The organism is Pseudomonas yangonensis (assembly GCF_009932725.1).
Taxonomy (GTDB): domain Bacteria; phylum Pseudomonadota; class Gammaproteobacteria; order Pseudomonadales; family Pseudomonadaceae; genus Aquipseudomonas; species Aquipseudomonas yangonensis.
Window position 1 is genome coordinate 112,865 of the sequence record NZ_BLJU01000001.1, and the last position, 54,937, is coordinate 167,801.

Below are 54,937 nucleotides of genomic sequence, written 5' to 3' on the forward strand. Positions count from 1 at the left end.
TTTTGTATTGGCGCTTGTACTCGGTTTCGTCCACCAGGGAATCCACCGGCAGATCCACACGCACATCGTCACGGATCAGGGTCCAGATGGGCTCAAAGTAGCCAGGGCGAGCCAGCAACTTGAACTGGCGCAGGCCATAGCGCCACAGGCCATCTAGGTGCGGAGCGAAGGCAGCGTAGCTGTTGGTTTCGAGGGTCTCGCCGCTGTGCAGATCGAACGAGCCGGAGGCGAACTGCTGGATAACCGAGTGGTGGTAACGCAACTCTACGCGCCACACGTCTTGCTCGGGGTTGTAGTTGTCCGGGTCGGTTTCATCGAAGCTATCGCGACGCTTCCAGATGTTTTCCCAGTAGTCGAGCTTGTCGATGGAGCGGGCCTGTTCGGTCTTGTTGTAGATACCGAGCTGGACGCCACCAGCGGAGCCGAACAGGTAGGACTGGCCTTTGCCGTAGGTGGCAGACTCCAGGGTCCACTGGATTTCCTTGATGCCGGAGATATCACGGGCAGCACGTGCGCGGCAGTGCATACGGGCGACCAGATCAGCGGGCGGCTGCCATCCCTGCAGGTCAAGCGCGAGGTGAACGGCGCATTGGTTGCGCTCGACGTTGGTCAGGACGTGGCTGGCGTAGTAGTCCAGGCGTTCCTGCAGGCGCTCGGGGCAGAACTGGTCGATGGCATGGGGTGACACTTCAATTTTCAGGTGGGGACCGATGTTCTCGATTTTGGCGTTGAAGTTTTTCACCAGCAGGATGATGCCCAGGTCGGCGTTCTGCAGTTTGTACTGATAGCCAGAGTCCTTGCTGACCCGACCCGAGTGCCAGCGCTGGCCAGCGAAATCAACGATGGTGCCTGGCTTGTCGAAAAGGCTCATGATTTCAGGGCGGATCAGGCCGCGATAGAGCTGGCGGACGGTATCGACGCTGCAGGCCAGGATTTTGGCTTTCGACAGATCGACGATTTCAGCAGTACCAGGATCAACGAAAATTCGCCCAAGGCTGTTGTGCTCACCGTTGAGGTCGAGACGGGCAAAATCTTTGATCTTCATGTCTGGGTTTCCTTACTGGCCATTACTTGCCATTTCGAAATCGGTTTATCTGACGTGCTACAGGGACGTCAGCGCGCCTAGCGGTCGGCTAGGCGCGCGGTCCCACCGGCTGCGCCGAAGTGCCCGCGCGCCTGCTCGACCGCCTGCGGAACAAGCGGACTTACTGCATCAGGGACAGCTACACCTCTTTCCTCGGTGTGTATGGCTGCGGTAAGCAGCACAACGAGGTTCGTGCCACGGGTGCGGACAGAGGTCGAGCGGAAGACGGGACCAATCAGCGGGATATCGGAGAGGAAGGGCACGCGGGAGACGGATTCGTCCCGTTGCTCAGATCGGAGGCCACCCAGGAGCACGCCCCCGCCATCAGGAAGCTGAACCTTGGTGGTGATGCGGCGGGTGTTGGTGATGATGTCGGCAGCGCTGCGATCATCAGAGACGGTCGAGGCGGACTGGTTAACGCTGAGTTCGATGGCCCCTGATGGCGTGATGAAGGGCGTTACATCGAGCGAGACGCCTACATCTTGGCGGACGATGGTTTGAAAGGGATCAGAGGCCGGCGTAGATCCACTGGTGGTTTGCCCGGTTATGAACGGGACGTTCTGGCCGACGACGATGGAGGCAGCTTCCCGGTTGAGGGTGAGCAGCTGGGGCGTTGAGAGGATGCGGTTGTTGCCCGTGACTTTGACGGCCTGCAGGAAGGCCGAGAGCGTTGGTCCGTTGAAGGTGAGGCTGAATCCAAGATCGGATTTGTCGGCGCCCCGCAGACTGATCCCGCCCAGGTCGGTTCGGTCGTTTTTGGCACCTACATTGAGGCCGAGGGCTTCGAAGTCGTTGTCGGCCAGCTCGGCCACCACGGCGGTGATAACTACTTGGCGACGAGGCTTATCGATTTCACCGAGCAGGCTTGCGACGGTGTCGAGCTGCTTTTGTGTGGCAGTGACGATGACGGCGTTTGAAGTTGGCGATGGAGTGGCCATCAGCGACGGCATACCGCTTTCGTTGCGTTCGGTTTGAGCCCGTAGCACGTCGAGGATGGATTGATAGGCGAAGTCGGCTTGCAGGTGCTGGAGCTGGAAGACGCGGGTTTTGAGATCCAGTGGTTCGGGTATGGGCTGCGCGCTGATCAGCAGCGTATTGCCCCGTGCGGTGAGGTGAAAACCAGCAGATGCGACGGCGTTGGCGATCAGCGCTTCAAGCTCTACGTTGCCGTCATAGGTGGCAAAGATGCTGATAGGTGCATTGCGGATATCCGAGCCAACCACTACGGACTTGTTGAGCATCTGCGACGACCATTCAACGAAGTCTTGCAGGGTGGCGTCATACAGCTCGATGCGTTCGGCTGATTTGGCGGGTGCCGTGAGTACCAGGAAGAGCAGCAGGGGCAGCAGGAAGAACAGGGCAAACAACCTATCCGAACGATCAATCATGGCGGATCACCTGTAGAGGGAAATGTATTCGTCACCGCGAACCAGCAGGGCTTCGCGGGGGCCTCGGTCTTTCACCACCACATCGCGAGCCATGAGGTCGTCAGAACTGATGCGGTCGCCGTTGGGGCTGGTGAATACGTAGAAGGTCTGGCCGGCCAACAGGCCGTAGGTGGCGATGCGGTAGTTGCGGAAGTCATCCGCCAGGGTGCTTTCTGGCTGAGTAGCGGTTACGGGAGCGATCTGCTGTTGGGGCTGCTGTGTAGGCAAGCGGCTGTAGGCGATGGCGCCAAACACCGGAACGCTGATCACCAGGGCGAAGAAAGCACCGAGGGCGAAGGCGTTCAGGACGCGAGTACGACGGAAGAAGATTTTGGTGGTGCGCATGAAGAACCCCGCGTTGCGCTGGGCTGGTGGAAGCGGACGACGCCAGTACCCAGGCGGCAGTATGGAGTACGCGCCTTTGTCGTAGCCCTTGTCGTATTCCTGGGTGGTGTCGTAGTAGTCGTAGAACTCTTCGCCGCGGTAGAACCAGTCATCGACCTTGGGCGAGTTGAACTTGGCGCCGTACTTGACGATGGCCTGATGCATTTTCGGCAGGCGGCCTTTGAAGAAGCCGAGAGTGGCGATACGCAGCAGCGGACCAACGGGGAACGGCAGTTTGATGCGGTCCCAGCGGTTGATATAAACGACGTGCTCAGCGATGGATTCGCGGACTTGCTTGTCGATGACGTTGACGTTTTGGACGCACAGCCAGAGGTCCCAACGGCGCTTGCGCAGGAACAGGAAGAACTTGAGCAGGTCGGAGCGGCCGCCTTGGTTCCAGTCGCGTGAGTTGAGCCATACGCCGGCTTCATCCAGGAAGATGCCGCCGAACTGTTCTTCATCGTAGGTTTCGCAACCCATGCCCAGGCCGATCAGGTCATCGGCGCTGGGGAGGTCTGGCAGGCGGACAAGGCGCGAGTATTTGTTATCGCGCTTACACAGCTTGTCCATTTTCACATCGATGTTCACGGCGACCCGACGACGTTTTTTCAGGTAGTCGAGAATGCGCATGACCAGCAGCAGGGTTTTGCCGGAGCCGAGCTTGCCGGTGACGATATAGACGGCCATAGCAGTGACTCAGGTGTGCAGGAATTTTTCTGAAAGGCGCGTGACCCACATGAAAACCAGAGACTTCAGGCGGGCAACGATGAGCAGCCCAAGGCAGTAACTGATATTCGATGGCAGGAACATGCGGCCTATGTCGATCCACTCGGGGGCAGTCGCTCTGACGACTTCACTAATCAGCGCCTCCATGATGGTGGCGAAGGCAAAGATGGCGGCCGCAATGGCGGCGAGCACCAGAAAGAACAGGCCGACTTTGCGCAGGAAGCTGGTGAAGAACTGGATGAAGGGGCCGATCAGCGGGCCCAGAAAACCCAGGATGAATTTGGAAAGGCCGCCGAACAGGTTGGGGAAGAACTTCTTGAAGAAGCCGATTATCCAGTTCATCAGAAGCCACCCTTAGACGCTTTGGCGTCTTCCATGCGCAGGGTGGAATAAGCGATTTTCCAAAGGCCGATAGCGGTCACGACGTAGATGATCCACTCAAGCAAGGGCTTGAGGCGGGTCAGGTCGCAGACAGGCAGGATCAGGCGAGTGCTGTAGCGGTCAAGATTGAAAGAGATCGCTACATCAGCGCAGGCTGTATGAGCAGGAAGCAGGTCTTTAGCGAGATCGAGCAAGCCAGCAACCTGGGAGTTATCACCGAACCATTTATCGCCGTCGACGTTATCAACGATCTTATCCAGGCTTAGTTCGTCGCTAGCCAATTGTTCATCTTGAGCTTCGCCCAGCTGGTCACCAATCATGCCGGCCAGTTCATTACCTAGGTCGGAGCCAGCGCCTTCTACCCCATCGCCGTCACCATCGCCGGAGCCGTCGTAGTCATCGCCAAGCAGGCCATCAGTGAGGCCTTCGATACCATCAGCTATGCCTTCAAGGATTCCTTTGATATCACCGAGCAGGTCATTGCCTTCACCGATCTTGTCACCGAGTTCTTCACCTAGCTTGCCAATGGCTTCATTGGTAGCGCCTTCATCGGAGCCTTGAGGGCTTTTGCTGGTGTCGCCAGGGGCTTTGGGGTCATTATTTTCATTGCCGTCAGCGTTGCCACCGTTGTTCGGGTGATCGGGAGAGTTAGGGTCAATGGTCTTGGTGGGGTCCTTAGGGTCCATGCACGTGAGCTTGCCGTTGAAGTAACCGCAATTGTTCTTAGGCTTGTCGGTGTCCACGCACTGATAGGTGCCGTTGAAGTAGCCGCAACCGGGCTTTTCCTGAAAACAACCTTCTTTGCCATTGACCGTGCCGCAGCCCTCATCCTGGGGCTTATGGCAGATAGTAAGGTCGCCGTTGGTGACGCACTGTTCGTCAGCTGGCGGAACATTGGGGTCGCGAGGCGGGGTGCAGGATTCTTCGGTGCAGGAATCAGGGCCTTCGCCTGCGGGTTGGCCGGAGCCGTAGAAATCGCCCGTGCAAACGCCCTGGCCGGTGGAAAGATTGGCTACACATTTACGACCGCCGCCGCCCGTGTAGAGGCAGCCTTCGAACTCTATCTGGTCTTCACACAGGTAAGTCTTGAGGCTGGCGTTGTAAGTGCAGGTTTGCGCTTTGGTGATCTGCTTGCCTGACGTGGCAGAGCAGTCTTTGGGTGTGTCGCAACTGCCGGTTTGAGGGTTATATACGGCATTTGGATCGGCGCACGAATCACCAGAGCGAATTACATCATTGCGCTGAATTTCACCACCGCTCTCCGATCGAAAGAAGCACTGAAAAATATGAGCACCAGATGCATCGTAACGTGAGGAGCCTAATCGACTAGACGGATAGCCATAGGCACTAGCGGCATTACTACAGGCTGAAGATGCAGAGGAACCAGTAATGCCCGATCCGCCTGTATAAGTCCAAATATAGGAGGCCGCATAGGAAAGGTGAGAAAAGAACATCGCTGAAAGAGCCAGCGGGAACAGCGCAAAATAACGCCGAACAAAGGCAAAACGCCCCCACCCCATAAGGGTGAGGGCCACCAGCAGGCGACCAAGGCCGCGAATCTTGGCCGCCATCGGTTTAGGCGCCCGCAGCGCTGAACAGGCGACCTGCCAGCTTGAACAGGGCAACGCCACCACGGATGACGCCGAACAGCACGGCACCAGCAGCCATCAGGGTGCCGAAGGCGGTGGCCAGGTCGGTGAAGACCTCGAGAATTTCAGTCGGAACACTGATGGCCGCATTGGCAGCACCGGCAGTCATGCCAGCAGCGGCAACGGTGAACATTGCGCCCAGCTTGGCGCCCCGTGCTTTACCGGCACGGGTGTCTTCGCTGGAGTGAGCGTGGCCGATGGCCACAGCGAGTTGGGTTTGTTTCATGGTGAGTTTCCTCAGTTGGTTGATGCGTCTATCACTTCTTTCCAGCCAAGCCGGAAAGCACCCCAGGCGACGCCGATCCCGAGAGAGCCGATGAAGAGCCCAGCGATAACGAGGTATTGCCCCCAGGTGAATGCCATTGCCCGTTACCTCTGGTGCCCGTGAATGAGGCCAAGGGCGGCCAGATAGACCAGCCCTTGAAGGAATTGCAGGGCCCACAGATCACCCAGGGTGACGTTGGCGAGGTAGCTTTCGAGCGATCCCATACCGGCACCTATTGGCTTGTGTCCGTGAGCGCTGCGCCGTCTTCTTCTTGCTCAGCCAGGGCCTTGCAGTCAGGGCAGACGGCGTAGTCAGGCGCCATGCCGAAGTCAGCCGCCCAGCCGCTGGAGTCAGCGGGCTGGCCGTAGACTTGGCCCATATCGGCCAAGCACAGGTCACAGAGGACGCGGCCGTGAATCAGCATGGCGATGGCCTGGGGTTAGGCCTTGGGAGCGTCAGCCGGCTTAGGCTGTTGCTGGCCGACTTGGGGAGCGGGTTTGCCGGCTTGGCTGGAGGACGGCTTAACCGACTCAAGGTGAACGCAAAGATTGTTGCCTTTCTGCTTGCCAGCCCGAGCCACTTCGAAGGTGATACGGACGGTTTCCAGGGGGGAGAATTGAGCGCCGGAGGCGAACACCTCATCGGCTACATCGGCGGGAACGTCCATGCCCACGATGGACAGGCCGTTTTCGGTGATGCCGTCGGGCTCATCGCCGTAGAACACCTTGACGATTTTTACGTCGTTACCGTTTTGGTTGAACGCCACTTTCTGAGTGCCGAGAAATGCAACTTCCATAGTCGAACGGGCCATTTGTGTTTCCTCGCTTAGTTGCGCGTTATTGCGCGGTTTTGCCTTTCAGCAGGCCGAGCGATCCCGCACGGGCAAACTTTCGTTTTTGCCCGAGGGTGGCTCTCGACTTGCCGGGGTTTCAGTTGTCGCTTGTGCAGCTTGTTAGTTCGTTAACACCAAGGGCCGCGCCCTTGTCATCCCGTTTCGCCACCGTCGCCCGCAACTGGCGGTGATTGCGCGGTTCGGTCTGGCAGACCAGGTTGGCCAGTCACGGACGCCGGAGGCGACTTCTTGGCGGCCTCTCTGCGATCCAGATACCTGCAGTACGCGATGATCAGCGGCAGGCAGAGCACACACACGATGCCAACGCAGAGGACAACTAGAACACCGAGGTAGAGAACCTGAACGAGCAACAGCACCAGTGCCTCTAGCGTGGCCTCCATCGAGTTGATCCATTGAGTGATCATGCGATCACCCCACCAGTTCGAATGGTTCGCGCAGGGGCACGAAGGGCGTTGGTTTGCCGGGGTCGTGCACAACGTGCCAATACCTGGGCGGTCGGTTGCTTGGGGTGTGTTTCGCGCAGATGGAGGCAGGCGTCAGCTTCCAGCGACCATCGACCTTTAGGACCGACACGGGGCGGCACTCGGTGCATGGTGTGGACGGGCAGAGCGCGGGTTGAGCGGTTACGCGACGGGACCAGCACACAGAGCAGTCGCAGTTCGCGGGGTGTGGTTGGCGCAGGTACTGGCTCAGGCTTTTCATTGGTCGCCTCCAGCGCTTGGCGCTTTTCGAAGTCAGCGCCCTGGCCGTGGGCGAAGTCGTTGCAGCTGTTGCAGCCGCAGAAGTCGCCACCGCAGTCGCAGCGGTAATCACCGAAGTGGCCTGCCTCGCTGTACGGGCGAACGTGCAGGCAGTCCTGGCAGAGCATCAGAGCGGCGGTTTTCGCTAGCTGGGCAATCATTCAACCCACTCCTCTTCCATAAGCTTCTTGGTCAGCAGGGAGACGTTGACCATTACGTGGCGGCCTACCTTGAGGTGGGGCAGGTAGCCGTTGCGCATCCAGCCGCGAACGGTGTCGTGGTCTTCACTCATGCGAATCCAGTTTGCGAACTCGCGCCAGGGCATCATCGGCGGCGGGTTCACAAGGTCTTTCAGCGTCAGGGGGATTCCTTCCATCGGAGTGGCCTTTGTTGCACTATGTTGGTCTTTATTGCGCTACGTCTTGGTCACCATGCTGCGGATGCCTGACGTAACCTACAGTCGTAATATACAACGACGGTGGGTGCTATTTGTATATTACATTCGTAGATTACTAGATCATTATGGAATCAATAGACGACCGCGTTAGAGCACTTGTCGATAAGGCAGGCCTAGACGAGCTGGTGAAGAAGACCGAAATCAGCGGGACGCGGTGGAGGACTGTCCGCTACGACAAGCGGACAAGGATTAGCACTCAGGAGGTAGAGGCGCTCACACGTCTATATCCTTCATATGCTTTGTGGCTGGCCAGTGGCAACGTAGCCCCCGAAAGCGGCCAGACAAGCCCCGAGTACGACGAGGCCAACCGAAACTTGACCGATCAAGACGCGGGATAGCGATCACCCAGGAAGTAGCTAGGCGCTGGTATGCCCGAAGGGAGGTGGGTAAAGAATGAAGAGAGCAGCCATATTGGCACTGGCCATCGTCAGCCTTACCGCCAGCGCAGACGACAAGACGGCCTTGTCTAAAGCAATAGACACGATCAGGCCAGCCACAGACGCGGCCGCAGATTACGTGAGCAAAAGCATCATGCAGAGCCTGTCGGGCAATGACACTCCGATGGGCCGAGCTGCACGCGATAACCTCGAGCGTCAGGCCAAGGCTGAGCGGGAAGCCAACCGCGGCACACGCAAGACCATGAAAGAGTGCATCAAGCCCGGCAACGTCATCGATGAAGACGTGCAGGAGTGCATCATGGGTATGCGAGAAAGGGACTGGTAAGGAAGGAGTTCAAGGATGAAGGCAGACAGAGACGACGCCCCAAAATGGCTAACGAGCCGCCAGAGTAAAGGTAGCAACCTAAAGGTAGTACTGGCAGGAACAATTGGCACTGTCGTTACCCTTGGTGCTCTTACTCTGGCTGGTCAAGCGTTCATGCAGAACACCGTAAAGAACCTTGCTGCGAACAGTCAGCAGTCGAAGCCCAAGCCGGTTGCCGAGATCACCCGAGCAGAACCAGCGCCCAGGGACGACTGGGACAAGATCGTAGAAGAGCAGGCAAGGCGAGACGCAATGTCTCAGCAGCAACCTGAGCAGCCCATTGACTCAGATAGCCCAGCAGTCAAACAGACCGTGTTCAACGATCAGAACTACGCCCCGAGAGGGGCTGACAACGTGCTCAGCCTTCGCGATACCTATCAGCCCGCAGAACCGGAAAAACCGGCTGGAAAGGTGAAGGTGACAATCATTGAGCAAACACCGAGCATGAAAGATAGAGCATGCTGGCCGCACAAGGAAGGGAGCATTGAGCGGCGTAATTGCAGGTCACGGGTCGGGCTTAATCACAGGGATTAGCGTTTGGTTAAGGGGCGGGCTTTAGAAAATCCCAGTGCGCGAAGCGAGTGACTTGAGTCTATTGAACATATTTTAGATACCGATCGACGACGTTCCAAGTGCTAGTGAGTAACAATGCACGACTTTCTGAGTCAGCGGAAGTGGGCTCGCCGTGGCGCAATGGGTCAGCTGCTGCCTTGATTGCGCGGATGGTTTGCTCGTCGCTGCCAGAAACTTCACGAAGTTTGGCCCACTGCGTGCGTTTATCACTGGTAGACAAGTTATGCACCGCCGCACAGTGATGGCGCAGTGATTCAATTGCGCGATAGCAATAAAAGCCGGTGTCGTCGGCGTGCTTCATGGCGGAAACTAAGTCGCTAAAACAGCGATTTAAGAGAATGCCGTTAGGGCCAATTGTCTTATTCCGCAGTGTTACCAAGGCATCTTGAACGTCGATCATATCGCCGCGGTCGGTAATGCATGGGATATCAATACCGAAAACATAATCGATTCCGCGGCTTTTATTTAGAACTCGTGTGATCTCAAAGTCGTAGGCGTAACCCTTAACGTAGCCAACCATTGCCAAATCGTTTTGGATAATGTTTTTAACAACATTTCTTAAGTCAAATATGTCCCACTCGTGTTCGCTTTCCACCCAAACGGCAATCTGATTCAAAATAATGCTAACTCTTGCCGTGCCACTTACTCCTGACGCGACATGCGTAAACCCAAGAGTGATTTGAAGGGAAAGCTGAGCTCGTTCTGGAATCACAATGCCGCTAAAAAGATATGGTTCCATTGTTTGCGCCTAAAGTATGGGTTTAAGCCTGTCAAGGTGAACGATGGGAGCGATTTGAGTCGATTTTTAGAATCAGCCACTGAAGGTGATTTTACTGTCTTTATTCTTGAATACTTCAAGGGCAAAAGGCTGCGCAAGTTTATAGCAGTCTAGAAGTGTGTAATCTTTGCCTGGTTGGCCGCCTGCTTGGATGAGGGAGTCTTCAATATTCTTGGCCATAACCAGAAGCAGATCCTCCAGTGTTGTCGTGTCAACTCTTTCAAAGTTTGGGATCAGCTTTTTCATGACGCACCTTGATCTTTAGGTGTGATTGTTGCCTATCTATTAATTAGGCAGCATTGATGTCGTAAGATACCCGCTGGTGTCTGATGACTTGCTTAGAATTGCGCTACGCCCTTGATTTTACTTGCGCAGAAGCAAAAGCGAGACGCAAAGCTCTATATTTCAGACGATCTAGGGCGCTGTGATAGCTAGACGCTACCCATGGCCGCGAAAACTGTCTAGCTGGCGTGTCGAAAAAGTGTCGAAATCAACGGGCGACAGAGTGCCGCAATGGGCAGCAGACATGAGGCGAAAGCCCCGGTTTTGCTAGCGTTGGGCAGGGAAGGGCAGTAACGGGCAGCGGTTCAAACGGATTCGACTCTCACTGCCTTCCGCCAATCACCTGGCCGTAACGGGCGCCTGCGTCGCATCCGCTGGGGTAAGACCGGCTACAGATTCTTCTCGAACTGTACCAGGGCGACACGGCTGCCATCCGGCGCGCGACGCTCAACGATGCCGACGGTACGGTAGCCCAGTCGGGTGTAAAGCAGCAGGCCGCCGGCGTTGGCGTTGAAGCAGGACACCTTCATCAGCGGCGCGTCGTAGTGCTCGCGCGCGAGGTTCTCCATCACTTCCACCAGGTACTGGGCCACGCCCTGGCTGCGGGCCCAGGGCGCTACCATCAGGTTGCCCAGGGCGCAGAATTCGCCATGCTGCCATTGGTAGAAATTGGCGAAGCCGGCGACCTTGCCGCCGAGTTCCACCACGGTGCTTTCGCGGCGCTCGGCGAGGGCTGCGGCAAGCTGGCCGACGTCCAGCGGCCAGATGGCCTTGGGATAGGAGAAGAACAGTTCATCGACGTTCTGCGGAAAGCCGGCCACGGTGCCGAGGTCGGCAGCCGTGGCCGGGCGGTGTTGCAGGTTCGCATTCAAAGCGGACGGTCCTTGGTTCAGCGCGGTGGGTACTGCGAGAGCACCTGAGTGACGGTTTCGCGGATCGCCCGTTCGCGCTCGGCGGGTGTCGGCGGCTGGCTGCGCATGATCTGTTCACCGCTGCCGCGCCACACCAGCTTGCCGTCCTTGGCGTCGTACAGGTCGATCTGCAGGGTGGCGACCTTGTAGTCCACGCGGCGCGTTTCGGTGAAAGCCGGGCCTCCCCAGTAACCGCCCCAATAGCCGCCCCAGCCACCGCCGTACTGGGTGGTGATCTGATCCTGACGCTCATCGACGATCAGCACGCTCTGCACCTTGAGATCGCCCTTGCCATCGGCTGCCTGGCGCAGGCCGCGCTGGTCGAGTTGTTCGGCCACGGCCTGGCTGATGCGGGCTTCGGTGATGTCGCTTTTCAGGCGGGCATCATCGGGTTGGTAGGCGAGCTTGTCGTCCATCCAGCTCCAAGTGCGGTAGGCCGCGAAGTCGCGACTGGGGTCGAAGTCGCGCTCCAGGCTGACGCTGGCGCAACCACTCAGCAGCAAGGCGAGAAGCAGGTAGGGCAAGGTACGCATGTCGTTCTCCAGCGCAGTCGATCAATAAGGAGGATAGCCGTCCAGTGCGGCGCGGATGGCCGCGCGCATGGCCTCGGCCTGTGCCGCCTGGTCCTTGCCGGCCACGGCCTCACCGCTACCGGACCAGACTACCTGGCGGTCGCGTGGGTCGATCAGTTCGATGCGCACCACGGCTACCTTCTGCTCGTAAGTGCGTACGATGGGTACGCCACCGTAGGCGCCGTAGCGGCGATCCCAGTGGCTGCCGGTGCCGTAGTAGCCACCGACGTTGTCCTGATACTGGCGCAGACGGGTTTCCTGGCTGATGCGGGCGCTGACCAGCACATCACCGGGACCCTTGAGCGCCGGGCGCAGGCCGTATTGATCGAGGCCGGCACTGACGCTGTCAGCCAGTTCATTGCTGGGCGTACGGCCGTCCAGCCAGCTCCAGCTGCGGTAGCGTCCGTAATTGCGCGGCGCGGCCGGGTAGGCGCTGCGGTCAAATGTGGTGGCCGCTTCGGGCGGCGCCGGTGGCATCGGCAGCGATTCGGCCTGGTAGGGATTCTGGCTCTGGCAGGCAGCCAGCAGCGGCAGGATGAGTATGGCTATGGCGGTGCGCATGGTCGTCTCCGTGGTCGCGCGCGACATCCCCGATGGCTTCAGGCTACGCCGGGCTGCCGGCTTCGTCCAACGCGCTCAGAGGGGCCGGCAGATCCAGTGCAGGTAGCGGCCCAGGCCGGCGAAAGTCGGGTGGCGGCGATGGGCCAGCTCCATTTCCAGCAGGTCGACCAGCTCGGCCTTGGTCTGGAATTCCTGCGGCATGTAGTCGTGGAATACGCGCACGCCGCTACGGCTTTCGACCTGCCAGTACTCGCCGAGTTGCGTATCCAGCTCCCTCGGGTCGAGCGGGCGCTGCGGGGTCAGGCTCTGGCCCTCGCCGGCGAAGCGTTCCTTGCGCAGCTTGCGGAAGTGCCCCTTGAGCAGGTTGCGGTAGATCAGCGCGTCCTTGTTGTAGAAAGCCAGCGACAGCCAGCCGTCCCTGGCCGTCAGCTGATGCAGCACCGGCAGGATGGCCGCCGGTTCGGCCAGCCATTCCAGCACGGCATGGCACAGCACCAGATCGAAAGGCTGCTGCAGCTGGCCGAGCAGTTCCTGCCAGGGCGCCTGGATAAAGGTGGCGTTCTGCCCGGCTTCGGCGAAGCGCTGGCGTGCCCCGGTGAGCATGGGTTCGGCAGGTTCGGCCAGGGTGACCTGATGGCCGCGCTGGGCCAGCCACAGGCTCATGTGGCCAAGCCCTGCACCAACATCCAGCACGCGTAGTGAGCGGTCCGGCAGCGCTTCGGCCAGGTCGGCCTGCAACACGGCGAGACGGATGGCACCCTTGGCGCCGCCGTAGATCTTCTCGGCGAAGCGGGTGGCGAGTTCGTCGAAGTGGCGGTCGCTCATTTGAGAAAGCGCCGTTCGTTGTCGGCGAGCTTGTCGAGCACCACCTGGTTCATGTCGAGACCCAGCTCGCTGCACAGTTGCAGCAGGTAGAGCACCACGTCGGCCACTTCCTGCCCGGCATGGGCAAGCTGCTCCGGGGGCAGTTGGCGGGACTGTTCCTCGCTCAGCCACTGGAAGATTTCCACCAGCTCGGCCATTTCCACGCTGGCGGCCATGGCCAGGTTCTTCGGGCTCTGGTAACGACGCCAGTCGTTGTGATCGCGAATGGCGTGCATGCGCGCGGTGAGTGCAGCGATGTTCATGGTGCGGCTCCTTTCGAGCCGCATAGCTTCGGCCCGAAAGGAGCGTGCTGCAAGTTGTTGGCGGGCAAACAGCGGAAGAGTTTGGGCTTTTGTAGGAGCGAGCTCTGCTCGCGAAGCGCTTGTGCTGGCCAGATTCGCGAGCAGAGCTCGCTCCTACACCAAACGCTCACTCCATAGCCCGGATGCAATCCGGGGGCGCGTGTCGAGAATATCCACCCCGGATTGCATCCCGGCTACGTCAGGCAGACAGCGGCTGCCAGCTCCCGGTCATATGCGGTGTGTCGTTTTCGCCGATCAGACGGAACTGGCCGCTTGCAGCCGGCTCGCTGGCCTGCAGGGCGAGGTGGGTGGGCAGCAGCACCGGTTTCTGGAAGCGCACCTGCACCTCGTAGCCGGCCAGTGGCAGGTGAGCCTGCAGCGCGCCCAGGCTGCGCGCCTTGTTCCACAGGCCGTGGGCGATGGCGCGAGGGAAGCCGAAAAGTCGCGCCGTCAGCGCGTGCAGGTGGATCGGGTTGTAGTCGCCCGCCACGCGGGCGTAACGGCGGCCGGTATCGGCGGGTGCGGCCCAGTCGGCCAGCGGCGCCAGCGGCAAAGGTTCGTGCTCGGGGTGTGGCTGCGGCTGTCCGTCGAGACGCAGGGCACGGCAGAGAATGCGGCTATCGCCCTCCCACAGCAGGCCGAGCTGGTCCTCCAGGCGGGTGATCAGGCTGAAGGTGGCGCCCTTGTCGTGCGGCTGCAGATCGCGCACCTGCACGCTGACCTGGAATGGTCCCAGCCCGCCCAGCGGGCGTAGCACGCGGATGCGGTTCTCCAGGTGCACCAGACCCAGCAGTGGGAAGGGGAAGCGGTGGTCGGTGAGCAGCTGCATTTGCAATGGAAAGGCGAGGATATGCGGATAGACCGGCGGCAGATAGGCGCTCTCGGCAAGGCCGCATACCCGGCGATAGCGCACCAGGTGCTTCGGGTCCACGTCCACCCGGCAGCGCAGGCCAAGGTCGGGCAGTTCACGGCCTGTCACCTTGCGCTGCAGCGCGGCACGCATGAACAGACCGGGCAGGGCCGGTGGGGTATCGAGATCGAGCCAGTCGATGGCCATTGGCGAACTCCTTGGCGAATGGATGGCAGCAGCTTAACCCTCAGACCAGCGCTGGCATTGGCTGTTCTGCCCCGGGTCTGCGCTGGGCAGTCAATCGGTCTGCTGCGCTGTTTGCGCGGCGTGGCCCGCAGCCCCTAAGATGGCGCGGTTCACGAATAATGCTCACAAATAAGAAGAACAGCAGGAATCATGCGTGATCTGACCGACGATGTGGCGCTGATGCGCCCGGTAATCGATGCCCTGCGCGCCAGCGGAACCGACCCTGACCGCGTACTGGTGCGGGTCGGCCTGCCGCCCGGCGGGCTGCCGGCCGGCCGTTTCCCCCATGCTGCCCAGGCGGCGTTCTGGAAGGCTGCCAGTGACGAGTGCGGCGAGGAACATGTCGGCCTTTACCTGGCCCAGCACCTGCCGGCATTTCATGGCCTGCTGCTCGAATATCTGTTTCTCTCCAGCGAAACCTTTGGCGCCGGGCTGCGCCATGCCCTGCGCTACGTGCGCCTGCTCTCCGACACCCTCAGCGCACGTCTGGTAGTGGATGGCGAAATGGCCGTGCTGACTCTGGGCGTGGAGGCCGATACACCGCGACATTTCCCGGAGATGCTGGCCGGTGCGGTGATCCGGCTGTTCGCCGCCTTGACCGAAAATGATTTCCGCCCGCGTGAGGTGCGCTTCATGCACGCCGAGGGCGCCCCCGCCCAGCGCTACCAAGCCGTCTATGGTTGCCCGGTGCGCCTGGGCGCCGAGGACTGCGCACTGCTGTTCGACGCGGCGGTGCTGGACAAACCCTCGCGCCATGCAGCCCCGGAGCTGCTGCGCATGCATGAGTCGCTGGCCCGGCGGCAACTGGCGGAAGTGGAAAGGCTGGATCTGGTGCGCCAGGTACGCGAGCTGATCGCCGAGCTGCTGGTCGATGGCGGCGCGACACTGGAGCAGGTGGCCGGCCGCCTGAACATGCCGGCGCGGCGTCTGCGCGAGAGGCTGGCCATGGCCGGCGTGCGCTTCAACGACCTGATCACCGACTACCGCTGCCGCCTGGCCAAGGAGCTGCTGCTCAAGACCGACGAACGTATCGAAGTGATAGTCGAGCGCACTGGCTTTTCCGAGCCGAGCACCTTCTACCGCGCATTCAAGCGCTGGGTCGGCGAAACGCCGGTGGAGTTTCGCAAGCGCGGGAAGGGATGAAGCGGCTACAGGCTATAGGCCGCAGGCTGCAGGCAAAAGCGCATTCGCTTGCTGCGGATGGCGCGTGATTGCAGGCTACAGGCTGTGGGAGGGGCTTTAGCCGCGACTGTCGCCGCTGAAGCGCCTCCCACACATAGTCACCCGCTTGTGACCGTAGGTGGGCCGGGCGGCGATTCGCTTCAGCAACCGTAGGGTGGGCCGGGCGGCGATCCGCTTCAGCCCACCACCGCAACAGCCTCAAGCCCCCAACAAACTCTGCCCACACACGCGTAGCACCTGCGCGGTCACCGCGCCCGAACCGGGCTGGGCGAACCAGGCCACGGCCTCGGCGACATCCTGCGGCAGGCCGCCCTGGCTCATGGAGTTCATCCGTCGTCCGGCTTCGCGGATGCCCAGCGGAATGGCCGCGGTCATCTGCGTTTCGATGAACCCCGGCGCCACGGCATTGATGCTGATGCCCTTCTTGCTCAGCGCCGGCGCCCAGGCCTGGGCCAGGCCGATCACGCCGGCCTTGCTCACTGCGTAGTTGGTCTGGCCCATGTTGCCGGCGATGCCGCTGATCGAGGCGATCAGCACCACGCGGCCGTTGTCGTGTAGCTTGCCGGCGTCCAGCAGTGCCTGGGTCAGCACCTGCGGGGCCTTGAGGTTGACGTCGATCACTGAGTTCCAGAAGGCATCGCTCATCTTCGCCAGGGTCTTGTCGCGGGTGATGCCGGCGTTGTGCACGACGATATCCAGGCCCTCGGGTAGCGCCTCGACCAGGCGCTGTGGCGCGTCCTCGGTGCAGATGTCCAGGGTCACCGCCTGCCCACCCAGGCGCCCGGCCAACGCCTGCAGCGCATCGGCCGCCTGTGGCACATCGAGCAGCACCACCTCGGCGCCGTCACGAGCGAGCACCTCGGCGATGGACGCGCCGATGCCGCGCGAAGCGCCGGTGACCAGGGCCTTCTTGCCAGCCAGCGGGCGCGTCCAGTCCCTGACCTGTTCGGCGCAGGCGCCAAGGCGCAGCACCTGGCCTGAGACATAGGCGCTTTTCGGCGAGAGGAAGAAGCGCAGCGCACCTTCCAGCTGCTGATCGCCACCCTTGCCGACATACAGCAGCTGCACGCTACCGCCGCGACGAATCTCCTTGCCCAGCGAGCGGGTGAAACCCTCCAGCGAACGTTGCACGCTGGCGGCGATGGGATCCTTGAGCGACTCGGGGGCGCGGCCCAGCACCACCACGCGCGGGCTGTTGGCCAGGCCCTTGAAGGTGGGCTGGAAGAAGTCGCGCAGCTCGATCAGTTGCTCGAAGCGGGTCAGGTGGCTGGCGTCGAATACCAGCGCCTTGAGTTTCGGGCTGTGCTCGGCGGTCCAGCGCGGCAGCTCCAGCTGGCCGTCGCGCGCGGCGAAAAGCTGATCGGTGAGCTTGTTGGCGAAGGGCAGTACGGCCTTGAGCAGGTCGCCTTCGCCGCCCAGCAACAGGGCGCCATCCACCGGTCGCACCCGACCGGCCATCCAGCGTTCCAGGCGCACCGGCGCCGGCAGGCCGAGGGCGCCGACCAGGCGGCGGCCAGTGGGGGAGTTGGCGAAGGCGAGGTAACGATCGGACATGAAGGGCTCCTGCGGGCGAATCGAAAGTGGTGTCACTGTACGCGGCGACAGGCAAAGCGCAATTGACTCTGTTGCCTCACGCGCCGGCGAGGCGGCCAATGTTCGTGCGTGCCTGAGGTTTAGCCTGTTGGACCAAAAGATCTAGGAGCGAATTCATTCGCGAATGAATTCGCTCCTACAAGGTGTCACAGGTATTTCCTCAGTCACTTTGGTGTTCCGGTCATGCGATTGCCCTGCCTGTGTGGCCGGCAGGCTAAAGTGTATGCCTGATTTCATTCAGCTCTTCGACCAGCAAGGAGTCCTCATGGCCCAGTTGCGCCGGGTCGCCATCGTAGGCGGCAACCGTATTCCGTTCGCCCGTTCCAACACCGTCTACGCCAGGGCGAGCAATCAGCAGATGTTGACCAGCGCGCTGGAAGGGCTGGTGGAGCGCTTCAACCTGCATGGCGAGCGCCTCGGTGAGGTGGTGGCCGGTGCGGTGCTCAAGCATTCGCGCGACTTCAACCTGACCCGCGAATGCGTGCTCGGCTCGCGTCTGGCGCCGGAAACCCCTGCCTACGACCTGCAGCAGGCCTGCGGCACCGGCCTGGAAGCGGCGATTCTGGTGGCCAACAAGATCGCCCTCGGACAGATCGACTGCGGTATCGCCGGCGGCGTCGACACCACCTCGGATGCGCCCATCGGGGTCAACGAGGGGCTGCGGCAGATTCTGCTGGAGGCTAACCGCGGCAAGAGTACCGGCGACAAGATCAAGAGCCTGCTGAAGATTCGCCCGCGCCACCTGGCGCCGCACATTCCGCGCAATGGCGAGCCGCGCACCGGGCTGTCGATGGGCGAGCATTGCGAGCTGATGGCGCAGCGTTGGGCCATCCCGCGCGACGAGCAGGATCAGCTGGCACTGGCCAGCCACCAGAAGCTGGCGGCGTCCTATGCCGAGGGTTGGCACGACGATCTGATGACGCCCTTTCTCGGCCTGACCCGCGACCAGAACCTGCGCCCGGACATCAGCGCGGAGAAGCTCGCCACCCTCAAGCCCTGCTTCGAGCGCGGCCCGCGCGGGACCCTGACCCCGGCCAACTCCACGCCATTGACCGATGGCGCCTCGATGGTGCTGCTGGCCAGCGAGGAATGGGCCCAGGCCCGCGGCTTGCCGGTGCTGGCCTACCTGCGCGATGGCGAGGCGGCGGCGGTGGATTTCGTCCAGGGCAAGGAAGGTTTGCTGATGGCGCCGGTCTACGCAGTGCCGCGTCTGCTGGCGCGCAACGGCCTGAGCCTGCAGGACTTCGACTACTACGAGATTCACGAAGCCTTCGCGGCCCAGGTGCTGTGCACCCTCAAGGCCTGGGAAGACGCCGACTACTGCAGGGAGCGCCTGGGCCTGGCCGCGCCGCTGGGTGCCATCGATCGCAGCAAGATGAACGTCAAGGGCAGTTCGCTGGCCGCCGGTCATCCGTTCGCGGCTACCGGCGGGCGCATCGTCGCCAACCTGGCCAAGCTGCTTTCGGTGGCTGGAGAGGGGCGCGGCCTTATTTCCATCTGCGCCGCGGGCGGTCAGGGTGTGACCGCAATCCTCGAACGGTAATCCAATACGGGTGATTGCAAGTCATCGCAATCACTCGATGTAAGCAACTCCGTGATTCGGGTGGCCCGTGTACCGCGTGGCCGCCCTTTTTTTGCCCTGCATTTGTCCCTGCCAGCGATGCGCGCGCGACACCATGCCACGCTGCGGTGGCCTGTCGCGCGGCAAATCACCACAGCGCCCGTCATGCCTTTAGCGGCTAGTCTTTTAGTACGCATTGATCCAGATCAATGCGCCATTTTCGCGCTTTGTCTGGCAGCCACTCGGCTGCAGTTCACTTCAATAAGAACAATTTCAGCTCGTTTGACTCCAAGACCTGGAGTCTATGGATCGGCTTTGCGTGCTGGGGCCGAAATAACCCTGAATGAGGATGTGTCATGTTCGGTCTAGAGGCGCTTGATCTCGCCCGAGTCCAGTTTGCCTTCACCATTTCCTTCCACATCGTCTTCCCGGCCATCACCATTGGTTTGGCCAGCTACCTGGCGGTGCTCGAGGGGCTGTGGCTGAAGACCAGCAATACGCTGTACCGCGATCTCTACCATTTCTGGTCGAAAATCTTCGCAGTCAACTTCGGCATGGGGGTGGTTTCCGGCCTGGTCATGGCCTATCAGTTCGGCACCAACTGGAGTGCGTTCTCCGATTTCGCCGGGGCGATCACCGGGCCGCTCCTGACCTACGAGGTGCTGACCGCCTTCTTCCTTGAGGCCGGCTTCCTCGGCGTCATGCTGTTCGGCTGGAACCGTGTCGGGCCGGGCCTGCACTTCTTCTCCACGGTGATGGTGGCCATCGGCACGCTGATCTCCACCTTCTGGATTCTTGCTTCCAACAGCTGGATGCACACCCCGCAGGGCTTCGAGATCGTCGACGGTCGGGTGATCCCGGTGGACTGGTTCGCGGTGATCTTCAACCCCTCGTTCCCCTATCGCCTGGCACACATGGCCACCGCGGCCTTCCTCGCTACCGCCTTTTTCGTCGGCGCCTCTGCGGCCTGGCATCTGCTGCGTGGCCGTGACAACCCCGCGATCCGCAAGATGTTGTCGATGGCGCTGTGGATGGCATTGCTGGTGGCGCCGGTGCAGGCCTTCATCGGTGACCTGCATGGCCTCAACACTCTCAAGTACCAGCCGGCCAAGATCGCCGCCATCGAGGGGCACTGGGAGAACGTCGGTGACGAGCCGACCCCGCTGATCCTGTTCGGCTGGCCGGACATGGAGCGTGAGGAAACCCGCTTCAAAGTGGAGATTCCTGCGCTCGGCAGCCTGATCCTGACCCACAGCCTGGACCAGCAGGTGCCGGCGCTCAAGGACTTCCCGCCCGAGGACCGGGCCAACTCCACCATCGTCTTCTGGACCTTCCGCATCATGGTCGCCATGGGCCTGATGATGATCCTGACCGGCGTGTGGGGCACCTGGCTGCGTCGTGGTGATCGGCTGTACACCTGCCGTCCGTTCCTGCACCTGGCAGTGTGGATGGGGCCGAGCGGTGTGATTGCCATTCTCGCCGGCTGGTACACCACCGAGATCGGCCGTCAGCCGTGGGTCGTGCATGGCCTGATGCGTACCGCCGACGCCTCCTCCGGTCATAGCGCGACCCAACTGGGCTTTACCCTCGCACTGTTCGTGGTGGTCTATTTCGCCCTGTTCGGCGCCGGCATCAGCTACGTGATGCGCCTGGTACGCAAGGGACCGCAGATCGACGAGGGGGATGAAACCCCTCAGGAAGGCGGGCCGGGCAAGTCTCGTACTCCGGCGCGGCCGTTGTCGGCTGCGGATGAGGGTACGCAAGACGGTGAGTCCGACACGCTGCCGGAAAGGAGTTGAACATGGGTATCGATCTTTCGCTGATCTGGGCAGTGATCATCGCCTTCGGGGTGATGATGTATGTGGTGATGGACGGCTTCGATCTGGGCATCGGCATCCTCTTTCCCTTCGTCAGGAACGAGGGCGAGCGCGATGTGATGATGAACACCGTTGCGCCGGTATGGGACGGCAACGAAACTTGGCTGGTGCTAGGCGGCGCCGGCCTGTTCGGCGCCTTCCCGCTGGCCTATTCGGTGGTGCTGAGCGCCCTCTACCTGCCTCTGATCCTGATGCTGCTGGGGCTGATTTTCCGCGGCGTGGCCTTCGAGTTCCGCTTCAAGGCCAAGGCCGACAAGCGCCACTTGTGGGACAAGGCCTTCATCGGCGGCTCGCTCACCGCAACCTTCTTTCAGGGGGTGGCGCTGGGCGCCTACATCAATGGCTTCGAGGTGGTGAATCGCACCTATGCCGGCGGTCCGTTCGACTGGCTGACACCCTTTTCGGTGTTCTGCGGCCTGGCGCTGATCGTGGCCTATGCGTTGCTCGGCTGCACCTGGCTGATCATGAAGACCGAGGGCCGCCTGCAGCAGCAGATGCACGACATGGCGCGACCGCTGGTGTTCGTGGTGCTGGCGGTGACCGGTATCGTCAGCTTGTGGACCCCCTTCGCCCATCCGGATATCGCAGATCGCTGGTTCAGCCTGCCCAACCTGTTCTGGTTCATGCCGGTGCCGGTGCTGGTGCTGCTGTGCACCTACGCACTGCTGCGCGCGGTGGCAGACAACCGCAACTACTCGCCGTTCCTGCTCACCCTGGTGTTGATCTTCCTCGGCTACAGCGGCCTGGGCATCAGTCTGTGGCCGAACGTGATCCCGCCATCGATCAGCATCTGGGAAGCGGCTGCACCGCCGCAGAGCCAGGGCTTCATGCTGGTTGGCGCATTGCTCATCATCCCCTTCATCCTGATGTACACGGCCTGGAGCTATTACGTATTCCGCGGCAAGGTGACCCAGGACGACGGCTACCATTGAGAAGCCTGCTGCGCGTCGGCCATGCGGGTTAGAGGCGAGCGATGCGAGCACTGCTCATTTACGGCTTGTAAAGTCGAGTGCGACTCCGGCCGGTTCTCGCCTGCTTTGACCAGCCGGAGGCCGTTACTCACGTTGCGCCTTGCACGACTCTAGCTCGCGAGGTGCTGAACCAGCTTCGAAGGAGGCGATATGACCAAGGTCGGGCAAGAGAAGAAACCCCTGTGGCAGCGTCTGGGTTGGCTGGTGCTGATCTGGACGGCCAGCGTGCTGACGCTGGGCGCGGTGGCCTGGCTGCTGCGCCAGTTCATGAGCGCGGCGGGGCTCGGTACGCCGGGTTGAACCCTTCCGAGCCCGGTGCCGGGGTGAATCGACCAGAAGGACTGCGATCACTTGTCGGATATTTTTGAAAATCATTTCCAGTTGTAATATTTTCTCGGCCTTTCCGGCACCGAGAAGCGCCCGTGTCCCTGCCAGTCGATCCACAGCCGCCCGAAGAGCTGTTCCGACGCCATTCCGCGGAACTGTTGCGTTTCTTCACCCGACAGACACGCTGCAGCGAACTCGCCGCCGACCTGCGCCAGGAAACCTGGCTGCGCCTGCAAGGACGCCGGACCGATGAGATCGGCAACGTGCGCGCCTTTCTCTACCGCATCGCCCGCAACCTGCTCATCGACCACCACCGCCAGCAGCAGGTGCGCCCGCAGCTGGCGCCGCTCGACGAGGCGCTGGAAAGCGAACTGCCCGAACCCGAGCGCGCCACCGAGAACAGCCGCCGCCTGGCTCGTCTGCAGGCACTGATGCACGAACTGCCCGAGCATCTGCGCCAGGCGCTGGTGTGGAATCGCCTGGATGGCCTTACCCAGCGTGAGATTGGCGAGCGCCTTGGCGTCTCGGAAAGTATGGCCGGGCGCTATATCCTCAAGGCCCTCGAATATTGCCAGGAACGCATGGATGACAACTGAGGCGGATTTGCGCAGCCAGGCCCGGGAGTGGCTGGTGCTGCTGAACTCCGGAAGGGCCAGCGCGGCTGACCGCGCGGCAGCCGAACGCTGGCGCCATGCCAGCGCCGAGCATGCCAGGGCCCTGGCTGAAGTGGAGCGTCTGTGGGCGCTGCTCGGCCAGGTCGAGCGTCCTGCAGCCGGGGTGCGGGCCATGCCGCGTCGCGTGCGGCGCTGGCCGCTACCGCTGGCCACTGCGGCCTGCCTGCTGCTGGCGTTGTGGTTGGCGCCGCCTGGCTGGCATGCCGACGTGCGAACCGTGGCAGGCGAGGTTCGTGAAGTGAGGCTGGACGATGGCTCGCGGCTGCAGCTCAACGGCGCCACTGCCCTGGACTGGGACGCCAACGTCGATGGCCAGCGTCGCGTTCGCCTGTACCGCGGCCAGGTGGACTTCCAGATAGCGGCCGACGCGGCTCATCCCTTTGTGATCGAAGCCGGCGAAGCGCGCATCCGCGTTACCGGTACCCGCTTCGACGTCAACCTGCTGGGCGATCAGGTACTGCTCGCGGTGACCGAGGGGCATGTGCAGGTCAGCGATGTCGCCGGTAGCGAGCGGGCCGTGCAGGCCGGCGAGCAGATCGCCTGGCAGGACGGTCGCCTGCAGTCCCCGGAGCCGCTGGACAGCGCCAGGGCACTGGCCTGGCAACGCGGCCGCCTGGTGTTCCGTGACCGCCCGCTGCCCGAAGTGTTCGAGGAGCTGCAGCGCCAGCAGTCGCAGCAGGTGTTGTTCCTCGACGCGCAGGCGCGCGCGCTGAAGGTGACCGGGGTGTTCGCCCTGGACGATCCGCAGGCGGTTCTGCGCGCCATCGAGACCGCTCTGCCGGTCAAGCTGACCCGCTTGCCGGGGGTGCTGCTGGTTTCTTCCGAGGGCTGATGGGCGGCGGCTTGAAGGCGAACGCTGCTCACGGGATGCGGAAGGGCTGTTCGTGGCCGGAGCAAAAAGCTCGCGGACCTGTCCGCGAGGGTGAGTGAGAGCGGACTACCGTTGCCAGGCCAATCGATAGCCCGATGCCATCCGGGCTACATTTTCAGTAATGTCGTGCATCTCTTTGCAAAAATATCGCGCTCCAGGTTCAGGAATGCGAATCGCCTTCGTCTTCTGTTTCTGCAAATGCGACTTCTTCGCATGAATAGCCAGCAGAGCACAGGACATCCCCATGCGTTCGTTTCCCTTCCTCCCGACGTTGGTCGCGTTTTCCCTCGGTCTCGCGGCCGCTCAGGTACAGGCCGTCGAACTCGATATTCCGGCCCAGCCCCTGGATTCGGCGCTTACCGATTTCGCCGAACAGGCGGGCATTCGCCTGTTGTACGACGCCAACCTGACGCGCGGCGTAGGCGGCAGCAGCGCATTGAAGGGAGACTACTCCGTCAGTGACGCGCTGCAGCAGCTGCTGCAGGGCAGCGGCCTGAGCTTCAGCATCGGCGCCGATGGCACCGTCACGCTGATCCCGCGCCCTGCGGATGACGACGTGCTGGAGCTGGGTGCCACTACCGTCAGTGGCCAGGTCGACGGCCGCCGCGACCTGCCGAGTGAGTACGCCGGCGGCCAGGTGGCGCGCGGCGCCAACATCGGCCTGCTGGGCAACCAGGACATGCAGGACGTGCCCTTCGCCTTCTCCAGCTATACCAGCGAGCTGATCGAGACGCGTCAGGCACAGACCCTGGCCGATGTGCTGGCCAGCGACCCGGGCGTGCGTCAGTCCTACGGTTTCGGCAACTTCTCCCAGGTCTTCGTCGTGCGCGGCTTCCAGCTGTACAGCGACGATATCGCCTTCAACGGCCTGTACGGCATCCTGCCCCGGCAGATCATCTCCACCGAGTCGGTTGAGCGGGTCGAGGTGTTCAAGGGGGCCAATGCCTTTCTCAACGGCGTGTCGCCCAGTGGCAGCGGCGTCGGCGGGGCGATCAACGTGGTATCCAAGCGTGCCGAGGACACCCCGACGCGCAGTTTCACCCTGGATTACGCCAACGACAGCCGGGTGGGCGGGCACCTGGATCTTGGCCGGCGCTTCGGTGAGGACAACCGCTTCGGCGTGCGCCTGAACCTGGCGCAGCGTGAGGGCGAGACGGGGATCGATGACGAGCATTCGCGCTTCGGCCTGGCGAGCATGGCACTGGACTATCGTGGTGATCGCCTGCGCCTGGCGGCGGATCTCGGCTACCAGAAGCAGCGTGTGAACCAGGGCCGTTCGGTGGTGTATCTCACCACCAGCGGCGTCACCTCCACGCTCAACGGCAAGGTGCCGTCCGCGCCGGACGCCAGTCACAACTACGCGCAGCCCTGGAGCTGGTCGCAGCTGGAAGATACCTACGGCATGTTCAGCGCCGAGTATGACCTGTCGCCATCCTGGACCGCCTACCTCATCGGCGGCGGCAAATACACGCGGGAAAACGGAGTGTACGCCTCCAACTACGTGTACGGTGCCGATGGAGCCGCGCGCATCGGCCGCCTGTATTCGCCTCTGGATCAGGAAACCCTTAGCGTGGCCACTGGCCTGCGTGGCGATTTGCTGACCGGGCCGGTCAGCCACAAGCTCAACCTGGCGGCTAACGGCATCTGGCAGGAAAAGCGCAATGCCTTCGAGTCCACTACCGTTGACAATCGTGGCTACGGCAACCTTTACGAGGGCCTGCCCGTACCCGTGCCGACGGCCAGCCCGCCCTCCGGCGACCTGCATGATCCGGATACCACTGCCAAGGTACAGAACAAAAGCCTGGCCGTGTCCGATACCCTGGGCTTCTACGATGATCGTGTCCTGCTGACCTTGGGCGTCCGGCGCCAAACCATCGGCGCTGATGCCTGGAGCGCGGCCAATGGCAGCCGCACTTCCAACTATCAGGAGAGCATCACCACACCGGCTTACGGCCTGGTGATCAAGCCCACCGAGTATTTGTCGCTCTATGCCAACCGCGTGGAATCGCTGCAGCAGGGACCGACCGCGCCCAACGCCGCGAACAACCGCGGGACGATGTTCGCGCCTTATCGCTCCAAGCAGACCGAGCTGGGGATGAAACTGGACTGGGGACGCTTTGGCGGCAACCTGAGCGTCTTTCGCATCGAACAGCCGCAAGGCGTGATCGATGGTAACGGCAACTACGGCGTGGATGCCGAGCAGCGCAACCGCGGCGTCGAGCTGAGCCTGTTCGGTGAGCCGCTCGGTGGCCTGCGCCTGTTGGGTGGGGCGACCTGGACCGAGGCTGAGCTACGCGGCACTGCAGGCGGCACCAATGATGGCAACCAGGCCGTCGGGGTTCCGGAATTCCAGTTCAACCTCTCTGCCGACTGGGACGTGCCGGGCGTGCCCGGTCTGAGCCTCAATGGTCTGTTGCTGCGCACCGGAGGCCAGTTCGTCGATGCCGGCAACGACTACAGCATTCCCGCCTGGACCCGCGTTGACCTGGGCGCCCGCTACAAGACCCGAATGGACGAGCGCGCGCTGACCCTCAACGCGGTGGTGGAGAACGTCGCCGACGAGAACTACTGGGCGTCGGCCAACGGCGGTTACCTGACCCAGGGCGCGCCACGTACCTTCAAGGTCTCGGCGACGGTGGATTTCTAAGGCGCCTGCCACACCGCATAAGATGCCTGCGCTCGCACGGGGCGGTTGATCCCGTTGGACGATTGTTTCCATACTGCCTCCTTTGCCGCATGCCGAGGAGGCTCGATGTTCGCCCTCAGCGACACCCTGGAGCGGCGCTTTGCCGCGCTGAAAACCACCGCCGATTTCTGGTCGCTGCGCCATGTGCAGGAAAGCCGGGAATCCTACTGGGTGCGCCGACGGGTCGCGCAGGCACCGTCCTTCGTCGATGATGGCGGCGCCATGCTTAGCGTGCGCATTGCCGGCGTCGAGGCCTACGCGGCCACCTGCGACATCAGCCAGGCCGGTCTGCAGGCGGCGCTGCAGCGGGCCGAGCAGATGGCCCGAAGCCTGGCCGGTCATAACCTGCTGGATCTCGGCAGCCTACCGCAACCAGCCGAGCAGAACGATGACGTGATGCCGGGTTACGATCAGCCGCAGGATGGTGTCGCGCACTGGTACGAGCTGCTGATGGCGGAATCGGCGCTGATTCCCCGCGATGCCCGCCTGATCGACAGCCATGTCGGGCTGACCTTCACCGCTCACGAGCAGATCTATCTCAACAGTGCCGGCGCGCGCCTGCGTCGTGCTCAGCGTTATGTCTTCCCCCAGGTCGGCGTGACCGCCAGCGACGAGCGCGACAGCCAGAGCCGCAGCTTCGGTGGCAGCCATCTGGCGCGCCAGGGGGGCGCCGAGGTGCTCGATCAGCTGGGCGTGATCGGCAGTGCGACGCGCATCGCCGATGAGGCGTTGCAGCTGCTGCTGGCACCGAACACGCCGAACGACTCGCGCGACCTGCTGCTGATGCCCGACCAGATGATCCTGCAGATTCACGAGTCCATCGGTCATCCGCTGGAGCTGGACCGCATCCTCGGTGACGAGCGCAACTTCGCCGGCACCAGCTTTATTCGCCAGGAAGATTTCGGTCACTACCGCTACGGTTCGCCGCTACTCAACGTCAGTTTCGATCCGGACGTGCCGGGAGAGCTGTCCAGCTATCGTCATGATGACGATGGCACGCCGGCCGGGCGCCAGTTGCTGATCCGTGACGGCATTCTCCAGCGTCCGCTGGGCGGCGCGCTGTCGCAGTGGCGCAGCGGTTTGCCGGGAGTCGCCAACAGCCGCGCCTGCAGCTGGAACCGGCCGCCGATCGATCGTATGGCCAACCTCAATCTGGAACCGGGCGACAAGACCCTTGCCGCGCTGATCGGTGGCATCGAGCGCGGCATTTTGATGAGCAACAACCGCTCCTGGTCGATCGACGATGCGCGCAACAAGTTCCAGTTCGGCTGCGAGTGGGGCCAGTTGATCGAGAACGGCGAACTCAAGGGTGTGGTGAAGAACCCCAACTACCGCGGCATCAGCTCGCGCTTCTGGCGCAACCTGCGTGCGGTGGGCGACGCCAGTACCTTCGAGATACTCGGCACGCCCTACTGCGGCAAGGGCGAACCCAATCAGGTGATCCGCGTCGGGCATGCCTCTCCCGCCTGCGTATTCGCCGATATCGACGTTTTCGGAGGGGCCGCCTGATGGAAGCACGTCAGCATTTCAGCCAGCTGCTGGCGCAGTTGCAGGAGCAGGTCGGTGGCGAGGAAGGCTTCACCCTGGCCTATGCCGCCGAGGACTCAAGCTTCATTCGTTTCAATCACGGGCAGGTGCGCCAGGCGGGGCAGGTGCAGCAGGTGTACGTCACGCTGGCGCTGTATCAGGGGCAGCGTCATGCCGAAAGCAGACTGGCGCTCAGCGGTGTGCTAGACGAGGATGCGCCCCGTCTGCAGCAAGCTCTGCAGCGACTGCGAGCGGTACTGCCCACCCTGAGCGACGATCCTTATCTGCGCCTGAATCGTGAAGCCTGGCGCAATGACGTTACTGCGTCCGCCGCGCCGCTGGATAGTGCGGCCATGGCGGCGCAGGTCGTCCGTGCTGCCAGCGGTCTGGATCTGGTCGGCTTTCTTGCCGTCGGGCCGCAATACCAGGGCTTCGCCAGTTCCTGGGGCGCGTTCGGCTGGTACGCCGCGAGCAGTTTCAACCTCGAATTCAGCCTGTTCCACGACAATGGCCAGGCGGTGAAAAGCGCCTATGCCGGTGAGCAGTGGGACGCTCAGGCCTTCGCCCGCAAGCTCGAGGACGCGCGGCAGCAACTGGCGTATCTCGGCCGCCCGGCCAAGGCATTGCAGCCCGGGGCTTATCGTGCCTACCTGGCGCCGGCGGCGCTGGAGGAGCTGATCAGCCTGTGCTGCTGGGGCTTCGGCGCGCAGGCGCTGGCCTCGGGCGGCAGCCCACTGCAGCGCCTGTACAACGGCAAGGCCGAGCTCAGTTCGCGGGTGACCATGGAAGAGCGTATCGAGGGTGGCCTGGCACCGGCATTCACGCCTGAAGGGCCACGCCAGCCGCTGCGCCTGATCAGCCAGGGGCGGCCCGTCGAGCGCCTGGTCAGCTCGCGCAGCGCCGCCGAGTACGGTCTGCTCGCCAATGGCGCCTGCCGAGGCGAATACCCGCTGTCCCTGCGCATGCAGGGTGGCGACCTGGACGAGCAGGACGTTCTGCAGCGTCTGGGTAACGGCCTGTATATCGGCAACCTGTGGTACGGGAATTTTTCCGATCTGCCGGCCGCTCGTCTGACCGGCATGACCCGCTTCGCCACCTTCTGGGTCGAGGACGGGCAGATCCAGGCACCGGTCACCACCATGCGCTTCGACGACTCGCTGTTCGATGTGCTCGGCGCGCAGCTCGAAGCCCTGACCCGAGAGCCCGAGCTGCTGCTGCCCGGCGGCACCTACGGCGCCCGGCAGACCGGCTCGATGGCGCTGCCGGGAGCCTTGCTCTCGCGCTTTACCCTGACCTTGTAGGTGGCTTACTTGCTCGCCTTCAGCACCACGAACTTGGGGTTGGCCGCCACCTGCTCGACACCGCGGAACAGGCGCGCCAGCTTGGCGTGATAGCCCAGGTGGCGGTTGCCGACTATCCACAGTTCGCCGCCGGTCACCAGCGCCGCACGGGCTTGCTGGAACATGCGCCAGGCGAGAAAGTCGCCGACTACCTGCTGCTGGTGGAACGGCGGGTTGCACAACACCAGGTCCAGCGAGCCAGCCGGCTGCTCCGCCAGGCCGTCGCCGGCACGGATGGTCACCGGCCGATCACCGAGGGCCGCGCGCCAGTTTTCCTGCGCCGACTGCACGGCCATGTACGACTCGTCGACCAGGGTCAGCTGCGCCTGCGGGCTATTCATGGCATAGGCGATGCCGAGCACGCCATTGCCGCAACCCAGATCGGCGACGCGGCGCGCGTCGAGGTGCCGCGGCAGGTGTGGCAGAAAGGCACGGGTGCCGATGTCCAGACCGTCGCGGCAGAACACGTTGGCGTGGTTGATCAGCTCCAGGGCCGGTTTGTCCAGACGGTAGCGGCTCGGGTAGGGCGAGCCCGGCACGGCCTTGTTCTCCGGCGCGCTCATCAGCAGGCGCGCCTTTTTCACCGCCAGTGAAGCCTGCACGGGGCCGATGTATTTTTCCAACAGATCACCCGCCGCACGCGGCAGATGCTTGACCATAGCCGCGGCCACCACGCGGGCGTTCGGCGCCAGCTGGCCATGCAGGCGAATCAGTTGCTCCTCCAGCAGCGCCAGGGTCTTGGGTACGCGGATCAGCACCCAGTCGAACGGACCCAGCGGTGTTTCGCTGCTCGGCACAAAGGACACTGCATCGCTACCCAAACCATTGGCGGCGAGGTTCTTCTGCAGGGCGAGAAACCCCAGGTGCGAATCGCTGCTGCTGGTCACCCGGCAACGCCCGGCCAGCGAACAGGCGAGGGCGCCGAAACTGTCGTTGAGCAGCAGTACCGAATCCTTGGCCTGCAGGCCGTGCTCATGCAGATGGTTGAGCAGATACTCGTCCGCGGCGTCGAACGCTTGCAGAGGCTCGTTCGCCTGATGCGGTTGGCGCAGCAGCTCGAGGCTGGCGAAGGGCGTCGTGAAAATAGGCATGGAAACCGTCGGTGTTTGCCGGCCGCACAATGCGCGACACTGGCAGCAGATTCGAACAAGGGGACGATTATGACCGTCAGCGAAGACAAGTTCACCCGTCAGACGCTGCTCGAGGTGCACAGCCTGACGCCGAGCCTGTTTACCTTGCGTACCACCCGGGATGCAGGCTTTCGTTTTCGCGCCGGGCAGTTCGTCCGGCTGGGCGTGGAAAAGGCCGACGGCAGTCTGGTCTGGCGCGCCTATTCGCTGGTCTGCGCGCCGCATGACGAGTTTCTCGAGTTCTTCTCCATCGTGGTACCGGGCGGCGAGTTCACCAGTGAGCTGAGCCGCTTGCGTGTCGGTGACAGCCTGCTGGTGGAAAAAATGGCGACCGGCTACCTGACCCTGGATCGCTTCGTCGATGGCCGCGACCTGTGGCTGCTGGGCAGTGGCACGGGCATCGCGCCATTCCTGTCGATGCTGCAGGATTTCGAGGTCTGGCAACGCTTCGAGCGCATCGTACTGGTGTACAGCGCCCGGACCTGCGCCGAGCTGGCCTATCAACCGCTGATCAGGGGGCTTGGTCAGCTGGAACATCTGGCCGGGCTCGCCGACAGGCTCACCTACCTGCCGGTGGTCACCCGCGAGCAGGCGCCGGGCTGTCTCAATGCGCGCATCACCGAGCTACTTGATAACGGCGAACTGGAGCGCGCCGCCGGACTCAAGCTGACGCCCGAACATTCACGGGTGATGATCTGCGGTAACCCGCAGATGATCGACGACATTCGCCAGCGTCTGAAGGCGCGCGGTCTGAACCTGAGCCTGACCCGCAGGCCGGGTCAGGTGGCGGTGGAAAACTACTGGTAATCAGACTTCGCGGATCGATTTGATCCGATGCTCCCAGCGGCGCTTGGCGAAGCGGCGCATGTTGGGGATGTCGTCGGTCTCGTCGAGGATCGGCTTGCCAATGATGGTTTCCATGATGTCTTCCAGCGTTACCAGGCCGCGCCAGCTACCGAACTCGTCGTACACCAGGCACATGTGCTGACGCTCCTGCATCAGCAGGGTCATCAGGTTTTCCACGTTCATGCTGTCCGGCACGACTTTCAGCGGCTTCATGATCCGGGTGATCGGCTCGGCATCGTTCTCGGCGGCCAGGGCGTCGTAGCGGAACACCACGCCCAGCGGCGCTTCGTCTTCACCGATGACCGGGTAGCGGGAAAACTGGCTTTCCCTGGCGCGCGACTTGAACGCGGCGATCGATTCATCCGGCGCGGCCGACTCGCAGACGATGCGCGGGGTCATGATGTCGCGCAGACGAATTTCATGCAGGTCGAGAATGTTACCGATGACCCGCTGTTCGTCTTCGTCGAGCTTGCCCACTTCGCGGCCGAGCAGGGTCAGCGCCTTGATCTCCTGGCGAATGTCATGCTCCGGCTCCTTGCCGCCGAACAGGCGCATGATCAGGTCCGAGAGCACGATGAACGGTTTGAGCAGCAGGATCATTGCCCGCAGCAGGCCCGGCAGAAATGGCGCCAGGGCGCGCCAGTAACGGGCACCGATGGTCTTCGGCAAAATTTCCGAAAGGACCAGAATCAGCAGCGTCATGACCGCCGAGGCGATACCCAGATAACCGTCGCCGAAGACGATGGCGACCTGCGCGCCGACACCGGTCGCACCGACGGTATGCGCCACTGTATTGAGGGTCAGGATGGCCGCCAGTGGCTGATCGATCTTGTCTTTGAGTGCTTTCAGCCTTTCGTACAGCTGGGGCTTTGCAACCTTCTGCTGGGCGATGTAACTGGGCGTGAGGGAAAGCAGAGCGGCTTCGAGGATGGAGCAGATGAACGAAACCAGAATGGAGAGGACAGCGAACGCTATCAGGAGTGTCATTTAGGGGGGTAAGTGGCCAAGGGGCGCTTAATCTAGCCGAAATGCAGAGAAAAATGCAGGAAAGCTGCAACATTTGTTTTCGCCGTGCAGGTTCATGCTGCTACGGTTCGCGGAAGTTTGGTGCTTGGCACCGCTCGATCACTGCACGCAGCCCAGCTTCGGCTAGGCTGTGAAAGGTATCCTTGGGGAGAATATCTCATGCCGCTTGAACATCACCCGCTCAATCGAGAATTTCCGCAGCATCACGATGCGCTGCGCAAGCTGATGCAGAGCGATGCGCGTTTCGCCAGTCTGGCTGCCGAGTACGAGGCGCTGGACAAACGCATCTACGAGATAGAGGACGGCCGTTCGGCGACCGATGACCTGACATTACAGGGGCTAAAACTGCAGCGTGTGGGACTCAAGGACGAGATAGCCGGTCTGCTGCACGGGGCTACCTGAATCGGGTTTGATCGGGGTCAAGGGATAGGCGCTGGAGACGGGCTAGCCTGCGCACAACACCTTGAACAGGAGCTGCGCCATGCACGTCGATCATCACTCGCTTGTCCACGATTTTTCCGAAGACCGCGCAGCCCTGCAGCGCCTGCGCCAGGAAGATGCACTGTTCGCCCGTCAGGCTGAGGAGTACGAGGCCCTGGACAAGCGTATCTGCCGCATCGAAGACGGTATCGAGCTGCTCGACGATGTCTCGCTGCAGGCGCTGAAGCTCAACCGCGTCGCCCTCAAGGACGAGCTGGCGCGACAGCTCAAGCGCGCAAGTGGGCAGTGCTGCGGTTGCGGCAACGGCTGCGGAGGCTGACGGAAAACCTTCCGAAGCGCCTTCAGCCGCCAATCTCGCTGCACAGCTGTTCGTGGCTGAAGCCACTCCTACGCCATTGCGGGGCGACCCGCTTCAATGCACGGGCGGGTTGATCAGGTAGGTGAGCAACCCGTCCGCCTCTTCTTCCGTCCATACCGCGCGCACCGGTCTGGGCCACTCGCTCAGAAGCTGCTGCCAGAAGGCACACGCCAGCTCATCCTGACGGTAGTAGCGCAGCAGCCACGGGCTGCCATCGCCCATCACTTGTTGCACCAGCGCTCGGCCGATGCCGTGGCGGCGATACTTCTTCAAAATGAACAGGTCGGCGAACTCAAATGCCTCGATACCCGGCAGTTCGCTGCGCTCGATCAGCAGAAAACCGGCAATGAAGCCATCGGCAAGGATCAGTTGCGGCTCCAGCCCGGCTCCTGCCAGTAACGCTGCAGGTGCGGCTGGTGAACGTAGAAGCGGCCATCCGTCTCCACGTCCTCCTGCTCCCAGTCGGAGCTTTCGTAGGCATAGAACTGGTAGAGGTTGGCCAGCAGCGGTAGCTGTTCGGCACTGGTTGGCAGCAGCTGGATCTGCATGAGCGCGTTCCGGGCGAAGAGGGCGTGGTCTGTAAATCTATCCAGTTGTTCGGTATCGTTCCAGCCTTCGTTCAGCGGCAGGATCGATCGCAATGGCCAAGGCAAAACGCATGTACGGCTGCACCGAGTGTGGCGCCACCTTTCCCAAGTGGGCAGGGCAGTGCGGTGAGTGCGGCGCCTGGAATACCCTGGTGGAAACCGTGGTCGAGGGCGCCACGCCCAGCGGGCGCACCGGTTGGGCCGGCGACAAGGCCAATATCAGAACCCTGGCCGAGGTCAGCGTCGAGGAAATTCCGCGTTTCTCCACCGCCTCCAGCGAGCTGGATCGGGTGCTTGGCGGAGGCCTGGTGGATGGTTCGGTGGTGTTGATCGGCGGCGATCCCGGTATCGGCAAGTCGACCATCCTGCTGCAGACCCTGTGCAACATCGCCCAGCGCTTCCCGGCGCTGTACGTCACCGGTGAGGAGTCGCAGCAGCAGGTGGCCATGCGCGCAAGGCGCCTGGACCTGCCGCAGGACAAGCTGAAGGTGATGACCGAGACCTGCATCGAGTCGATCATCGCCACCGCGCGCCAGGAAAAGCCCAAGGTCATGGTCATCGACTCGATCCAGACCATCTTCACCGAACAGTTGCAGTCGGCACCGGGCGGCGTGGCCCAGGTACGCGAGAGCGCGGCGCTGCTGGTGCGCTTCGCCAAGCAGAGCGGCACGGCGATCTTCCTCGTCGGCCACGTGACCAAGGAGGGCGCGTTGGCCGGCCCGCGCGTGCTGGAGCACATGGTCGATACCGTGCTGTATTTCGAGGGCGAATCCGACGGTCGTCTGCGTCTCTTGCGCGCCGTGAAGAACCGCTTCGGCGCGGTCAACGAACTGGGCGTGTTCGGCATGACCGACAAGGGCCTCAAGGAGGTTTCCAACCCCTCGGCGATCTTCCTCACCCGTGCCCAGGAGGCAGTGCCCGGCAGCGTCGTGATGGCCACCTGGGAGGGCTCGCGACCGATGCTGGTGGAAGTGCAGGCGCTGGTCGATACCAGCCACCTGGGCAACCCGCGGCGCGTGACTCTGGGCCTGGATCAGAACCGCCTGGCCATGCTGCTGGCGGTGCTGCACCGCCACGGTGGTATCCCGACCTATGATCAGGACGTGTTTCTCAACGTCGTCGGCGGGGTGAAGGTACTGGAGACGGCCTCCGATCTGGCGCTGATGGCGGCGGTGATTTCCAGCCTGCGCAACCGGCCGCTGCAGCATGATCTGCTGGTGTTCGGCGAGATCGGCCTGTCCGGTGAGATCCGCCCGGTGCCGAGCGGCCAGGAGCGTCTGAAGGAGGCGGCCAAGCACGGCTTCAAGCGCGCCATCGTGCCAAAGGGTAATGCGCCCAAGGAAGCGCCGGCTGGGCTGCAGATCGTTGCGGTCACACGTCTTGAACAGGCGCTGGATGCGCTGTTCGAATAGGGGAGGGCGCCGCCGGATGCAGTCCGGCGCTTGTGCGGTGCGGTTCATCCCGGATTCATCGGGCTACCGGACTGCGGCGTTCTGTCGCCAACGGGGCCTGGCGAAAACTGACGCAGATCAACAGGTAGCTGGCTATCGGCGAGCAGCATGAGGGCGTATCCACTGAAGGAGACGCTCTCATGTTCCTGTTCTTCGATTACTTTTCCCGTGCCTTCAACTTCGACGCCAAGGCAACGCAGTCACGCGAGGCCCATGGTGAGGTGCTGCGCATTCAGGCGCTTCGCCAACAACGCCAGCAGCGTGAGGACGAGGCGGCGCGCAAGCGCCATTGAAGCGACTCAGTCGTCTTCGCCCAGCGCCGCCAGTTCGCGTTCCAGCAACTGCTCATCGCCAAGGTTGAGTTCGACCAGGCGGCGCAAATGACTGATGGATTCCAGATCGATATGACGGCAGACGAAGCCCAGGGATTTTGACTGGGTGCGTGTCAGCTCCACCTCCATCTTCACCTTGGCTTCGCCCCCTAGCTCGATAAGGGCATCGAAGGGTTGATCCGGGTCGCCGTTCCAGTCACCAGGCGTGCTGATCAGCAGGCCCTTGAGAGAAATATCGCGCAGAGCTGCCGACCATTGCCGCTCGCCCTGGGCGATGATGGTGGGCGCGTCGAAAGCGATACGATGAAAGCGCCGACGCTCGTTGGCTGATTCACTCATGCCGATACTCCTGAAGGATTTACAACACTATAGCCAAGGCTGATGGCCATGTACGCCAGCCCATGTGCCGTAGCACACAACCGATGCACATTAGTTTGACAGGTAGCCAAGTCTCGCCGAAGCTCCTTATGCGGTTTTTATTACTCGATATTGCGGAGCGATAGATATGAGCAAGCGACTGCTAGGCAAAGGTTTGGTCTTCGGCCTGTTGAGCATGGCCAGTGTTGGTGCTTTCGCCGATGCTGCGGGCGGCAATGGTTGCGGCTGGGGCAACATGTTGTTCGAAGGCCAGCGTGGCATGGCCCCGCACTTCCTGGCCACCACTACCAACGGCACTTCGGGTAACGCCACCTTCGGTATGACTTCCGGGACCAATGGCTGCGATACCAGCGGTGCGTTGGGCTACAACGGTCGTTCGATGCTGGCAATGAACGGCATGCTCGATTCCATCGCCGAAGACATGGCCATGGGCCAGGGCGAAGCGCTGGATGCATACGCCACCCTGCTGGGCGTCGAGGCTCAGGACCGCGCGCATTTTGCCAAGGTCACCCATGACAACTTCGGCACCATCTTCAGCCAGGCCGACGCCACCAGCGAGCAGGTACTGGCCGCTACCCTCGATGTAATGAGCCGTGATGCGCAACTGGCGCGCTATGTGAAACAGCCGGCCTAAGGCAAACCCCAGGCAAAAAGAAGCCCGCCTTTGGCGTAACGCTGTTCACATAAGAAATGATTGGACGCGATCAGTCCCCTCGACCATTTTGGGGAGAGGGTTAGGGAGAGGGGAAAACTGGCAGTTTTGCGGTGTTTTCAGCCCTCTCCCCCAGCCCCTCTCCCATGAATGGGAGAGGGGAGCCAAACGTGTACAACCTTAAGTGAACAGCATTGCGCCAATCGGCGGGCTTCTTTGTTTCAGGCGTAGCCTTAGTTGGCGTAGACCGGGAACTTCGCGCACAGCGCCTTGACCTGCTCACGCACGCGGCCTTCGACTTCCTCGTTGCCGAGGTTGGCCAGCACTTCGCAGATCCAGCCCGCCAGCTGACGGCACTCGTCTTCCTTGAAGCCACGGGTGGTCACGGCGGGGGTGCCGATACGCAGGCCGGAGGTGACGAAGGGCGAACGCGGGTCGTTCGGCACGCTGTTCTTGTTCACGGTGATGAAGGCGCGGCCCAGGGCGGCGTCGGCATCCTTACCAGTGATGTCCTGCTTGATCAGCGAGAGCAGGAACAGATGGTTCTGCGTGCCGCCGGAAACCACGTCGTAGCCGTTGTCGATGAACACCTGGGCCATGGTCTGGGCGTTCTTGATCACCTGGGCCTGGTACGCCTTGAACTCGGGCTGCAGCGCTTCCTTGAAGCACACGGCCTTGGCGGCAATGACATGCTCCAGTGGGCCGCCCTGGCCGCCCGGGAACACCGCGGAGTTGAATTTCTTCTCCAGCTCTTCGTTCTTGCGCGCCAGGATCAGGCCACCGCGCGGGCCGCGCAGGGTCTTGTGGGTGGTGGTGGTGACCACGTCGGCGAAGGGGACCGGGTTCGGGTACAGGCCGGCGGCGACCAGGCCCGCCACGTGCGCCATGTCGACGAACAGGTAGGCACCGACCTTGTCGGCAATGGCGCGGAAGCGGGCAAAGTCCAGCACCTGCGAATAGGCGCTGAAGCCGGCGATGATCATCTTCGGCTTGTGCTCGACGGCCAGGCGCTCGACTTCGTCGTAGTCGATCAGACCGGCATCGGTGATGCCGTACTGCACGGCATTGTAGATCTTGCCGGAGAAGCTGACGCTGGCGCCGTGGGTCAGGTGGCCGCCGTGGGCCAGGCTCATGCCCAGCACGGTGTCGCCAGCATTGAGCAGGGCCATGTACACGGCGCTGTTGGCCTGGCTGCCGGAGTGCGGCTGGACGTTGGCATAGTCAGCGCCGAACAGCTCCTTGGCACGGTCGATGGCGAGTTGCTCGACCACATCGACGTACTCGCAGCCACCGTAGTAACGCTTGCCCGGGTAGCCTTCGGCGTACTTGTTGGTAAGCACGCTGCCTTGGGCTTCCATTACCGCCGGGCTGGTGTAGTTTTCCGAGGCGATCAGCTCGATGTGCTCCTCCTGGCGCTGGGCTTCCTGCTCCATCGCGGCAAAGAGTTCGGCGTCAAAACGAGCGAGGGTCAAATCACGGCTGAACATGGCGGTCCCCTGAAATCAGCTGGGCGGTTGAAAGAGGGGCGGATTCTACCGCAAACGTCGCATTCAGGCATATGAAGGTCGGTCATGAGCCAGGCAAGTGGCCCTCATAGCGCCTACCGCCTTGGCCTCAACTGAGTATGAACAGCGCCGCACCGCCGAACTGGGCACTGAACTGGCTCGCCTGCATCGGCCTGCCGAGCAGGTAGCCCTGCACTTCATCACAGCCATGTTCGCGCAGGAACTCCAGCTGGGCGTGACTTTCCACGCCTTCGGCGATCACCATCATGTTCAGACTGTGCGCCATGGCGATGATGGCGCGGGCGATCTGTGCATCCTGTTCGCCATCGGGCAGACCGTCAACGAAGCTGCGGTCGATCTTCAGTACGTCGATGGGGAACTGCTTGAGGTAGTTCAGCGACGAGTAGCCGGTGCCGAAGTCGTCCACCGCGATGCAGAGCCCGAGGCGCTTGAGCTCGTTCAGGGTCTGCATCGCGCTGGAGACGTCGCGCATCAGGATGCTTTCGGTCAACTCCACTTCCAGGCATGCGGGCGCTACCCCGGTTCTTTCCAGGATGGTGGCGATACGCGCCGTCAGGTCGCCCTCGCCGAACTGGCGGGCCGACAGATTGACCGAGACCTTGGGGATGCGGATCTTTTCCTCGTGCCAGGCCTTGAGCTGCCTGCACGATTCTTCCAGTACCCACTCGCCGACCTGCACCACCAGGCCAAGCTCCTCGAGCACCGGGATGAAGTCATCCGGCGGCACCAGACCACGGCTCGGGTGATTCCAGCGCAGCAGCGCTTCGACGCCGGTGAGGCGGCGGCCGTCGCCGGAGAACTGCGGCTGGTAGTGCAAAACGAACTGGCCCTGCTCCTGGGCGTGGCGCAGGTCGCTTTCCAGCTCCAGGCGTTCCAGTGCGCTGGCGTTCATGTCGGCCTGGTAGAACTGGAAGTTGTTCTTGCCGCGCTCCTTGGCGTGGTACATGGCGGTGTCGGCGTTCTTCATCAACTGGCTCAGTTCGTTGCCGTCCTGCGGGGCAAGCGCGATACCGATACTGGCGGTGACGAAGAACTCGCGGCCTTCGAGGACGAAGGGGCGGGCCAGGCTGGAGAGAATCTGCTCGGCAACATGAATGGCGCGATTGAGCGCACCATCGCGGGTGGCGCGCGGCTGCAGCAACAGGGTGAACTCGTCGCCGCCCATGCGTGCAACCGTGTCGTCGCCGTCGACACAGGCCGACAGGCGCACGGCCACGTCCTTGAGCATACGGTCGCCGGCGGCATGGCCGAGCGAATCGTTGATCGGCTTGAAGCGGTCGAGATCGAGAAACATCAGCACGACCCACTCGTTGTGCCGCTCGGCGTGCTGCAGGGCGCTGTGCAGACGGTCCTGGAACAGGGTGCGGTTGGGCAGATGAGTCAGGGCATCGTAGTAGGCCAGACGATGAATGCGCTGTTCGCTGGCCTTGCGCTCGCTGATATCGCTGAAGAAGCACACGTAGCTGACCAGGTCGCCTTCCTCGTCATGCACGGCGGTGATGCCGACCCAGGCCGGGAAGTTCTCGCCGCCCTTGCGCTTGAGCCACACCTCGCCCTCCCAGCTGCCGCGCTGATTGAGCTGACCGAGGATGTATTGCAGGTGAGTGGCCTGCTGGCGGTCGGCAGTGAGCATACCGGGCAATTGGTCGAGTACCTGGCCGGCCGAATAGCCTGTGACGCGACTGAACGCCTTGTTGACCTGGACGATGTAGCCGGCCGGATCGGTCACCAGGATCGCAGCGGTCGAGTGCTCGAATACCGTGGCGGCCATGCGCAGGTCTTTTTCTGCCCGGCGTTGCTGGCTGATGTCGCGGCCAACGCCGAGGATGCCTTCGAAGCGGCCGTTCTCGTCCCACATCAGCACCAGGCGTAGTTCTACCGGAATCTTGTGGCCGTCGGCGCGCAGGCAATCGAAGACGAACAACTGATCCGGCAGTTCGTCACGCAGGCGATTGAGGCGGTCGCGCTCGCCGAGCGCATCGCGGATGCGTTCGAGCAGCAGGTTGAGGCCGTCCAGTTGCTGCGGATTGGCCGCCAGGCCGTAGAAACTGTTGGCCATCACCCAGTTGACGGAATAGCCCAGGATTGGCTCGACCGAAGGGCTGACGTAGTTGAGGTTCAGCGCTCTATCGGTGGAGAAGATGACATCGCTGATGCTTTCGGCCAGCAGACGATAACGTTGCTCGCTGTCGCGCAGCGACTGGTTGCGCTCGATCTGCTCGGTGATGTCCTTGGCCACGCCGATCAGGCGACTGACGCGGCCGTGGTCATCGCGCGCCAGTGCCTGCTCGCGGATGCTGAACCAGTGCCACTGACCGTTACGATGGCGCCAGCGCAGCACTGACTCGAGCAGCAGGCCGTCGCCGACCACCTTCTGCAGATTGCGGATGCGCCAGTAGTATTCGGCATCGTCCGGATGCAGTACCTGCAGCCAGAAATCCTCGCGCATGGCGCGCAACTCGGCCTTGCTGTAGCCCAGCTGCAGGCCCAGGCTATGGTTGCTGAACAGCACCTGGCGGTTCTGCATGTCATGCACGTAGAGCAGGTCGGGCACCGAGCGCACCACCTCCGACCAGAAGCGCTCACGCTCGATCAGCGACAGCTCGATGCGCTTGCGGCTGGTGATGTCGCTGATGCTCAGGGTGACGGCTTGATAGTCCTGAATCATTTCCGGCAGCCGCAGCACCAGCCAGACGTGGCGTTGCAAACCCTGTGCGGTGACCAGCTGGGTTTCCAGCTCCACCAGATTGGGGCCTTCGAGCACGGCCACGGCCAGGCGATAGCGCAAATCGTCCGGTTGCACCGGACCGTTATCGATCAATTGCTGCCAGGCCTGTTCGGTGGTCTTCACCCCGAGCAGGTTGAGCGCCACCTGATTGGCCTCGGTGATGCGCAACTGCTCGACCAGCAGCTCGTGGTGTTCGGCATCGGCCTGCAGCCAGCGCTGCAGCCCTGCGGCGTCTCGCAGCTTGTGCTGCAACAGCAGGCTGCGCACGCCGGAAAGATCGAGCACGCACAGTGCCACGCCGGTGCCTTCGAAGATGTCCTGATAGCGCCGGCGGGTTTCCTGCAGCACGCGCATGGCCTGCTGCTCGTTGGTCACGTCGCGCAGCACCCAGACGTAGCCGGCCTGGCGACCGATCTCGCTGATGTCGCTGCGGGTCACGGCGAACAGGCGCGCGCGGCCCTCGCTCGCCACTCTGACCAGCTCCGGCCCCAGATCATTGGCCAGGTTGGGGCTGTTGAGCAGCAGGGGGTCGAGATCGGGCAGCAGATCCAGCAGGTGCATGTCCCAGGCCGCTTCACTGCTGATACCGAACAGCGCCTCGGCCTGTGGGTTCAGGTAGCGCAACTTGCCGTCGGCCTGGGTGACCAGGATGCGCTCTTCGACGGCACCGAGGGCGCTTGCAGCCTGGCGCAATGAGCGGCGCGACTCGGTGTTCAGGCGTTGCAGGCGGCGTTGCTCGCGTTGCAGACCGTACAGGGCCAGCAAGGTAAGCAGGCTGCACAGCGCGAACAGCAGGAACTTGCCGGCAAGGGCCGGCATCAGCTCGTTGCCGGCGCGATCGGCATCGAACAGCGCGCGCAATTGCCAGTCGCTGCCTGGCAGGGGGATCAGTTCCAGGCTCTGTGCCTGCTCCGCTGCGGTAACCGGGGCGACAGAGTCACCGGGCTGTCGTAGATCATCGGCGCGGGCGATGACCCGCTGACTCTGCAGGTCTTCGAGCAACCACTGGTATTCGCTTTGATGCTGTTCGCGCAGCCAGCGGCGCAGTGCGCTGGCGCGCATGCGCAAGACATACTGGCTGCCATCTGGCTGGGGCAACAGCAGATAAAGCGCGCCACCTTGCTGTGCGCTGAAGGCGAAGTGATAGGGTGCCGAGCCGGCGTGTTGTTGCAGGTTGCGAATGAAAGGGAGGTCACGAGATTCGCCGGCGCTATCGGCCAGCAACTGCCCATTGGCATCGAGCCGGGCCACGCTGCGTAGCGTCGGAAATATGCTGCTCAGGGTCGCCACCCGGTCGTGGTCATTGCCCTCGTACTGCAGCATCGCCTGGCCTGCCTGCGCTTTCAGACGCATGCTCAGGCTCACGTGCTTGGCCAGCTGGGTGGCGTAATCCCGGCTCAGTCGCTTCTGGCTAGCGAGCAACTGGCGATACTCCTGAGTCAGTTGCCAGGCCAGCAATGCCAGAATCGCCACTACCAACACCACCAGCGCGCGCCGCAACACCGTTCGGTGTTTCGGTGCGCGCGACTCGCCCGGGGGAGATGAAGGCAGGGATGAGGGAGTCGACACGTTTGTGAACCTGCAGCCAGTGCTGAGCTATCTGAGCTTTGAGACAAATGAGCCGGCGTATGCCCATGTCAGCCGGGTAGGATGCCTGTAAACGTGGCCAAGTGCCAGCTTCGCCGACGAGCGTAGGTTTGCCCTGCCTCGTACATTACGGTAGCTTTGCGCCGCGCGCGTGAACTGTCCGCGCGGTACTTGGCGTTCGCTCCTGCAGGGGCTAAGGTCTCTGCCAATGCCCGGCTGCAGGCGTGATGAAAGTTGCCTGCAGCCGGTAACACGGCGGCCGGGCCGACAGGCACCGGGGGGTGCCTGATAGCCTGCGCATGTTGCCGGTGTCGTCACTCGCAATGTCCTCGCACTGTCTGCAAGGGCCCGCCATTTCCAGCCTTTATTCTCACCAGTCAGGTTCTCCATGGCTCAGTACGTCTACAGCATGCATCGGGTCAGCAAGGTCGTCCCGCCGAAGCGTGAAATTCTCAAGGACATTTCCCTGTCGTTCTTCCCAGGCGCCAAGATCGGCGTGCTGGGCCTCAACGGTGCCGGTAAGTCGACCCTGCTGCGCATCATGGCCGGCGTCGATACCGAGATCGACGGCGAAGCCCGGCCGATGCCGGGCATCAAGGTCGGCTATCTGCCACAGGAGCCGCAGCTCGACCCGAGCAAGACGGTGCGCGACATCGTCGAAGAAGCCGTAGGCGAGATCAAGCAGGCCCAGGCCCGCCTCGACGAGGTGTACGCCGCCTACGCCGAACCGGATGCCGACTTCGACGCGCTGGCCGCCGAACAAGCCAAGCTGGAGGCCATTTTGCAGGCCTCCGACGGCCACAACCTGGAGCGCCAGCTGGAAGTGGCGGCTGACGCCCTGCGCCTGCCGCCATGGGAGGCCAAGATCGAGCACCTGTCCGGTGGTGAGAAGCGCCGCGTGGCGCTGTGCCGCCTGCTGCTGTCGGCGCCCGACATGCTGCTGCTGGACGAACCGACCAACCACCTGGACGCAGACTCGGTGGCATGGCTGGAGCGCTTCCTGCACGACTTCCCCGGCACAGTGGTAGCGATTACCCACGACCGTTACTTCCTCGACAATGTCGCCGGCTGGATTCTCGAACTCGACCGTGGCCACGGCATCCCGTACGAGGGCAACTACTCCGGCTGGCTGGAGTCGAAGGCCAACCGCCTGGCCCAGGAAGCCAAGGCCGAGGCCTCACACGCCAAGGCCATGAAGGCCGAACTGGAGTGGGTGCGCCAGGGCGCCAAGGCGCGTCAGGCCAAGTCCAAGGCGCGTCTGCAACGCTTCGAGGAAATGCAGTCGCAGGAATTCCAGAAGCGCAGCGAGACCAACGAGATCTACATCCCGGCCGGTCCGCGTCTGGGCGACAAGGTCATCGACTTCCACAACGTGTCGAAGTCCTTCGGCGACCGTGTGCTGATCGACGATCTGTCCTTCAGCATCCCCAAAGGTGCCATCGTCGGCGTGATCGGCGGCAACGGTGCCGGTAAGTCGACCCTGCTGCGCATGATCACCGGCAAGGAGCAGCCGGATTCCGGCACCATCGAGATCGGTGAAACCGTACAGATCGCCAGCGTCGAGCAGAGCCGCGACATGCTCGATGGCAGCAAGACCGTGTGGGAGCAGATCTCCGACGGCTTCGACATGATCAAGGTCGGCAACTACGAGGTGCCGTCGCGTGGTTACGTTGGTCGTTTCAACTTCAAGGGTGCCGACCAGCAGAAGTTCGTCAAGGACCTCTCCGGTGGTGAGCGCGGTCGTCTGCACATGGCGCTGACCCTCAAGCAGGGCGGCAACGTGCTGCTGCTCGACGAACCGTCCAACGACCTCGACGTGGAAACCCTGCGTGCGCTGGAAGAAGCGCTGCTGGACTTCCCCGGCGCCGCCATCGTGATCTCCCACGATCGCTGGTTCCTCGACCGTATCGCCACCCACATCCTCTCCTACGAGGACGACGGCAAGGTCAACTTCTTCGAAGGCAACTACACCGAGTTCGAAGCCGACCGCAAGAAACGCCTGGGCGATGCCGCCGCGCAGCCGCACCGCGTGCGTTACAAGAAGCTGGCGCAGTAAGCGTCAGTTCGATGAAAAAACGGAGCCTCAGGGCTCCGTTTTTCATTAGGATCGCGGGCTATCTGTAGGAGCGGCGCCTCGCCGCGAATGGGTGTGACTCAGACCCAAAGTGCTTCGCCCCGGGGGCGGGGCTCCTACGCTAGGCTGTTTATTGCATTCTGCTGCATTAAAGCCTGGCCAGCAGGCTTTCCAGCGCCTTGGCCTGGTCCTCGGCCAGATCGATGATATGAAAGCCGGCCCAGCAATGCTGGCCGTCAGCGCCGGGGCGACTCCACAGGCAGTCGGCACCCAGGCGCACTTCCTGTACCTCGGCGGCGCTGGAGGTGCAGACCAGGCGGCATTCCAGCACGGCATCCGCTGCATGTGGTGTATCGCTGAACAGCATGAAGCCATCGGCGGAAAGGTCGACGATGCGGCCAAGGCGCTGGCCGCTGTTCAGGTCGAAGACCTCCAGTTGCATTTCGGTGCCATGGCGGCTGTGTTGGCGACGCTCTTCCATGGAAATTCCTCAGCGGGGCTCTACTGTGCGTCCGGTGAAACGCTGTAGCACGCGGTAGATGGCGGTCAGTGCGCGATCCACCAACGGGGTCGCGCGTTCGGGGGTGACGATGCGGGCCTGGCCCTGTTCCATTTCGCTGGCCAGCAGGGTCAGCGGCTTGATCGCCACGCGCTGGCCGCTGTTGTCGACGAACATGTAGTTATGTGTGGTCGGGCTGAACCAGGAAAGCTTGAGTACGCGGCTCTTGTTGCCTTCGACGAACTCGAACCAGGTGCCGAACTCGACGTTGGCCAGCTCCCTGGCCAGCGCTTGTGCACGGGCAGAGAGCTTGCTGCGTGGCGGCGCCTGGCGAGCCAGGTCAGCATCCTCGCCGAGCATGGCGCCCAGCGGGCTGTCCGGCAGGTTCGGCTTGAGCTGCGCCGCCAGTTGCGGCTGTTTGGCCTGCACCGCATGCTGGCAGGCCACCAGGTCCTGCAGCAGGCGGCGGATGCCGTCTTCGTGATAGCCGCCGAGTAGCTCCAGGCCCTTGCGCAGGTCGCTGAGCATGGGGACGCGTATGTCCTGCAGGCGCTGCTTGTCGTCGTCACCAAGCGGGGTGCCGCTCCAGGCCAGCTGCTCGGCCACCTCGCAGGCCCGTTGCCATTCCGCGCTCTGCTCGCCATGGCGCAGCAGCACGAAAACCAGTACGTCGGCCCAGGTGAGTTCGAGGAAGTTGCGGATGATCGCCGGCAGGTCGCGTTGATCGACGCAACGCTGAATCACCTCCAGTGCATGCTCGCGCGCGCCGAGCAGGCGGTCACGACCCTTGGCCGCCTCGACCGCACGGCGCTCGCGCAGCTCGACCTTGTGGCGCAGGGTTGCGACGTACTCGTTGAACTCTTCGATCAGGCTGTCGAACAGCCCCAGATCGCCGCTGAAACCGTGGATCACCCGCTCGACCACCCAGTGCATCTTGGCCAGCAGGCCGCGTTCGTCGCCTTCGTTGCCATAGAGCACGCCGGCCTGCGCCATGGCGTTGAGCAGGCGCCTGGCCGGATGGTGATGCTGAGTGAACAGGGCTTTGTCGAGCAGGGCGATTTTCAGATAGGGCGTGTGCAGGTGTGAAAGCGCTGTCTTGCAGGCGTCCGGCAGATTCTCGTCGTCGAGAATGAAGTCGAACAGCATGCCGACCAGGTCGATCACGTCGGCTTCCTGGCCCGACACCTTGCTGTCGCCCGGCAGGCTGCTGTGCGCTTCGAGTTGCTGCTGCAGGTCGGCCTTGAGGCCTTCCACCGCCTGTGGCTTGTGTAGGCGCTGGGCCAGATCCTGGGCCGACTGCTGCTGCATGCGGTTGAGTGCGGCGAGTAACTCGCTGGCGCTGTAGGTGCGGCTGGCCTGGCGCGGAGAGAAACTGACGATGCTGCGTGTGCCGCCGAGCAATGGCGCTTCAGGATGACTGTGGCGATGCTCGTCGAGCAGGCTGGACAGGCCGCTGAACAGCGCGCCCGGATCGCTCGGCGGTGGGGCGCTGAGGTCCAGGTCGAGCAGCGCCGGTTCTGCGGGCTTTGATGTGGTACCTGGCTTGCTCGTCGACTGCGACTTGTGCGGCAGGGCATCCGGTTTGGTTGCTACCGGCCGGCTGACGCTTGGATTGACCTGCGCGCTGTACTTGAGGTTGGGTAATACGCCGGCGTCGATCAGGCGCTGATTGAGCGCGCCATAGAGCGAATCGAGGCTCTGCATGACATGCTTATCGAAGAGCATGTAGAGGATGGTCTTGATCTGCAGCGGGAACGGGCAGGGCGCCAGGGCATCACGAAACGCCTGGGCGATAGCCTGCGGGCCGAAGGGGTTGCTGTCCTCGCCGAGCTTCTGGCCGTTGTTGAGCAGCGCCAGGCGCTGATCCAGGGCGAACAGTGGCTGGGTGCAGCGCGCCTTGACCCGGCTGACCATATTGGTCACCTGCAGGGTTTCTTCGTAATCCTCGTTCTGCACCAGCGCCAACTGTTCCGGGTCCAGCTGAGCAGTGGCCGGGTTCTGCAGTTTGCCGTCGAGGAAGTCGGAGAAATTGCTGGCGATCTTCTGATGGTAGCTGCGCTCGATCTGCGGGCGCTGACGGCGAATTTCACGCATGCTGTCGAAGAACAGGGTCTGCACCTTGTTGTTCTCGGCTTTTTCCGCGCATTCGAACAGGGTGTCGTCGACCTGACCGAACACGCCACCGAGGTGCTCCGCCAGACGGTTCATCACCAGCTTGCGGCAGGCCTGCACCAGATCGCTGAAGCGCGGCTGGATGCCGCGGCTGGCGAGGCTGACCACCTTGGGATGAACGGGGGGCTTGTCCTGGTTGCTCATGGACTGTCCTGGCTGGCGTCGTCGGCGGGCGCGTCCTGCACGCTGCCGCAGTTCAATGAAACATATAGTAGTCCATGCTCGTGCCGCAAAGCATTGTAGTAAAAGCAGTTTGCAGGGGTTGACAGGGAATTTTTGCTACGTAAAATGGCGCGCCTCTGAAGCGGTAAAGCAAAAGCTGAAACGCGGCAGAGATGGAAGACCGAAGTTCCGCGATAGCTCAGTCGGTAGAGCAAATGACTGTTAATCATTGGGTCCCTGGTTCGAGTCCAGGTCGCGGAGCCAACTTCCTAACGGGGTATAGCGCAGTCCGGTAGCGCGCTTGCTTTGGGAGCAAGATGTCGGGAGTTCGAATCCCCCTACCCCGACCATATTTGGGTCGTTAGCTCAGTTGGTAGAGCAGTTGGCTTTTAACCAATTGGTCGTAGGTTCGAATCCTACACGACCCACCACCACAACGAAGAAGCCCGCCTAGTGCGGGCTTTTTCGTGTCTGCGTATTGGCTTCTTGCGTAGCCCGGATGCAATCCGGGGCTTTCTCGCGCTGAAAGATTGCCCCGGATTGCATCCGGGCTACGAGCCTGCTTTTGTGGGAGCGGAGTCGCATCCCGCATATCTGCTGACCCTCGCCTATGGATAGCAGTTCGTAGGGTGGGCTGAAGCCCAGCCTACGAGACTTGCTTGTCTCCCCTCTCCCGCTTGCGGGAGAGGGGCCGGGGGAGAGGGTAATCGGGCCACCGAGTCGCCTGTATTGCCCTCTCCCGCCCTTCGGGCACCCTCTCCCAGGAATGGGAGAGGGTCATCAGAAGGCCGCTCTGCGGCTGCTTTTAGTGCAGCTTAAGGCGCGGCTCGGTGCTGCGTCCGATGCGGTCGCTGAGCATCAGCAGCAGCGTACGCAGAGTACCGTACAGCGCCATCTGGTGCATGCGGTAGAGCGATACGTAGAACACCCGCGCCAACCAGCCTTCGAGCATCACGCTGCCAGTGAGATTGCCCATCAGGTTGCCGACCGCCGAGAAGCTCGACAGCGAGATGAGCGAGCCATAGTCGCGATAGCGATACTCCGGCAGCGACTGACCACTGATCTTCAACCGCAGCGACTTGGCCAACAGCGAGGCCTGCTGATGTGCGGCCTGGGCGCGCGGCGGCACGTTACGACCGTCGTTGCCCGGCTGCGGGCAGGCCGCGCAATCGCCAAAGGCGAATACGTCGTCGTCCAGTGTCGTCTGCAGGGTCGGGCGTACCTGCAACTGATTGATGCGGTTGCTTTCCAGGCCGTCGAGGTCCTTGAGAAAGCCGGGCGCACGGATGCCAGCGGCCCAGACTTTCAGGCTCGCCGGTATGAAATTGCCATCGGCGGTCTTCAATCCCTCTGCGGTCACTTCGCTGACCGCTGCGCCGGTCAGTACCGTAACGCCGAGCTTCTCCAGAGTTTGGTGCACAGGGCGGGCGATGCGCTCGGGCAGGGCGGGCAGCACGCGTGGGCCCGCTTCGATCAGGGTGATGCGCATGTCTTCCGGGCGAATGCGATTGAGACCATAGGCTGCCAACTGCTTGGCGGCGTGGTGCAGTTCGGCTGCCAGCTCGACCCCCGTTGCGCCCGCGCCGACGATGGCGATGTCGATCTTCGAGCCGTCTTCGCTTTCGTTGGCGTGCGCACGTAGGTAGTGGCTGAGCATGCGCCGGTGGAAGCGCTCGGCCTGCGCCCGCGTGTCGAGGAAGATGCAGTGCTCGGCCGCGCCCGGTGTGCCGAAGTCATTGGTGGTGCTGCCGACGGCGATCACCAGACTGTCGTAGGCGATGCGGCGTTCAGGCATCAGCATCTGGCCGTCGTCATCCAGTGTCGGCGCCAGGGTGATGCTCTTGCCGGCACGGTCAAGACCCGACATGCGCCCGAGCTGGAACTCGAAATGATTCCACTTGGCCTGGGCCACGTAGTTCAGTTCGTCTTCCGAGGAATTCAGCGAGCCGGCGGCCACTTCGTGCAGCAGTGGCTTCCAGATGTGGGTGAGGTTGGCGTCGACCAGGATGATCCGGGCTGCGCCGCTCTTGCCCAGTTTTCTACCAAGGCGGGTAGCCAGCTCCAAACCGCCGGCGCCGCCGCCGACAATCACGATGCGATGGGACATGGATAATGCTCACAAGGCTTTGAAAAAGACGGTGTGAGTGCGAGAGGGCGAGCGCGAGGCAGCTCATAGCACCAGTCGACTCAGAAAACGGCTCAGCAGGCCCAGGCCGATTACGACGACCAGCACCACGGTGAGCAGGCGCCAGACGCGAAACGGCTGACGTTCGACCTGATGCTGCGGAGCGCTCAGGTAGTGGTCGACTTTCTGCTGGTCTTCGGGGCTCAGGCGGCTGGTCATGGGGAGGCCTCTGCTTGAATGCGGCTATTCTAGGCGTGCCCGCCAGCCTTGGCGAGCGTCGTTGTCCTGCGGGTCAGGTGTCTGGCAGATGGCTTGCACGCTGACGGCATCTTCCAGGCGGATGATGCCGCCCTCGATCACTCTGGCCGTTATGCCCCCGTGGCCACGCATGGCCTGGAAGGTACCGCGCCCAAGGCGTTCCTCGAGGCGGGCGCAGGGCTGGCACCAGCCGGTGGTCTCCAGCAGCGCCTGGCCAATGCGAAAGCGCCTGCCTTTCAGGCTGAACAGGTTGATGCCGGCGACCGCAATGTTGCGTCGCAGCTCGCTCGGCTGCATGGGCGCATCGCGGCCGAGCAGGGCGGCGACGACTGCCAGGTGCTCCCACTGAATCAGCGTGACCTGCCGCGCATTGCGTGGCCCCGGGCGGCTGTGATCACCAGTCAGGCCTGCTTCGCGTCGGGCTTCCACGGCTTCGACTTCGAGCATGGCCTCGCGAGCTTTGGGGCGAACGCCTATACAGCGCACCCGGCCGACCTGTGGTACCTCGGCCAGCAGTTCCTGTAACGGGCTCATAGGCCGATACCAATGTCGAACAGCAGACTGCGCCCAAGGTTCTGTCGCAGAAAATCCGGCGCGTCCGGGTGGGCGAACAGCACGCGGGCGAAGCGCGGGCCGACCAGCGACAATGAGCGCCAGCCCTGACGCAGATATTCGGTCGGCGGTGGAAAGTGGCTGTTGCAGTCCAGCACGGCGCGCTTGAGACTGACGAAGGCGACCAGGTCGAGCTCGCCCAGATCGATGCCGCGCTCGCGATAGTTATGCGCCTTCTTGCGCAAGGTTGGCGCCAGTCGCGCCTGCATCTCGCTGGCCGGGATGCGCTTGGGCCGTGCTTCGCGGCGCACCAGTTGGCTCAGAGAGAAGGCGCTACGGCGCCGTTCGAGCTCGGCGCGCCACTCATCATTGAGGCGCCGTCCTTCATCGAGCACGAAGAACACTTCGAAATTGGCGTCGCGAAACAGCACGTCCGGCGGCTCCTGGCCGCTGGGCATGAAGTCGTCGTTGTGATGACGCACGTTCAGCGCCTGCAGCAGACGCTGACAGACCCAGCGCTCGCGCTCCCATTTCTTGGCGTTGGAGAGAAAGGCATTGGCCTGCTCGGCCTGGTGCGTCAGCAGGCGCAGGTAATCGGAGTCGTCCATGGGCAGAGCTTAGCCGTAGCGCTGACCCCTATGCCAGTGCTCCCTAGTGAGCGCTTGCAGGGTATGGCGCCAGGCATTCGTGTGAAGACTGGAATCCCGCTGGGTTCTGAATGTCATTGATCAATGGCAGAGCAATCGCCCCACCGGTGCTACGCCGTCAAACTTACCCCGAGTGCCGGTGTAGACTGCCCGGCACGGCGAGGAGTGAATAAAGGGTGCACGCATGATCGCTTCCAATCTACTGGCGTTTTCTACCTTGTTGGGTGGCTGGCTGATCTACGGGCTGGCACTGCTCTGGTCGGTCGCTCGCGCACCCTGGGTCGAGCTGTTCAGCGATCTGCGCCGCCAGCATCTGCTGTTCGGGACCATGCTCGGGTTGTTTCTGCTGTGGCTGGTGCGCCGCGATTTCGACTCCGGGCTGTCCTACCATTTCATCGGCATGACCGCTGTAACCCTGCTGCTCGACTGGCCGCTGGCCGTGCTCGCCGGCCTGGCGGCGCAGCTTGGCCTGTTGGCTATAGGGCGCATGGATCTGGCATCGCTCGGCATCAACGGCGTACTGCTGGTGCTGATACCGGTGCTGGTCACCGAGCTTTGCGCCATCCGGGTCGAGCGCGCGCAGCCACGCAACCTGTTCGTCTACATCTTCTTCTGCGGGTTCTTCCCCGCTGCGCTGGCGACGCTGATGACGCTGCTCGGCGGCCTCGCCTTGTTGTGGATGGACGGCCTGTTCCCCATGCCGCCCTGGCTGGATGATTTCGCCGGTTACCTGTGGCTGGTGGCGTTCCCCGAGGCCTTTATCAACGGCACCATCGTCACGGCACTGGTGGTGTTCTATCCGGACTGGCTGGAAACCTTCAACCGCAGCCGCTACCTGCAGGCGCCCTGGAAGGAGAATGACCGCGGCGAGTGAATGGCGGCGTATTGGCCGATTGAATGCCGCTGGCAGGCTTGATCCCGGTCAATGCTCGGAGCGTGCCTGCCGCCATGCTGTAAAAAAGGCTTCCGAGGGATTCGAGATGAGTATTCACAGCTGGGCGAGAAAGGCACTCGAGGGCGATCTGCATGACGCCGAAACCCAGGGCTACGAGCCTGTGATGGCTTTGCGTGCGCTGCTGTCGGAGATCGTGCAGCAGAGCAAGACGCTGCGCGATCCCCAAGAGCTGGCGCACGAACTGCAGTTTCTCGCCGATAACCTCGACGATGATCTTGATTACGCCTTTATGCGCCCCTGAGCGCTGTCTTGATGGATGCTCGCCATGTGCAGCTTTAGGAACGGCTTCAGCCGCGATTGCTCGTCAATGCGGCCGCGTCGGCAGATCACCACTGAACAGCTCGTCTTCCAGATCATTGCCGGGAATCGCGTGCTCCTCGGCAGCCCAGGCGCCCAGGTCGATGAGCTTGCAACGATCACTGCAGAACGGGCGATAGGCGTTTTCGGTTTTCCACTCGACGGGCGCGCCACAGGTGGGGCATTGAACGGTCGTGGTCATGGCTGGCCTCCGCGCAGGGTCAGGTAAAAGTTGTGCAGGCGCTCGACTTCCGTATCCAGCCAGACCATATCGCGATCATTGACCAGTACGTCATGTGCATGACGCAGCCGCTCTTCGCGGCTGGCCTGAGCCTGCATGATGGCGCGAACCTGCTCTTCCGAGCTTTGGTCGCGGGCGATGGTGCGTTGGATCTGTAGCTCGGCAGGGGTGTCGACCACCAGCACCCTCTGGGTCATATGCCGCTGGCCGGACTCGACCAGCAACGGTGAGACCAGGATGGCGTAAGGCGACTCGGCGCGTGCCAGTACCTGAATGATTTCCTGGCCGATCAGCGGGTGCAGAAGGTTTTCCAACCAGCGGCGCTGCTCGGGGTCGGCAAATATCAGCTTGCGCAGCGCGGCACGGTCCAGCTCGCCGCTGGCTTGCAGCACACCTGCACCGAAGTGCTCGGCGATCTTTGCCAGTGCCGGTCGGCCCGGCTCGACTACCCAGCGCGCCGCGTGGTCGGCATCGACCACATGCACGCCGCGGTCCATAAAACCTTGTGCCACAGCGCTCTTGCCACTGCCGATGCCGCCGGTCAGGCCGAGAATCCAGGGTTTTGTCACGCCAATGCAGCCTCGTCATTGCTCAAGGCCGCGATTGTAGGGGGGATTTCGATGTGATGCGAACACGGTGTCCTATCCCCCTTGTAGGAGCCGCGCCCCGCGGCGAATGGCTTTGGCGTGTTGCTGAATCCAAAAGCTTCGCGCCGGGGCGGCGCTCCTACAACCTGGACGCCTTCAACCAGCGGGTAGCCCGGATGCAATCCGGGAACATGTATCGGCACCCCCGGATTTCATCCGGGCTACGGGCTGTAGGAGCGGCGCCCCGCCGCGAACACACGAGACGGCGCGCCGCTGCGCCTCAGAACCCGGCGAACTTCAAATAACTCCCGGTAATCACGTCGCCCCAAAGCAGCGCGATCCAACCGGCAATCGCCAGATAAGGCCCGAAGGGCATCGGCGTACTCGAATCGCTACCGCGCAGGCGCAGCAGAATCACCCCCAGCACCGCGCCGACCAGCGACGACAGCAAAATGGTCAGCGGCAGAATCTGCCAGCCGCCCCAGGCGCCGAGCATGGCCAGCAACTTGAAGTCGCCGTAACCCATGCCTTCCTTGCCGGTGATCAGCTTGAACAGCCAGTACACCGACCACAGGCTCAGATAACCGGCAATCGCACCCCACAGCGCATCCTCGAGGCTAGTGAACAACCCGAAGTAATTGACGATCAACCCCAGCCACAGCAGCGGCAGCACCAGCACGTCCGGCAGAATCTGGTGATCGGCATCTATCAGGCTCATCGCCAGCAGCCCCCAGGCCAGCACCAGCATCGCCCCGGCCTGCCAGGTAAAACCAAAGTGCCAGGCGACGTAGCCCGAGATTAGGCCGCAGACGAGTTCGACTATGGGGTAACGCTTGCTGATCGGGGTCTTGCAGTTCGAGCACTTGCCGCGCAGGAACAGGTAGCTGATGACCGGAATGTTTTCCCAAGGGCGAATCTCATGGCCGCATTGCGGGCACGATGAATTGGGCAGGATCAGATTGAAGGTTTCTGATGTCGGCGCCGCTGGCAATTCCAACACTTCGCGCGCCTGGCTCTGCCAGTCGCGCTGCAGCATTTGCGGTAGGCGGTAAATCACTACATTCAGGAAGCTGCCAACCAGCAGGCCTAGCAGCAGGGTGCATAAAACAAAGGCCAGCACATGGCTGGCCAAAAAATCGACTACGAGCATTTAAACGACGGCACCCAACTGGAAGATTGGCAGGTACATGGCGATGATCAGGCCACCGACCAGTACGCCCAGCACGGACATGATGATGGGCTCCATCAGACTGGTTAGACCGTCGACCATGTTGTCCACCTCGGCCTCATAAAAGCTGGCTACCTTATCGAGCATCTCATCCAACGAGCCGGACTCTTCACCAATGGCGGTCATCTGCACGGCCATGGACGGGAAGGTGCCTGTGGTGCGCATCGAGAAATTCAGTTGCATGCCTGTGGACACATCGGCCTTGATTTTGTTGGTCGCGTTCTTAAACACCACGTTGCCGGTGGCGCCAGAGACTGAGTCCAGAGCATCTACCAGTGGAACGCCGGCGGCAAAGGTGGTCGAGAGTGTGCGAGCAAAACGAGCGACGGCGGATTTATAGAGGATGTCGCCTACGATCGGTAGTTTCAGTACACCACGATCCACGGAATCGCGTAATTTTTGCGAGCGTTTCATCGCCTCCTTGAACGCAAAAGCGGCGGCGAGGATCGCAATCAAAAATATGAACCACCATTCCTGAAGAAACTGGGATATTCCAATAACCATCAGTGTAAAGGCAGGGAGCTCAGCGCCAAAGTTGGCAAAAACCTCCTCGAATTGAGGCACGACTTTAATAAGCAGAATAGCGGATACGATAATCGCAACTACTACCACGGCGATAGGGTAATTCATCGCCTTCTTAATCTTGGCCTTCAGAGCCTCGGTTTTTTCCTTGTAGGTCGCAATACGATCCAGCAGGTTCTCCAGCGCACCGGCCTGCTCTCCAGATTCCACCAGGTTGCAGTACAGCTCGTCAAAGTATTGAGGCTTCTTGCGTAGAGAGGCTGCGAAGCTGTTACCTGCCGCTACCTCCTGTTTCACTTC

56 protein-coding genes, 3 tRNA genes and 1 pseudogene (2 of these 60 cut by a window edge) are annotated in these 54,937 nt (G+C 62.3%); 25 read left to right on the forward strand and 35 right to left on the reverse strand.

Going from position 1 to position 54,937, the window contains the following annotated elements:
• From GYB81_RS00500 to GYB81_RS00545, 10 genes are all read right to left on the reverse strand, one after another.
• A protein-coding gene (locus GYB81_RS00500; protein ID WP_161864821.1) for a phage replication initiation factor crosses the window boundary here: on the reverse strand, positions 1-1,045 show its 5' portion. 233 nt of this gene lie to the left of the window's left edge; only the first 1,045 of its 1,278 coding nucleotides appear in the window; it begins with the start codon at positions 1,043-1,045; its stop codon lies off the left edge, out of view.
• 77 nt (positions 1,046-1,122) lie between these two features.
• Complete coding sequence (locus GYB81_RS00505) at positions 1,123-2,472, reverse strand: secretin GspD/PilQ domain-containing protein (RefSeq protein ID WP_233787456.1); 1,350 nt, start codon at positions 2,470-2,472, stop codon at positions 1,123-1,125.
• 6 nt (positions 2,473-2,478) lie between these two features.
• On the reverse strand, positions 2,479-3,582 hold the full coding sequence (locus GYB81_RS00510; protein WP_161864822.1) for a zonular occludens toxin domain-containing protein: 1,104 nt from the start codon (positions 3,580-3,582) through the stop codon (positions 2,479-2,481).
• A 9-nt stretch (positions 3,583-3,591) separates the two neighbouring features.
• Positions 3,592-3,963 (reverse strand): DUF5455 family protein, encoded by a 372-nt coding sequence (locus tag GYB81_RS00515; RefSeq protein WP_128580078.1) that lies wholly within the window; start codon positions 3,961-3,963, stop codon positions 3,592-3,594.
• A complete protein-coding gene (locus GYB81_RS00520) occupies positions 3,963-5,573 on the reverse strand; it encodes a hypothetical protein (protein WP_161864823.1) in 1,611 nt (536 codons plus the stop codon). Before GYB81_RS00520 ends, GYB81_RS00515 begins: the two co-directional genes overlap by 1 nt.
• Positions 5,574-5,577: 4 nt before the next feature.
• Positions 5,578-5,877 carry a hypothetical protein gene (locus GYB81_RS00525; protein WP_161864824.1) on the reverse strand — a complete coding sequence of 100 codons (300 nt, stop codon included), beginning with the start codon at positions 5,875-5,877 and terminating at the stop codon, positions 5,578-5,580.
• A gap of 478 nt (positions 5,878-6,355) precedes the next feature.
• A complete protein-coding gene (locus tag GYB81_RS00530; protein WP_161864825.1) occupies positions 6,356-6,727 on the reverse strand; it encodes a hypothetical protein in 372 nt (123 codons plus the stop codon).
• 173 nt (positions 6,728-6,900) lie between these two features.
• Positions 6,901-7,173, reverse strand: coding sequence for a hypothetical protein (locus GYB81_RS00535; RefSeq protein WP_161864826.1), 273 nt, complete (start codon positions 7,171-7,173; stop codon positions 6,901-6,903).
• Positions 7,174-7,177: 4 nt separating this feature from the next.
• Positions 7,178-7,471: a lysogeny maintenance protein PflM gene (pflM, locus tag GYB81_RS00540; protein WP_161897700.1), complete on the reverse strand. Its 294-nt coding sequence runs from the start codon at positions 7,469-7,471 to the stop codon at positions 7,178-7,180.
• Between the two features lie 195 nt (positions 7,472-7,666).
• On the reverse strand, positions 7,667-7,885 hold the full coding sequence (locus GYB81_RS00545) for a helix-turn-helix domain-containing protein (protein WP_161864827.1): 219 nt from the start codon (positions 7,883-7,885) through the stop codon (positions 7,667-7,669).
• 146 nt (positions 7,886-8,031) lie between these two features.
• Here GYB81_RS00545 and GYB81_RS24650 point away from each other — a divergent pair, with 146 nt between their 5' ends.
• From GYB81_RS24650 to GYB81_RS24430, 3 genes are read left to right on the forward strand one after another with little or no spacing between them, the layout of a single operon-like run.
• Complete coding sequence (locus GYB81_RS24650) at positions 8,032-8,304, forward strand: hypothetical protein (RefSeq protein WP_003245703.1); 273 nt, start codon at positions 8,032-8,034, stop codon at positions 8,302-8,304.
• A gap of 55 nt (positions 8,305-8,359) precedes the next feature.
• Complete coding sequence (locus GYB81_RS00550; protein ID WP_161864828.1) at positions 8,360-8,689, forward strand: hypothetical protein; 330 nt, start codon at positions 8,360-8,362, stop codon at positions 8,687-8,689.
• A gap of 15 nt (positions 8,690-8,704) precedes the next feature.
• Positions 8,705-9,262 (forward strand): hypothetical protein, encoded by a 558-nt coding sequence (locus tag GYB81_RS24430; protein WP_178101764.1) that lies wholly within the window; start codon positions 8,705-8,707, stop codon positions 9,260-9,262.
• 58 nt (positions 9,263-9,320) lie between these two features.
• Here the strand turns inward: GYB81_RS24430 and GYB81_RS00555 are convergent, their stop codons facing one another.
• The 8 genes from GYB81_RS00555 to GYB81_RS00590 all read right to left on the reverse strand — a co-directional run bounded on the left by GYB81_RS00555 (position 9,321) and on the right by GYB81_RS00590 (position 14,628).
• Positions 9,321-10,040 carry a DUF8168 domain-containing protein gene (locus GYB81_RS00555; protein WP_161864829.1) on the reverse strand — a complete coding sequence of 240 codons (720 nt, stop codon included), beginning with the start codon at positions 10,038-10,040 and terminating at the stop codon, positions 9,321-9,323.
• Positions 10,041-10,112: 72 nt separating this feature from the next.
• Positions 10,113-10,325, reverse strand: coding sequence for a hypothetical protein (locus tag GYB81_RS00560; protein WP_161864830.1), 213 nt, complete (start codon positions 10,323-10,325; stop codon positions 10,113-10,115).
• Between the two features lie 425 nt (positions 10,326-10,750).
• A complete protein-coding gene (locus GYB81_RS00565) occupies positions 10,751-11,233 on the reverse strand; it encodes a GNAT family N-acetyltransferase (protein WP_161864831.1) in 483 nt (160 codons plus the stop codon).
• A gap of 17 nt (positions 11,234-11,250) precedes the next feature.
• Entirely contained in the window at positions 11,251-11,805 is a 555-nt protein-coding gene (locus tag GYB81_RS00570) for a DUF4136 domain-containing protein (RefSeq protein WP_161864832.1), read from the reverse strand.
• Positions 11,806-11,826: 21 nt separating this feature from the next.
• Positions 11,827-12,405, reverse strand: coding sequence for a DUF4136 domain-containing protein (locus tag GYB81_RS00575; protein ID WP_161864833.1), 579 nt, complete (start codon positions 12,403-12,405; stop codon positions 11,827-11,829).
• Positions 12,406-12,480: 75 nt separating this feature from the next.
• Positions 12,481-13,230, reverse strand: coding sequence for a methyltransferase domain-containing protein (locus tag GYB81_RS00580; RefSeq protein ID WP_161864834.1), 750 nt, complete (start codon positions 13,228-13,230; stop codon positions 12,481-12,483).
• Positions 13,227-13,532, reverse strand: a complete 306-nt coding sequence (locus GYB81_RS00585; RefSeq protein ID WP_024306867.1) for a nucleotide pyrophosphohydrolase — start codon at positions 13,530-13,532, stop codon at positions 13,227-13,229. Before GYB81_RS00585 ends, GYB81_RS00580 begins: the two co-directional genes overlap by 4 nt.
• A 238-nt stretch (positions 13,533-13,770) precedes the next feature.
• Positions 13,771-14,628 carry a MaoC family dehydratase gene (locus tag GYB81_RS00590; protein ID WP_161864835.1) on the reverse strand — a complete coding sequence of 286 codons (858 nt, stop codon included), beginning with the start codon at positions 14,626-14,628 and terminating at the stop codon, positions 13,771-13,773.
• A gap of 189 nt (positions 14,629-14,817) precedes the next feature.
• Here GYB81_RS00590 and GYB81_RS00595 point away from each other — a divergent pair, with 189 nt between their 5' ends.
• Positions 14,818-15,810 carry an AraC family transcriptional regulator gene (locus GYB81_RS00595; RefSeq protein WP_161864836.1) on the forward strand — a complete coding sequence of 331 codons (993 nt, stop codon included), beginning with the start codon at positions 14,818-14,820 and terminating at the stop codon, positions 15,808-15,810.
• A gap of 237 nt (positions 15,811-16,047) precedes the next feature.
• Here the strand turns inward: GYB81_RS00595 and GYB81_RS00600 are convergent, their stop codons facing one another.
• Entirely contained in the window at positions 16,048-17,403 is a 1,356-nt protein-coding gene (locus GYB81_RS00600) for a 3-oxoacyl-ACP reductase (protein ID WP_161864837.1), read from the reverse strand.
• A gap of 304 nt (positions 17,404-17,707) precedes the next feature.
• Between GYB81_RS00600 and GYB81_RS00610 the strand changes: the two genes are divergently transcribed.
• The 9 genes from GYB81_RS00610 to GYB81_RS00650 all read left to right on the forward strand — a co-directional run bounded on the left by GYB81_RS00610 (position 17,708) and on the right by GYB81_RS00650 (position 29,237).
• Positions 17,708-18,985: an acetyl-CoA C-acetyltransferase gene (locus GYB81_RS00610; protein WP_161864838.1), complete on the forward strand. Its 1,278-nt coding sequence runs from the start codon at positions 17,708-17,710 to the stop codon at positions 18,983-18,985.
• A 374-nt stretch (positions 18,986-19,359) separates the two neighbouring features.
• Positions 19,360-20,802, forward strand: coding sequence for a cytochrome ubiquinol oxidase subunit I (locus tag GYB81_RS00615; RefSeq protein WP_161897701.1), 1,443 nt, complete (start codon positions 19,360-19,362; stop codon positions 20,800-20,802).
• Positions 20,803-20,804: 2 nt separating this feature from the next.
• Positions 20,805-21,812, forward strand: a complete 1,008-nt coding sequence (cydB, locus tag GYB81_RS00620) for a cytochrome d ubiquinol oxidase subunit II (protein ID WP_161864840.1) — start codon at positions 20,805-20,807, stop codon at positions 21,810-21,812.
• Positions 21,813-22,001: 189 nt separating this feature from the next.
• Positions 22,002-22,151, forward strand: a complete 150-nt coding sequence (locus GYB81_RS00625) for a DUF2474 domain-containing protein (RefSeq protein ID WP_161864841.1) — start codon at positions 22,002-22,004, stop codon at positions 22,149-22,151.
• Between the two features lie 122 nt (positions 22,152-22,273).
• On the forward strand, positions 22,274-22,774 hold the full coding sequence (locus GYB81_RS00630; protein ID WP_161864842.1) for an RNA polymerase sigma factor: 501 nt from the start codon (positions 22,274-22,276) through the stop codon (positions 22,772-22,774).
• Complete coding sequence (locus tag GYB81_RS00635; RefSeq protein ID WP_161864843.1) at positions 22,764-23,684, forward strand: FecR family protein; 921 nt, start codon at positions 22,764-22,766, stop codon at positions 23,682-23,684. Before GYB81_RS00630 ends, GYB81_RS00635 begins: the two co-directional genes overlap by 11 nt.
• A 283-nt stretch (positions 23,685-23,967) precedes the next feature.
• On the forward strand, positions 23,968-26,370 hold the full coding sequence (locus GYB81_RS00640; RefSeq protein WP_161864844.1) for a TonB-dependent receptor: 2,403 nt from the start codon (positions 23,968-23,970) through the stop codon (positions 26,368-26,370).
• Positions 26,371-26,475: 105 nt separating this feature from the next.
• Entirely contained in the window at positions 26,476-27,918 is a 1,443-nt protein-coding gene (locus GYB81_RS00645) for a TldD/PmbA family protein (protein ID WP_161864845.1), read from the forward strand.
• Positions 27,918-29,237 carry a TldD/PmbA family protein gene (locus tag GYB81_RS00650; protein WP_161897702.1) on the forward strand — a complete coding sequence of 440 codons (1,320 nt, stop codon included), beginning with the start codon at positions 27,918-27,920 and terminating at the stop codon, positions 29,235-29,237. The genes GYB81_RS00645 and GYB81_RS00650 overlap by 1 nt, the downstream gene beginning before the upstream one ends.
• A gap of 5 nt (positions 29,238-29,242) precedes the next feature.
• Here GYB81_RS00650 and GYB81_RS00655 read toward each other — a convergent pair whose 3' ends face one another.
• Complete coding sequence (locus GYB81_RS00655) at positions 29,243-30,367, reverse strand: methyltransferase (protein ID WP_161864846.1); 1,125 nt, start codon at positions 30,365-30,367, stop codon at positions 29,243-29,245.
• 69 nt (positions 30,368-30,436) lie between these two features.
• Here GYB81_RS00655 and GYB81_RS00660 point away from each other — a divergent pair, with 69 nt between their 5' ends.
• Entirely contained in the window at positions 30,437-31,213 is a 777-nt protein-coding gene (locus GYB81_RS00660) for a ferredoxin--NADP reductase (RefSeq protein ID WP_161864847.1), read from the forward strand.
• Here the strand turns inward: GYB81_RS00660 and GYB81_RS00665 are convergent, their stop codons facing one another.
• A complete protein-coding gene (locus GYB81_RS00665; protein ID WP_161864848.1) occupies positions 31,214-32,239 on the reverse strand; it encodes a CNNM domain-containing protein in 1,026 nt (341 codons plus the stop codon). It lies immediately after the preceding gene.
• A 198-nt stretch (positions 32,240-32,437) separates the two neighbouring features.
• On the opposite strand from GYB81_RS00665, the gene GYB81_RS00670 reads away from it, so the two are divergent.
• On the forward strand, positions 32,438-32,680 hold the full coding sequence (locus GYB81_RS00670) for an HP1242/YdcH family protein (protein WP_161864849.1): 243 nt from the start codon (positions 32,438-32,440) through the stop codon (positions 32,678-32,680).
• A gap of 79 nt (positions 32,681-32,759) precedes the next feature.
• Entirely contained in the window at positions 32,760-33,038 is a 279-nt protein-coding gene (locus tag GYB81_RS00675) for an HP1242/YdcH family protein (protein ID WP_161864850.1), read from the forward strand.
• A gap of 93 nt (positions 33,039-33,131) precedes the next feature.
• Here GYB81_RS00675 and GYB81_RS00680 read toward each other — a convergent pair.
• Positions 33,132-33,625, reverse strand: a pseudogene (locus tag GYB81_RS00680) (GNAT family N-acetyltransferase).
• Between the two features lie 92 nt (positions 33,626-33,717).
• Between GYB81_RS00680 and radA the strand changes: the two are divergent.
• Both radA and GYB81_RS24435 read left to right on the forward strand, forming a co-directional pair.
• The gene (radA, locus tag GYB81_RS00685; protein ID WP_161864852.1) at positions 33,718-35,076 is read left to right on the forward strand and encodes a DNA repair protein RadA; all 1,359 of its coding nucleotides are present in this window, start codon (positions 33,718-33,720) and stop codon (positions 35,074-35,076) included.
• Between the two features lie 179 nt (positions 35,077-35,255).
• Positions 35,256-35,408 carry a hypothetical protein gene (locus tag GYB81_RS24435; protein ID WP_178101772.1) on the forward strand — a complete coding sequence of 51 codons (153 nt, stop codon included), beginning with the start codon at positions 35,256-35,258 and terminating at the stop codon, positions 35,406-35,408.
• Between the two features lie 6 nt (positions 35,409-35,414).
• Here the strand turns inward: GYB81_RS24435 and GYB81_RS00690 are convergent, their stop codons facing one another.
• Positions 35,415-35,786: a PilZ domain-containing protein gene (locus tag GYB81_RS00690; RefSeq protein ID WP_161864853.1), complete on the reverse strand. Its 372-nt coding sequence runs from the start codon at positions 35,784-35,786 to the stop codon at positions 35,415-35,417.
• Between the two features lie 166 nt (positions 35,787-35,952).
• Between GYB81_RS00690 and GYB81_RS00695 the strand changes: the two genes are divergently transcribed.
• Positions 35,953-36,459 (forward strand): DUF3015 domain-containing protein, encoded by a 507-nt coding sequence (locus tag GYB81_RS00695; RefSeq protein WP_161864854.1) that lies wholly within the window; start codon positions 35,953-35,955, stop codon positions 36,457-36,459.
• A gap of 251 nt (positions 36,460-36,710) precedes the next feature.
• On the opposite strand, the gene glyA is transcribed toward GYB81_RS00695, so the two are convergent.
• Together glyA and GYB81_RS00705 are read right to left on the reverse strand one after the other, a co-directional pair.
• Positions 36,711-37,964, reverse strand: coding sequence for a serine hydroxymethyltransferase (glyA, locus tag GYB81_RS00700; protein WP_161864855.1), 1,254 nt, complete (start codon positions 37,962-37,964; stop codon positions 36,711-36,713).
• A gap of 127 nt (positions 37,965-38,091) precedes the next feature.
• Positions 38,092-42,300, reverse strand: a complete 4,209-nt coding sequence (locus tag GYB81_RS00705) for an EAL domain-containing protein (RefSeq protein ID WP_218573849.1) — start codon at positions 42,298-42,300, stop codon at positions 38,092-38,094.
• Positions 42,301-42,706: 406 nt separating this feature from the next.
• Between GYB81_RS00705 and ettA the strand changes: the two genes are divergently transcribed.
• Positions 42,707-44,374 carry an energy-dependent translational throttle protein EttA gene (ettA, locus tag GYB81_RS00710; protein WP_161864856.1) on the forward strand — a complete coding sequence of 556 codons (1,668 nt, stop codon included), beginning with the start codon at positions 42,707-42,709 and terminating at the stop codon, positions 44,372-44,374.
• 166 nt (positions 44,375-44,540) lie between these two features.
• Here the strand turns inward: ettA and GYB81_RS00715 are convergent, their stop codons facing one another.
• Both GYB81_RS00715 and GYB81_RS00720 read right to left on the reverse strand, forming a co-directional pair.
• The gene (locus GYB81_RS00715; protein WP_161864857.1) at positions 44,541-44,873 is read right to left on the reverse strand and encodes a PilZ domain-containing protein; all 333 of its coding nucleotides are present in this window, start codon (positions 44,871-44,873) and stop codon (positions 44,541-44,543) included.
• Positions 44,874-44,882: 9 nt separating this feature from the next.
• Positions 44,883-47,207, reverse strand: coding sequence for a DUF1631 domain-containing protein (locus GYB81_RS00720; RefSeq protein ID WP_161864858.1), 2,325 nt, complete (start codon positions 47,205-47,207; stop codon positions 44,883-44,885).
• A gap of 206 nt (positions 47,208-47,413) precedes the next feature.
• On the opposite strand from GYB81_RS00720, the gene GYB81_RS00725 reads away from it, so the two are divergent.
• The 3 genes from GYB81_RS00725 to GYB81_RS00735 all read left to right on the forward strand — a co-directional run bounded on the left by GYB81_RS00725 (position 47,414) and on the right by GYB81_RS00735 (position 47,656).
• Positions 47,414-47,489: transfer RNA gene (locus GYB81_RS00725), tRNA-Asn, on the forward strand.
• Between the two features lie 9 nt (positions 47,490-47,498).
• Positions 47,499-47,575: transfer RNA gene (locus GYB81_RS00730), tRNA-Pro, on the forward strand.
• A gap of 5 nt (positions 47,576-47,580) precedes the next feature.
• Positions 47,581-47,656, forward strand: a tRNA-Lys gene (locus GYB81_RS00735).
• A gap of 374 nt (positions 47,657-48,030) precedes the next feature.
• Here GYB81_RS00735 and GYB81_RS00740 read toward each other — a convergent pair.
• The 4 genes from GYB81_RS00740 to GYB81_RS00755 form a co-directional block, all read right to left on the reverse strand.
• The gene (locus GYB81_RS00740; RefSeq protein WP_161864859.1) at positions 48,031-49,332 is read right to left on the reverse strand and encodes an NAD(P)/FAD-dependent oxidoreductase; all 1,302 of its coding nucleotides are present in this window, start codon (positions 49,330-49,332) and stop codon (positions 48,031-48,033) included.
• Positions 49,333-49,395: 63 nt separating this feature from the next.
• Positions 49,396-49,569, reverse strand: coding sequence for a DUF3094 family protein (locus GYB81_RS00745; protein ID WP_161864860.1), 174 nt, complete (start codon positions 49,567-49,569; stop codon positions 49,396-49,398).
• Positions 49,570-49,593: 24 nt separating this feature from the next.
• Entirely contained in the window at positions 49,594-50,142 is a 549-nt protein-coding gene (locus GYB81_RS00750) for an MOSC domain-containing protein (RefSeq protein ID WP_161864861.1), read from the reverse strand.
• Positions 50,139-50,768, reverse strand: a complete 630-nt coding sequence (locus tag GYB81_RS00755) for a DUF1780 domain-containing protein (RefSeq protein ID WP_024306892.1) — start codon at positions 50,766-50,768, stop codon at positions 50,139-50,141. The genes GYB81_RS00750 and GYB81_RS00755 overlap by 4 nt, the downstream gene beginning before the upstream one ends.
• Before the next feature lie 223 nt (positions 50,769-50,991).
• Here GYB81_RS00755 and GYB81_RS00760 point away from each other — a divergent pair, with 223 nt between their 5' ends.
• Together GYB81_RS00760 and GYB81_RS00765 are read left to right on the forward strand one after the other, a co-directional pair.
• The gene (locus GYB81_RS00760) at positions 50,992-51,681 is read left to right on the forward strand and encodes an energy-coupling factor ABC transporter permease (RefSeq protein WP_161864862.1); all 690 of its coding nucleotides are present in this window, start codon (positions 50,992-50,994) and stop codon (positions 51,679-51,681) included.
• 106 nt (positions 51,682-51,787) lie between these two features.
• Positions 51,788-52,003 carry a hypothetical protein gene (locus GYB81_RS00765; RefSeq protein ID WP_161865080.1) on the forward strand — a complete coding sequence of 72 codons (216 nt, stop codon included), beginning with the start codon at positions 51,788-51,790 and terminating at the stop codon, positions 52,001-52,003.
• Between the two features lie 63 nt (positions 52,004-52,066).
• On the opposite strand, the gene yacG is transcribed toward GYB81_RS00765, so the two are convergent.
• From yacG to GYB81_RS00785, 4 genes are all read right to left on the reverse strand, one after another.
• Positions 52,067-52,261: a DNA gyrase inhibitor YacG gene (gene yacG / locus GYB81_RS00770; protein WP_161864863.1), complete on the reverse strand. Its 195-nt coding sequence runs from the start codon at positions 52,259-52,261 to the stop codon at positions 52,067-52,069.
• The gene (coaE, locus tag GYB81_RS00775) at positions 52,258-52,869 is read right to left on the reverse strand and encodes a dephospho-CoA kinase (RefSeq protein ID WP_161864864.1); all 612 of its coding nucleotides are present in this window, start codon (positions 52,867-52,869) and stop codon (positions 52,258-52,260) included. The genes yacG and coaE overlap by 4 nt, the downstream gene beginning before the upstream one ends.
• 298 nt (positions 52,870-53,167) lie before the next feature.
• Positions 53,168-54,037: a prepilin peptidase gene (locus tag GYB81_RS00780; RefSeq protein WP_161864865.1), complete on the reverse strand. Its 870-nt coding sequence runs from the start codon at positions 54,035-54,037 to the stop codon at positions 53,168-53,170.
• Positions 54,038-54,937, reverse strand: partial view of a type II secretion system F family protein gene (locus GYB81_RS00785; RefSeq protein WP_161864866.1) — the 3' portion only. 318 nt of this gene lie beyond the right edge of the window; the window shows 900 of its 1,218 coding nt (coding positions 319-1,218); its start codon lies off the right edge, out of view; it ends in the stop codon at positions 54,038-54,040.

Coding starts and splice junctions, on each gene's coding strand:
- GYB81_RS00505 (WP_233787456.1), bottom strand. CDS start 2,472: ATGATTGATCGTTCGGATAGGTTGTTTGCCCTGTTCTTCCTGCTGCCC.
- GYB81_RS00510 (WP_161864822.1), bottom strand. CDS start 3,582: ATGGCCGTCTATATCGTCACCGGCAAGCTCGGCTCCGGCAAAACCCTG.
- GYB81_RS00515 (WP_128580078.1), bottom strand. CDS start 3,963: ATGAACTGGATAATCGGCTTCTTCAAGAAGTTCTTCCCCAACCTGTTC.
- GYB81_RS00520 (WP_161864823.1), bottom strand. CDS start 5,573: ATGGCGGCCAAGATTCGCGGCCTTGGTCGCCTGCTGGTGGCCCTCACC.
- GYB81_RS00525 (WP_161864824.1), bottom strand. CDS start 5,877: ATGAAACAAACCCAACTCGCTGTGGCCATCGGCCACGCTCACTCCAGC.
- GYB81_RS00530 (WP_161864825.1), bottom strand. CDS start 6,727: ATGGCCCGTTCGACTATGGAAGTTGCATTTCTCGGCACTCAGAAAGTG.
- GYB81_RS00535 (WP_161864826.1), bottom strand. CDS start 7,173: ATGATCACTCAATGGATCAACTCGATGGAGGCCACGCTAGAGGCACTG.
- pflM (WP_161897700.1), bottom strand. CDS start 7,471: ATGAAAAGCCTGAGCCAGTACCTGCGCCAACCACACCCCGCGAACTGC.
- GYB81_RS00545 (WP_161864827.1), bottom strand. CDS start 7,885: ATGGAAGGAATCCCCCTGACGCTGAAAGACCTTGTGAACCCGCCGCCG.
- GYB81_RS24650 (WP_003245703.1), top strand. CDS start 8,032: ATGGAATCAATAGACGACCGCGTTAGAGCACTTGTCGATAAGGCAGGC.
- GYB81_RS00550 (WP_161864828.1), top strand. CDS start 8,360: ATGAAGAGAGCAGCCATATTGGCACTGGCCATCGTCAGCCTTACCGCC.
- GYB81_RS24430 (WP_178101764.1), top strand. CDS start 8,705: ATGAAGGCAGACAGAGACGACGCCCCAAAATGGCTAACGAGCCGCCAG.
- GYB81_RS00555 (WP_161864829.1), bottom strand. CDS start 10,040: ATGGAACCATATCTTTTTAGCGGCATTGTGATTCCAGAACGAGCTCAG.
- GYB81_RS00560 (WP_161864830.1), bottom strand. CDS start 10,325: ATGAAAAAGCTGATCCCAAACTTTGAAAGAGTTGACACGACAACACTG.
- GYB81_RS00570 (WP_161864832.1), bottom strand. CDS start 11,805: ATGCGTACCTTGCCCTACCTGCTTCTCGCCTTGCTGCTGAGTGGTTGC.
- GYB81_RS00575 (WP_161864833.1), bottom strand. CDS start 12,405: ATGCGCACCGCCATAGCCATACTCATCCTGCCGCTGCTGGCTGCCTGC.
- GYB81_RS00580 (WP_161864834.1), bottom strand. CDS start 13,230: ATGAGCGACCGCCACTTCGACGAACTCGCCACCCGCTTCGCCGAGAAG.
- GYB81_RS00585 (WP_024306867.1), bottom strand. CDS start 13,532: ATGAACATCGCTGCACTCACCGCGCGCATGCACGCCATTCGCGATCAC.
- GYB81_RS00590 (WP_161864835.1), bottom strand. CDS start 14,628: ATGGCCATCGACTGGCTCGATCTCGATACCCCACCGGCCCTGCCCGGT.
- GYB81_RS00595 (WP_161864836.1), top strand. CDS start 14,818: ATGCGTGATCTGACCGACGATGTGGCGCTGATGCGCCCGGTAATCGAT.
- GYB81_RS00600 (WP_161864837.1), bottom strand. CDS start 17,403: ATGTCCGATCGTTACCTCGCCTTCGCCAACTCCCCCACTGGCCGCCGC.
- GYB81_RS00610 (WP_161864838.1), top strand. CDS start 17,708: ATGGCCCAGTTGCGCCGGGTCGCCATCGTAGGCGGCAACCGTATTCCG.
- GYB81_RS00615 (WP_161897701.1), top strand. CDS start 19,360: ATGTTCGGTCTAGAGGCGCTTGATCTCGCCCGAGTCCAGTTTGCCTTC.
- cydB (WP_161864840.1), top strand. CDS start 20,805: ATGGGTATCGATCTTTCGCTGATCTGGGCAGTGATCATCGCCTTCGGG.
- GYB81_RS00625 (WP_161864841.1), top strand. CDS start 22,002: ATGACCAAGGTCGGGCAAGAGAAGAAACCCCTGTGGCAGCGTCTGGGT.
- GYB81_RS00635 (WP_161864843.1), top strand. CDS start 22,764: ATGACAACTGAGGCGGATTTGCGCAGCCAGGCCCGGGAGTGGCTGGTG.
- GYB81_RS00640 (WP_161864844.1), top strand. CDS start 23,968: ATGCGTTCGTTTCCCTTCCTCCCGACGTTGGTCGCGTTTTCCCTCGGT.
- GYB81_RS00645 (WP_161864845.1), top strand. CDS start 26,476: ATGTTCGCCCTCAGCGACACCCTGGAGCGGCGCTTTGCCGCGCTGAAA.
- GYB81_RS00650 (WP_161897702.1), top strand. CDS start 27,918: ATGGAAGCACGTCAGCATTTCAGCCAGCTGCTGGCGCAGTTGCAGGAG.
- GYB81_RS00655 (WP_161864846.1), bottom strand. CDS start 30,367: ATGCCTATTTTCACGACGCCCTTCGCCAGCCTCGAGCTGCTGCGCCAA.
- GYB81_RS00660 (WP_161864847.1), top strand. CDS start 30,437: ATGACCGTCAGCGAAGACAAGTTCACCCGTCAGACGCTGCTCGAGGTG.
- GYB81_RS00665 (WP_161864848.1), bottom strand. CDS start 32,239: ATGACACTCCTGATAGCGTTCGCTGTCCTCTCCATTCTGGTTTCGTTC.
- GYB81_RS00670 (WP_161864849.1), top strand. CDS start 32,438: ATGCCGCTTGAACATCACCCGCTCAATCGAGAATTTCCGCAGCATCAC.
- GYB81_RS00675 (WP_161864850.1), top strand. CDS start 32,760: ATGCACGTCGATCATCACTCGCTTGTCCACGATTTTTCCGAAGACCGC.
- radA (WP_161864852.1), top strand. CDS start 33,718: ATGGCCAAGGCAAAACGCATGTACGGCTGCACCGAGTGTGGCGCCACC.
- GYB81_RS24435 (WP_178101772.1), top strand. CDS start 35,256: ATGTTCCTGTTCTTCGATTACTTTTCCCGTGCCTTCAACTTCGACGCC.
- GYB81_RS00690 (WP_161864853.1), bottom strand. CDS start 35,786: ATGAGTGAATCAGCCAACGAGCGTCGGCGCTTTCATCGTATCGCTTTC.
- GYB81_RS00695 (WP_161864854.1), top strand. CDS start 35,953: ATGAGCAAGCGACTGCTAGGCAAAGGTTTGGTCTTCGGCCTGTTGAGC.
- glyA (WP_161864855.1), bottom strand. CDS start 37,964: ATGTTCAGCCGTGATTTGACCCTCGCTCGTTTTGACGCCGAACTCTTT.
- ettA (WP_161864856.1), top strand. CDS start 42,707: ATGGCTCAGTACGTCTACAGCATGCATCGGGTCAGCAAGGTCGTCCCG.
- GYB81_RS00715 (WP_161864857.1), bottom strand. CDS start 44,873: ATGGAAGAGCGTCGCCAACACAGCCGCCATGGCACCGAAATGCAACTG.
- GYB81_RS00720 (WP_161864858.1), bottom strand. CDS start 47,207: ATGAGCAACCAGGACAAGCCCCCCGTTCATCCCAAGGTGGTCAGCCTC.
- GYB81_RS00740 (WP_161864859.1), bottom strand. CDS start 49,332: ATGTCCCATCGCATCGTGATTGTCGGCGGCGGCGCCGGCGGTTTGGAG.
- GYB81_RS00745 (WP_161864860.1), bottom strand. CDS start 49,569: ATGACCAGCCGCCTGAGCCCCGAAGACCAGCAGAAAGTCGACCACTAC.
- GYB81_RS00750 (WP_161864861.1), bottom strand. CDS start 50,142: ATGAGCCCGTTACAGGAACTGCTGGCCGAGGTACCACAGGTCGGCCGG.
- GYB81_RS00755 (WP_024306892.1), bottom strand. CDS start 50,768: ATGGACGACTCCGATTACCTGCGCCTGCTGACGCACCAGGCCGAGCAG.
- GYB81_RS00760 (WP_161864862.1), top strand. CDS start 50,992: ATGATCGCTTCCAATCTACTGGCGTTTTCTACCTTGTTGGGTGGCTGG.
- GYB81_RS00765 (WP_161865080.1), top strand. CDS start 51,788: ATGAGTATTCACAGCTGGGCGAGAAAGGCACTCGAGGGCGATCTGCAT.
- yacG (WP_161864863.1), bottom strand. CDS start 52,261: ATGACCACGACCGTTCAATGCCCCACCTGTGGCGCGCCCGTCGAGTGG.
- GYB81_RS00780 (WP_161864865.1), bottom strand. CDS start 54,037: ATGCTCGTAGTCGATTTTTTGGCCAGCCATGTGCTGGCCTTTGTTTTA.